Below are 57,472 nucleotides of genomic sequence, written 5' to 3'. Positions count from 1 at the left end.
CCGGCGACGCGCCGGACGACCTCCAACAGGTCGGCCTCCTGCAGGTCCGGCTTTTCGGCCAGGATCGACGTCGCCAGATACTCCGCGCGATAGACCTCAGGCGACTCCGAGACCAGCAGCTGGTCCCAGTACGGCCGCGTCGCTTCGAACGATTCGTCGCGCACCGGCGAGCGGTAGTCGGTCCCGGTGATCGCGAACTTCATCCCGCCGTCGTGCGGCACCAGGGTGAGGTCGATGTCCTGCGTGTTGACCGCGAAGGTGTTGCGGCCGAGGCGGATCGTTTCCCCGCCCTCGCCGTAGAGGTCGAGCCTGTCGCGCAGCGCGCGGCCCGCCTCCTGCCGGGCGGCTTTGACCCTGCCTTCGAGTTCCTCAGCGCGCACCTGGTCGCCGAGGTCGCGCAGTTCGGTGACCACGCTGCGCAGCTTCGAGACCATCGGGTCGGAGGCGAAGTAGGTGTTGATCTCGTCGACCGAACCGAGTGTGCCGACCCGTCGGGTCACGCTCGAGAGGATCCGCTCGGCCGAGTCGACCAGCCTGTCCGCGCGACGTGCCCGCTCGTCGAGCAGCGCCTGTTTGCGTGAGGAGAACGCCTCGTAGACGTCGGTGCGCTTCTCGCCGAGCGACGCGAGGAAGTCGTCGAACTCGCCGAACCGCGATTCGAGGTTTTCCAGCTGCAGCAGCAGCCTGCCGAGCTGCTCGTCGCAGCGGTCCGGAGTGTCCGCGACCGCGAGCCCGCCGGTGATCGCCTGCGCGAGCAGCGCGAACTCGGCGGCGAACTCCGCCCGGCCCTCGGTCTCCAGCAGCTCCTTGCGCCGGGCTTCGAGGGTGGCCCGCGCCCGGTTGACCGCGCCGATGACCTCGCCGACGCGTTCGAGGATCTTCGTTCGCACCACGGCGTCCGCGATCTCCAGCCCGCCGACGACGTCGGTGAGGACCTCGAGTCCGCCGGACTGCTCGTCCAGCTGTTCGGCGACCGGGACCGCCTCGGCGACGGTGGAGATCGCGCCCGCGGCCTCGATCAGCCTGTCGACCTCGGCGTGGTAGCTCGTGAACGCGTCCTCACCCTGCAGGAACCGGACGGCGCGCTGCGCGGCCTCGCCGAAATTTCCGTCGAGATCGGCGATCAGCTTGTCGACCCGATCCGTGTCGACATACCGCAGTTCCCGCACGGTGACCAGATGGCCTCGCGCACGATGCATTTCGGCGAGCCTGCGCACCCACGCGTCGGCCGCGTTAAGCGCCTCGCCCCGCACCTTCCGCACGAGCGAAGCGGTTTCCGCGGCGGCTTCCTCGACGGCCTCGGCTGCCTGCGAAGTGAGCGCGGTGACCGTCTCGAACTCGTCGAGCACCTGTTCCGCGGTGACCCGGACGTCCGACAACGGTGACCGGAGATCGCCTAGTTCGGCCTCTCCGAGCCAGTGGTAGTGGTCGAAGACCCGCGCGCACGCGGCGATCAGTGCCTCGAACACCGCTGCGGAAGGCGCCATCTCGCCGACCATCCGGCCGATCGAAAGACAGTCGGAGATCCCGCGGACCAGATCGGCGTTGCCGATCCGCTCCAGCGGCCCGGTCCCGGCCGGCTGCGACGCGGCGTAGGTGTCGGACTGGAACGGCGTCCGCCACACCTGCATCGGGTGCACGCGGCTCGGCTCCTCGGACAACGCGCGGAACAGCACCATCGTGCCGTCGTCGAACAGCGAGTACCCGTGGCACGGGATCGGGTTCGAGACCTCTTTGCGGATCACGTTGTACGGCAGGAGAAGCGAGCGTCCGTCGGCGCGGGCGTGGAAGACGTAGAGTACGTCCTCCCCGTTGGGCGAGCGGATCACGCGCTCGAATTCGAGACCGTCCACAGTGGTGTCGAACGTCTTGCTGACACCCGTGTCGAGGTAGTAGCCGCCGGGGAAGATGATCCCGTGGTCCTCGGGCAGCCGCTGGCACGCCTGCCCGATCCCGTCGAGGCGCACGACGTCGCGCGTGCGGGTGTTGAACACCAGGTACCGGTGGACGGTCTCCTTGTACGGCAGCACCCGCAACAGGATCAGCGGGCCGATCCTGGCGTAGGACACCTCGGCGTCGGCGAGGCTCTGCAGCGGCTCGTCGACCACCTCGGCGTAGACGCCCTCGCCGGTTTCGGTGTTGTTCTCGACCTTGATCGTCAGGTTGCCGCCGACGGTCTCGACGAACACCTCGTCCTCGATCGAGATGTGCGGATGCCGCCCGAGAACGTGCTGTTCGCGGCTGGTCTCGACCCATTCGAAGTCGTGCGACGGCGGGAAGACGTGGTCGCGCTCACCCCGATTGTCCACATAGGACACCGTGCCGTCGGCGGAGATACCCCAGCGCAGCACCCGGATGTCCTCGGTCCGCGGACCGATCTGGAACACCGCGAGGAGTTTGCCCTCGACCCGCCGCAACTGCAGGAGCTTCGCCTGCCGGTAGTACCGGTAAAGCTCGGCGAAGTCACGGACGAACTGCTCGTCGCGCAGCAGCTCCGGCAGCTCTTCGGCGGGCACGTCGTCGAAGCGGAACGCCAGTTCGTCATGACTGAAGCCGTGCAGCGAGAAGACGTCGTCGACCGTCGTCTCGGGCTTGAGACCGATGAAAACGTTGTAGCCGAACAACATTCGCCCGCCGACCGACACGACGTCCCGCGGCACGCAGTTGTTCGCGGTGCGGATCCGCTCCGTGCCGATCAGCGCGAGCTGCGCGCTGCCGAAGACCCCGAGCCGCGCCTTGTTGAGCTCGTCCGCGCGTTTCGCCAGTTCGGCGGCCTGTGCGGCGAGCCGGGCGCGGAGCACCTCATAGGTGCCCGCGTCCAGCTGCTCCGTTCCTGCCGCCGGTTCGGTCGTCGTCACTGCTTCGCGGGGGCGAGGGTGGCGACGGACTTGTCAGCCAGGCCGAGCCGCTGCGCCATGGCCAGCAGTTCCTGCAGCTTGCCGCTGTCCGGGCCGCCCGCCTGCAACTGTTTGGCCAGGAAGGCCGACAGCGTCAGGTTCTTCACGTCGTCGGTGCTCACCGAGCCGACCAGTTTCGTCAGGTCGTCGGTGAAGCTGCCCGAACCGTCGAGCCACGACTTCCCGAGGGTCTGGACGACGTCCGAGTGCTCGACGAAGCCGTCCACGCTCTTGCCGAGCCCGATCGAGCCGATGACCTTCTCGAAGAACATCGTCTCGCCGCCGACGATGTCGATGTCGGCCTTTTCCAGCCCGATGCCGAGGACCGTGGCCTGCGCCTCGGCGACCTCGCGCTGCACGGTGAGCGCGGCGAGCCGGATCTCCTTCTCGGCCTCCAGGCGCAGGCGGTACTCCTCGTGCTGGCGGCTGGCGGTGTCGAGCGCGGCCATCGCGGCGGCCTTCTCGGTGAGACCTTCGGCCTCGCCCTTGAGCTTGTCGCGCATCCCGTCGGCGAGCACGATCGCCTTCTCGCGTTCGACGATCGCCTCGGCCCGGCCGACCTTCTCCAGCGCGTCGGCGTCGCGTTCCCTGACCTGCGCCGCGGCCAGCCCGATGGCGGCCTCCTCGGCCTGGATGCCTTCGGCCAGGCGGATCCTCGCCCGGGTGTCCAGTTCGGCGGCCTGCTGGCGCGCTTCGGCCAGCGTCAGTTCCTCGCGGGCCTTGTGCTTCGAGGCCACCTCGGCGGCCTCCGCGGCCTTGATGTCCTTGACGAGGCTTTCCTGCGCCTCCGCCTCGGCCCGGATGATGATGGCCGAGCGCTGACGCTCCGCCTCTTCGACGACGCGGAGCTTCTTGATGTTCTCTTCCTGCTCCGCCACGGTCTTCTCGACCGCGATCCGCTCGCGGATCACCTCGGCGATGGACCGCTTCTCGGTCTCGACTTCCTTGTCCTTGGCGATCCGGGACAGTTCGGTCTCGCGTTCGCGGCCGATGACCTCAAGCAGCCGGTCCTTCTCGATGCGCTCGCTCTCGATCGCGATGACCCGCTCGCGGTTCTTGCCCGCGACCTCGATCTCACGCTGCTGATTCTGGTGCTGGATGCCGAGCTGCTCGTCGGTGCGCAGTCCCGCGGCCTGCGACTTGAGCCGCTCCTCCGCCTGCACCTTGGCGATCTCGGCCTCTTCACGCGCCCGCATGGTCTCGACCTCGCGGTTCTGCTTGATCTCCGCGTCGGCCTGCCGCCGCTCCAGTTCGAGGATCGCCTCGCGGGCGTCCACGTTCTGGCGAGTGATCTCTTTTTCCTCGCTGCGGCGGAACTCGTTGGTGCGCACGTGCTCGATCGCGGTCAGCTCGGTGATCTTGCGGATGCCCTGCGCGTCGAGGATGTTCGCCGAGTCGAGCTGCGCCATCGGCGTCTGCTCGAGGTAGTCGATGGCCGCGTCTTCGAGGCTGTACCCGTTGAGGTCGGTGCCGATGACGCGGATGATCTGGTCGCGGAACTCGTGGCGTTTGGTGTAGAGATCCACGAAGTCGAGCTGCTTGCCGACGGTTTTCAACGCCTCGGAGAACTTGGCGTTGAACAACTCCTGCAGGGTCGCCTCGTCGCTCGCGCGTTCGGTGCCGATGGCCTGTGCGACCTTGATCACGTCCTCGACGGTCTTGTTGACCCGCACGAAGAACGAGATCCGGATGTCGGCGCGGATGTTGTCCCGGCAGATCAGGCCCTCGCGGCCGGTTCGGGTGATCTCCATCGCTTTGACCGAGGTGTCCATGATCTCGGCCTTGTGCAGCACCGGCAGGACGACCGCACCGGTGAACGTCACGTCGACGCGGCGGACCTTCGAGATGATCAGCGCCTTACCCTGCGGCACCTTCTTGAACAACCTGGTGATCGTGAAGAGCAAGACCAGGAGGATGACAACTATCACGGCGATCAGAACGCCGGCCCCCACGCTGATGGCACCCATAGTGTTCCTTTTCTGCTTCAGATGTCCAAGGACTCGACCCAGAAGAACTCGCCTTCGGAGTCGTAGTCATAGAGAACTACGCGGCTTCCCGCCGTGAGGTTGCCTTCACCCGCCTGCCGAACGTCCACAATGGCCGTGGACCCGTCCGCGGCGGCGGCTTCGGCCTGGCCGAAGTCGTGGGTGACCGACGAGGTGCGGATGACCGCGACCCGGCCGATGAAGTCCCTCCTGCTCGGTTCCTTCGCGGGACCGAACACCCGGCGCAGTGGCACCACGATCACCCTCGTCCCGAGTGTGCCGAGGACGAGCGCGACGGCGAGCACGCCGGCCCCGAGCCCGATCCTCGATGGTGTCGAAAGCTCAAGGTCATCGAGGAGAACCGTCCCTGCCAGGCTGGCGAACCAGGTGAATGCGATCAGTAAGGAGAGCGAAATGGACAGCGGGACCCCGCCGAAGCCCGCCAAGAACCCGTCGCCGCCGTCGAAATCGACGGCGTCGTCGACGCCGAAGGCGCCGAGCAGGGCCAGCAGCCAATAGCCGATCACCACGATCAGCAGGAAGCTGAAGAGCACGGCCGGAAACCCCAGAGCCGCGGTGACGAACCCGCCCATCGCCGTCGTTCCCTCCCCATTACCCCGGGTCAGGACTATAACCAGCGCGTGACACCCGGCGGGCCGTTTTCGGCTACGAGTGGGTCACGGTGTGCGGAAGCGTGCGGCGGGGAGGGTTACCCCGACCGGCGGCCACGAAGCCATCCGGTTGGACCTGTCGCCCCGCCGGAGCGCGCCCTACTCTCCAGTATTGAGAGTGACACAGGACACACCACGGTCTTGGGAGGCTCCATGGGGTGGCACGTTCGCGAAACGATCGACGAGGATCGACGCGAACGGCGAATCCGCCACGTCACCCGATGTCTGAGTTGCACGCTCACTTGCGTCCATTGTGGACTTCCCGCGCGATTCTCCGTGCCTGTCGGACATCCCGGCCTCGGCGTGGTCGAGCACCTCCCCGGCGTGACCACCCCCGGCCTCCCGGATCTGGCTCTGCTGCACCGATTCTGCCGGGACAATCTCGCCGCGGAGCCGGGTATCGCGCTCAGGCGTGCCTATCTCGGCCTGGCGACCGAACTCTTCGAAACGGGGCGGCGGATCCGTCGTCACCACCGGCTCGGCGTGCATCCGCCACGACCGGGACATCTCGAGGCCTACCGAAAACGGTGGCGAGTGGCCAAAATGCGGTACGCCTGCAAGGCGTGCCGGTACTACACCGGCTCTCACTGAGCCGATTCTCCCCCGGAGGACTCGTGCTCGTTCGTCTCATTCCCGGTCTGCTCATCACGGTCGTCGGACTCGCCTTCGCCGCCCGCCGCGCACTCTGGCTCGCTGAACTGATCCGGTCCGGTCAGCCGGACGACAAACGCTCGGACGTCATGGCCGTCCGCGCGAAAACACATCTGGCCGAGGTCTTCGGGCAGCGCAAACTGCTGAAGTGGTCCGTCCCCGGGCTAGCGCATCTGTTCACGTTCTGGGGTTTCGTGATTCTCGGCTCCGTCTACGTCGAGGCGTACGGCGCCCTGTTCGACCACGACTTCCACCTCCCGCTCATCGGGCACTGGGCGGTTCTGGGTTTCCTCCAGGATTTCATCGCGGTCGCGGTGCTCGTCTCGCTGGCGGTGTTCGCGGTCATCCGGATCCGCCAAGCCCCCGAACGGAAAGATCGCGCGTCGCGCTTCTTCGGCTCGCACACCGGTGGCGCCTGGCTGATCCTGTTCATGATCTTCAACGTGGTCTGGACGATGTTCCTCTTCCGCGGCGCGTCGGCCGCGGTCGGCGTCTTCCCGTACGAGTCGGGCGCGTGGGTTTCCCTCGGCGTGGGTGAACTTCTGGCGCCACTCGGCCCCGCGGTCACCGAACCGCTGGAGACCGTCGGGCTGCTGCTGCACATCGGCGTGATGCTCGCGTTCCTGTCGATCGTGCTCTACTCCAAGCACCTGCACATCTTCCTCGCGCCGGTCAACGTGACCGCCAAACGCCTCCCGGACGCGCTCGGCCCGCTGCTGCCGATGGAGTCCGGTGGCAAGCCGATCGACTTCGAGGATCCGGGCGAGGACGACACGTTCGGCCGCGGCAAGATCGAGGACTTCACCTGGAAGGGCATGCTCGACTTCGCCACCTGCACCGAATGCGGCCGCTGTCAGTCGCAGTGCCCGGCGTGGAACACCGGGAAACCCTTGTCCCCCAAGCTGTTGATCATGGACCTGCGTGACCACCTCTTCGAGAAGGCGCCGTACATCCTGGACGGCAAGGAAGCGCCTGAAGAACGTCCCCTGGTCGGCACCAAGGAGGACTTCGGCGTCATCGATCCGGATGTCCTCTGGTCCTGCACCACCTGCGGCGCGTGCGTCGAACAGTGCCCGGTCGACATCGAGCACGTCGACCACGTCGTGGACATGCGCCGCTACCAGGTGATGATCGAGTCGGCCTTCCCGAGCGAACTCGGCGTGCTGTTCAAGAACCTCGAAACCAAGGGAAACCCCTGGGGTCAGAACAACTCGGACCGCCTCGCCTGGACGAAGGACCTTGGCTTCGAAGTGCCGATCTTCGACGGTGAACTCGCCGAAGACGTCGAGTACGTCTACTGGGTCGGTTGCGCGGGCGCTTTCGACGACAACGCCCGCAAGACCGTCCGCGCCACCGCGGAACTCCTGCATCTCGCCGGGGTGAAGTACACGATCCTCGGCACCGGCGAAACCTGCACCGGCGATCCGGCCCGCCGCTCCGGCAACGAGTTCCTCTTTCAGATGCTCGCACAGCAGACCGTCGAGACCCTGAACGCGGTGTTCGAAGGCCGCGAACCGGGTACGCGCAAGATCGTCACCACCTGCCCGCACTGTCTCAACACACTCGGCCGCGAGTACCCGCAGCTGGACGGGCACTACGAGGTCCTGCACCACACGCAACTGCTGAACCGGCTCGTCCGCGCGGGCAAGCTCACCCCGGTCAAACCGGTCGATGCCGGCCCGGTGACCTACCACGACCCGTGTTATCTCGGCCGCCACAACAAGGTCTACGAGCCGCCGCGCGAGCTCGTCGGCGCGACCGGCGCCACGCTTAGCGAGATGCCCCGGCACGCCGACCGCTCGCTCTGCTGCGGCGCCGGCGGCGCGCGGATGTGGATGGAGGAGCAGATCGGCAAACGCATCAACCTCGAACGCGTCGACGAGGCGCTCGGCACGGACGCCGAGACCATCGTCACCGGCTGCCCGTTCTGCCGCGTGATGCTGAACGACGGCCTCGTCCAGCGGCAGAGTGAACAGCGTGGCGAGAACGTCACCGTGCGCGACGTCTCCCAGCTCCTGCTGGAGTCCGTGCGGGAGCGGGACCGGACGCGGGTTCAGCCCGAGATTTAAGGCACACGTGAGTTGGAAGTTCGGCGCACCGAACTCTAAACTCGCGGAATGGCGAATCTGCGCAAGACCGTGTGCGCGCTGGCGGCGTCGGCGCTCGTCCTGTCCGCTTGCGGCGGCCCCGCCGACGGCACGGACGACAAGCGGCCCGTCGTACTGACCACATTCACGGTCTTGGCGGACATCGCCTCGAACGTCGCGGGCGACAAGCTCCGGGTCGAGTCGATCACCAAACCCGGGGCCGAAATCCACGGCTACGAACCCACTCCGGACGACATCAAGAAGGCCGCGAAGGCCGACTTGATCCTCGACAACGGGCTGAATCTGGAGGCGTGGTTCGCCCGGTTCGTCAAGGAGAGCGACGCGCCGCACAAGGTGGTCAGCGAGGGCGTCCAGCCCATCGCCATCGGCGAAGACGCCTATCAGGGAAAGCCGAACCCGCACGCGTGGATGTCTCCGACGAATGTGGGGATCTACGTGGACAACATGGTGAAGGCGTTCAGCGGGCTCTCCTCCGGCGACGCCGCCGTGTTCAAGGCGAACGGCGACGCCTACAAGGCGAAACTGAAGGAAGTGCGGGACGAGATGACGGGTGCGCTGAGCGGCCTGCCGCAGAACGAACGAGCGCTGGTCACCTGCGAAGGCGCCTTCTCCTACCTCGCGCGCGACACCGGCCTCACCGAGCGGTACATCTGGCCGGTCAACGCCGAACAGCAGGCCACGCCACAGCAGATCACCCGCGCGATCGAATTCGTCAAGCAGAACAAGGTTCCCGCGGTGTTCTGCGAGTCGACCGTCTCGGACGCCCCGATGCGGCAGGTCGTCTCCGCGACCGGTGCCGCGTTCGGCGGCGTCCTCTACGTGGATTCCCTGTCCGGCCCCGAAGGCCCGGTGCCGACCTACCTCGACCTCATCCGCCACGACTCGAAGACGATCGTCGCCGCCCTCACCGGAGCGAAGCCGTGACGGCCGCGATCCGCGTCGAAGGCGTCACGGTCCACTACGGCGACGTCCTCGCCCTCGACGGTGTCGACGTCACGCTCGAACACGGTCACGTCTGCGGGCTGGTCGGGATGAACGGCTCCGGCAAGTCGACGCTGTTCAAGACCGTCATGGGCATGGTCCGGCCGGACACCGGCACGGTGTCGATCGACGGTGTCGACCCCGCCCGCGCCCGCAAGACCGGCGTGATCGGCTACGTGCCGCAGAGCGAGGACGTCGACTGGTCGTTCCCGCTGTCCGTGCGGGATGTCGTGATGACCGGCCGCTACGGGCGGCTCGGCTTCACCCGCCGGCCGCGCCGCGCCGACCACGAAGCCGTCGACCACGCGCTGGAGCGGGTCGAACTGACCGAACTCGCCGGACGGCAGATCGGCCGGTTGTCCGGCGGGCAGCGCAAACGCGCGTTCGTCGCCCGCGGCATCGCCCAAGACGCCCGTGTCCTGCTGCTGGACGAGCCGTTCGCCGGCGTGGACAAACGGTCCGAAGCCACGATCACCCGGCTGCTCAAGGAACTCGCGGCCGACGGCGCCGCCGTCCTGATCTCCACGCACGACCTGCACGCGCTGCCCGGCCTCGCCGACGAGGCGATCCTGCTGATGCGCAAGGTGCTCGCGCACGGCTCCCCCGGCGAGGTGCTCCGGCCCGAAAACCTCGCGCTGGCCTTCGGACTCGATGTCCTGCAACGGGAAGAAGAACCCGCGTGAGTCTGTACGACCTGTTCCTCGAACCGCTGAGCTATGACTTCATGGTGCGGGCGCTGGCGTCCACGGTCATCGCGTCCGCCGTCTGCGCGGTCCTCTCCTGCTGGCTGGTGCTGATCGGCTGGTCACTGATGGGCGACGCGGTTTCGCACGCCGTGCTGCCCGGCGTCGTACTCGCCTACGTCCTCGGCGCGCCCTTCGCGCTGGGCGCCGTCGTCTTCGGCTTCCTCGCCGTGGCATTGATCGGCGTCGTCCGTGACACCAGCCGGGTCAAGGAGGACGCCGCGATCGGCATCGTGTTCACCACGTTGTTCGCGCTCGGGCTCGTGCTGATCTCGGTGACGCCGAGCCAGACCGACCTGAACCACATCATCTTCGGCAACCTGCTCGGCGTCGACACCTCGGACCTCATCCAAATCGGTGTCCTCGGCGCCATCACGCTCACCCTGCTGGTGCTCAAACGCCGTGACTTCACCTTGTACGCCTTCGATCCCACGCACGCGCACGCCATCGGGCTGAACCCTCGGGTGCTCGGCGCCGCGCTGCTCGGGCTGCTCGCGCTGACCGCGGTGGTGGCGTTGCAGGTGGTCGGCGTGATCCTGGTGGTGGCGATGTTGATCATCCCCGGCGCGACGGCGTACCTGCTGACCGACCGATTCGGCCGCATGCTCGTGATCGCGCCGTCGTTCTCGGTGCTCGCCGCGGTGACCGGCCTGTACCTGAGCTACCACCTCGACACCGCGTCCGGCGGGATGATCGTGCTGGTGCAGGGCGCCGGGTTCACGCTGGTGTACCTGTTCGGGCCGCGGCACGGGATCGTCGGGAAGCGGCTGGCCAAGCGCAGGCGGGAAGCGGCACTCCGGTAACCGGACAATCACCCCGCGCTCTGTGTCTCTCGTGACATGGGTCGGTACCCAGCCTTAGGTTAGGCTCCCCTCATGTCTACGGAAGACGCGCTGCTCACCGGCCATGACCTGGTGCTCGCGCACCAAGAGCGGGCCGTGGTGGACGGCGTGTCGCTGTCGCTGCGCGCCGGCACCGTGACCGCGCTGGTGGGGCCGAACGGGTCCGGGAAGTCGACGCTCCTGCGTTCGCTGGCGCGGCTGCACAAGCCTCGCGAGGGCAGCGTCCGTCTCGGGGGACGCACCGTCTGGGGCGGGAACGCGTTGTCCGGTAAGGAGTTCGCCCGCCGGGTCACGTTGCTGACCCAGCATCGGCCCACTCCGAGCGGGGTCTCGGTGCGCGACGTCGTCGCCTACGGCCGGTATCCGTACCGGTCGGGCTGGCGCGGGGTCGACATCGACGGCGCCGCCGCGATCCGCCGCGCGATGGAACTGACCGGCGTGACCCCGATGGCCGAACGCGGCGTCGACGAACTGTCCGGCGGCGAACTCCAGCGGGTCTGGCTCGCGTCCTGTCTCGCCCAGCAGACCTCCGTACTGCTGCTCGACGAGCCCACCAACCATCTCGATCTGCGCTATCAGGTCGAGATCCTCGACGTCGTCCGCGATCTGGCCAACGAAGGCGTCGCGGTCGGTGTGGTGCTGCACGATCTCGACCACGCGGCGATCATCGCCGACGAGGTCGTGCTGCTGAGTGAGGGAACCATCGTGGCCACGGGTGACATCGGGCAGGTGCTCACCTCCGAGCACCTTTCCCGGGCCTACGGCGTCACCGTCCACGTCGCGAACGACCCGGTGACGGGCGCGATCCACTGCAGGCCACTCGGGCGGCATTCGCCCAGGCCCGCCTGAGAAATCCAGGAAGAACCATGCGTTTGCCAATCCCTGCCGTCCTCGTCGCGGCGACGGCCCTGTTGCTGTCCGCCTGCGGCACCACCGAGAACACCGCGGCCGCGCCGAGCGAGTCCGCCGCCGCGAGCGGACCGGTCACGGTGACCGACGCCCGCGGAAAGGCCGTCACCCTCAAAGCCCCCGCCAAGCGCGTCGTCGCGCTCGAGTGGGGCGAGGCCGAGATGGTCGCGTCGCTCGGTGTCATGCCGGTCGGCGCCGCGGACGTCGCGGGCTACAACGTGTGGGACAAGGCCGCTCCGCTGACCGCCGAGGTCAAGGACGTCGGCAAGCGCAACGAGCCCAGTGTCGACGCGATCGTCGGCTTGAACCCCGACGTCGTCATCATGGCCGAGGAGCGCGACTCGACGCTGGTGCCGCAGATCGAGAAGTACGTGCCGGTCGTGGTCACCAAGTCGAGCGATGCCGGCCGCAACTTCGACCGCCTGCGCGAGGACTTCAAGCTGATCGCGAAGACGGTCGGCAAGGAGGCCGAGGCGGACGAGCAACTGTCCGAAATGGACGCGAAACTCGCCGAGGGCAAGAAGGCCGTCGAGGCCAAGGGCGCCGCGGGCACCCCGTTCCTGATGGCCGACGGCTACCTCGAAGGCAGCACCGTCAGCATCCGCCCGTTCGGCAAGGGCTCGCTGGTCTCCGACACGGCCGAGGCCGTCGGCTTGAAGAACGCCTGGACCGGCAAGGTCGACCCGCAGTGGGGTCTCGGCCAGACCGACGTCGAGGGCCTGACCGCGCTCACCGACCCGAAGACCGTGCTGTTCTACAGCGCGGCCGAAGAGGACGTCTTCACCACCGGACTCGCGCAGAACGCCGTCTACCAGCGGCTGCCGTTCGTGGTGTCGAAGAAGATCCACAAGCTGGAGGCCGGAACGTGGACCTTCGGCGGGCCGAAGTCGATCATCATGAGCGCCGATCAGATCGTGAAGGCCATCACCGCCTGATGACCACCAAGGTCCGAGGTACTTCCCCCCGCCGAGGACTCGTCGAAACGGTGCGGGCGCCGCAGACGATCCGCACCGCGGTGGTGTCGGCGGGACTGGTGGTGCTCATCGTCGTCCTCGCCGGCATCCACTTGACCCAGGGCACCTCCACGTCCGGTCCGCTGGACGTGGTGAAGGCGATCTTCGGTCAGGGCGACGCGCAAACCCTCGCGGTACTCGAGGGTTCGCGCGTCCCCCGGCTGCTCGCGGCGTTGCTGCTCGGGGTCGCGCTCGGCGTCGCGGGCGCGGGAATGCAGTCCGTGGCACGGAACCCGCTCGCCTCGCCCGACACGCTCGCGGTCAACGCGGGCGCGCATCTGGCCGTGGTGGTCATTTCCGCGTTCGGGCTTTCGCTGCCGCTCGTCCCGGTCGGTGGGGCGGCGTTCGCGGGCGGGCTCGTCGCGGCCGTCATCGTGCTGGGCCTCGCGGGCGGCGGTTCGGCGAGTCCGCGGCTGGTGCTGGTGGGCTCGGCGGTGTTGCTGGCCCTGCACTCGGTGACCATCCTGCTGCTGCTCCTGTTCGAAGAAGAGACGTCCGGGCTGTTCGCCTGGGGCAGTGGCTCGCTCACCGTTTCCGATCTGCGCGCGACCGCCCAGATGACGCCGATCGTGGTGATCGCCGTGGTGGCGCTCATCGTGATGGGCCGCAAACTCGACGTCCTCGCCCTCGGCGACGACAACGCGACCTTGCTCGGCCTGCGGGTCCGCCGGACCAGGGTCGGGGCGGTCGTGCTGACCGTCGCGCTGACCGCGGCGGCGGTGACCGTCGCCGGACCGGTCGGGTTCGTCGGATTGAGCGCGCCGGTGATCACGCGGCTGCTGCTGCCGATCGCCAAACACCGCGCGCTGCTGCCGGTCTCCGGGCTGGTCGGCGTGGTGACGGTGCTCGGCGCCGACGTCGCCCTGCGGGCGATCATGGGTTCGGCCGCCGCCGTGCGGGTGCCGACCGGTGTGGTGACCACGATCGTCGGCGCCGTCGTGATGGTGTGGCTGGCGCGGCGCGGGCGGGGCAGCGGCTCGCGCCGTCCGGCTCCGGCCGGGCGGGTCGGGGTCGCCGGCTCGACCCGGCGGCTCGTGGCCATTTCCGTCGTGCTGGTGGCGCTGCTGGCCGCCATCCCGGTAGCGGGCCTGATGCTGGGCGACCGGATGGTGTTGCTCGGCGATCTCGCGAACTGGGTCACCGGCGACACCGGGACCGCCTTGACTTTCGTGCTGGATCAACGACTTCCGCGGGTGCTGGCCGCGCTGCTCGCCGGCGCCGCGCTGGCGGTGTCGGGCTGCGGGATCCAGTCGGTCAGCCGCAACCCGCTCGCCGAACCCGGATTGCTCGGCATCACCGCGGGTGCCGGGCTCGGCGCGATCACGCTGATCACCGTCGTCCCCGCCGTCGGCGCCTGGTCGATCGCCGGTGCCGCCGGTCTCGGCGCGGCCGTGGTCTTCCTGCTGGTCTACGGGCTGGCTTGGCGTTCGGGGCTCGATTCGGACCGGCTGGTGATCATCGGCATCGCGGTCTGGTCGGCCGGGATGGCGCTGATCAACCTGCTGATCGTGGTCTCCGACCCGTGGAACTCGGCCAAGGCGCTGACCTGGCTTTCGGGGTCGACCTACGGCCGCACGCTGGAACAGGTCGCGCCCGTGGCGCTGGCGCTGCTCGCGCTGACGCCGTTGTTGTGGATCAAGCACCGCGAACTGGACCTGCACGCCCTCGACGAGGACACCCCGCGCGTCCTCGGGATGCGCGTCGAGCGGTCACGGCTGGTGGTGCTGGCCGCCTCCGGGATCCTGGCTGCCACCGCGGTGTCCGCGATCGGCGTGGTCGTGTTCGTCGGGCTGGTCGCGCCGCATCTGGCGCGTTCGCTGGTCGGCGGACGGCACGGCCGGGTGATCCCGGTGGCCGCGGCGCTCGGGGCGCTGCTGGTGAGCGTCGCGGACACCCTCGGGCGGACGGTCATCGCCCCCGCCCAGATCCCGGCGGGCCTGGTCATCGCGATGGTCGGGACGCCGTACTTCGTGCTGGTGCTCTGGCGGACCCGGCCGTAGAAGGCCGTAGAAGTCCGTGAAGGCCTCCTTGAGGGACCCTGAGTCCCTCAAGGAGGCCTTCACGGAACTACAGGGTCTTCTGGAGGTGGGTGGCCAGCAGCTTGGTGAAGCGGGCGGGGTCGCCCAGTTCACCGCCTTCGGCCAGCAGAGCCATGCCGTAGAGCAGTTCGGCGGTCTCGGCGAGCCCGTCGTTCTCACCCTGCGACGCGAAGGCGTCCCGGAGCCCGGAGACCAGCGGGTGACCGGGGTTGAGTTCCAGGATCCGCTTGATCTGCGGCATTTCCTGGCCCATCGCGCGGTACATCTTCTCCAGCGTCGGGGTGACGTCGTTCGTGTCACCGACGATGCAGGCGGGCGACGTCGTCAGCCGCGACGAGAGCCGCACCTCCTTGACCTGCTCGGAGAGGGTCGTCGTGAGCCAGGTCAGGAGTCCGGAGAACTCCTCCTTCTGCTCGTCGGTGGTGTCGGAGTCGAGTTCGACCTCGCCCTTCGCGACCGACTGGAACTGCTTCTCCTCGTAGCCCGGAACCGCGTCGACCCACATCTCGTCGATCGGGTCGGTGAGCACGAGCACCTCGTACCCCTTGGCCCGGAAGGCTTCCAGATGCGGGGAGTTCTCGATGCTCTGCCGCGACTCACCGGTCAGGTAGTAGATGTGCTCCTGGCCGTCCTTCATCCGCTCGACGTACTCGCGCAGCGACGTCGGTTTCTCCGGGTCGTCGGTCGACGCGAAAGAGCAGATGTCGAGGATCGCGGTCCGGTTCTCGTGGTCGTCCAGCAGGCCCTCCTTGACGGCGCGGCCGAACTCCTTCCAGAACGTCTCGTACTTGTAGGGGTTCTCGTCGGCCATCATGGTCTTGACCGTCGAGAGGACCTTCTTCACCAGGCGACGGCGGATCAGCTGGATCTGCCGGTCCTGCTGCAGGATCTCGCGCGAGACGTTGAGCGAGAGGTCCTGCGCGTCGACGACGCCCTTCACGAAGCGCAGGTACTCCGGCATCAGCGCTTCGCAGTCGTCCATGATGAAGACGCGCTTCACGTACAGCTGGACACCGCGTTTGCGCTCACGCATGAACAGGTCGAGCGGCGCGTGCCCCGGCAGGAACAGCAGCGCCTGATACTCGAAGGTGCCCTCGGCCTGGAGCCGGATCGTCTCCAGCGGGTCGTTCCAGTCGTGCGCGACGTGCTTGTAGAACTCGTTGTACTCGTCTTCGGTGACATCGCTGGAGGAGCGGGCCCACAGCGCCTTCATCGAGTTGACCGTGGCGACCTCTTCGCCCTCGGTCATCCGGATCGGCCAGGTGATGAAATCCGAGTACTTCTTGACGATCTGCTTGATCTTCGTGGCGGAGGTGTAGTCGAAGAGCTGGTCTTCGGCGTCCTCGGGTTTGAGGTGCAGGACGACCGACGTGCCCTGCGGCAGGTCCGGGACCGTCTCGATGGTGTACGTGCCTTCGCCCTCGGACTCCCATCGGACACCCTCGTCCGACCCCGCCCGGCGCGTCAGCAGCGTGACCTTGTCGGCCACCATGAAGCTGGCGTAGAACCCGATGCCGAATTGGCCGATCAGGTCCTGCGAAGCTGCGGAATCCTTGGTCCCCTTCAGCTTTTTCAGGAATTCGGCGGTGCCGGACTTCGCGATCGTGCCGATCAGCGCCACGACGTCGTCCCGGCTCATCCCGATTCCGTTGTCCCGCACGGTCAAAGTGCGGTTTTCGGGGTCGGTCTCGATCTCGATGTGGAGATCGTCGGTGTCCGCCTGGAGGTCCTTGTCACGGAACGCTTCGAGGCGGAGTTTGTCCAGTGCGTCGGAGGCGTTGGACACCAGTTCCCGGAGGAAGGTGTCCTTGTTCGAGTAGATCGAGTGGATCATCAGCTGGAGCAGCTGACGTGCCTCCGACTGGAACTCGAGTGTTTCGGCAGAGGTTGTCACGCGGCGATATTACCGAGTGCGGGACCGGGTCAAGCCAGCCTCTGCTTGGCCACCTCGGTCAGCCCGTCACCGGTGGCCTGTTCGATCGTCGTGACGGCGGAGCGGCCGGTGGTCTCGACCGTGGCGATCACGTTGCCGAAATGCGGTCCCGACGTCTTCCGCCAGTCGAGTGGCAGGGGTTCGACGCCGCCCCGCGTCGCCCATCGGCGCGCGACCGTGGCCAGCGAGTCCGACCAGGTGGCGGCGAACGCGAGCCGGAGCGGCCGCGGCATCGCGTTGTGCACCGGCGAGCAGGTGAGCTGGTACACCGCCGACGTCACCGGCTCCGGGTACCGCGCCTCGGCGATGTAAGCGTGATGGACGTCGCCGGAGAGCATCGCGATGGTGGCGGGCGGATCTTCCCGGCGCCCCTCGCGCGCGATCATCGCGGCGAGCCGGTCGAACGACTCGCGGAACGCCGCCCAGTGCTCGAGGTCGCACGCCTGCCGGATCTTCTCCGCGAGCCGTCCCCGCCACCCTGGACGGTTGCAGGCCCGCTCGTTGAGGGACTGCAGGTGGGAGATGACCGGCGGCAGCAGCCACGGCAGCGAGGACCCGATGAGCAGGTGGTCGCAGGCGTCGGCGGAGTTGGCGGCGTTGTCCTCGATCCAGTCGAACTCGTCGTCGTCCACCATGGACCGGGCGCCGCCCGCGAGGATCCGGCCCGCCCGGCTGTCGATGACCAGCAACCGCACGCCGCCGAAGTCGCGGCGGTAACTCCATCGCGCGCCCTTGGTGCCGTCGCGATCGTCGTCGGCCTCGTCGGCGAACGCGACGAGCAGGTCGGCGTTGTCACGGCCGGACGTGACGGCCTTCTGGAACGTCGGGTCCTCGGCGAGTTCGGCGGGGCCGAGATTCCCGAGATGCTGGTAGACCCAGTACGACATGATCGCCCCACGCAGGCGCTCCTGCCACCACGGGTGCGCACGCATCTCCTGCCGCCAGGTGTGGGAGGTGTTCCAGTCGTCGCGGACGTCGTGGTCGTCGAAGATCATCGACGTCGGCACGGTGGAGAGCAGCCAGCGGATCGTCGGCTCGCCCCAGGCTTCGAGGTAGAGGTGGGTGTACTCCTCGAAATCGGTCACCTCCGTGCCCGGCGGTTTCGATGTGTCGCGACGCCGGGAGAGCCATTCCTGCGTTTCGTCGGTGGTTTCGTCGGCGTAGACCTGGTCGCCCAGCATCAGCAACGCCTGCGGCCATTCGCTTTCGTCGCCGTCGGCCATCCGGCGGGCGTACGCGGCCAGCGCGTCCGGGCCGAAGGTGTCACCGTCGTGCGGTTTGCGGCAGGAGCCGAACACGAGCCGGACCCGGGACTCGTTCGCGGGCAGCGTCCGAATGCGACTGGGCGGGAACTCGGAATCCTCCAGCGGCCACACCTTCTCGCCGTCCACGCGCACGTCGTACTCGTGGCACGAGCCGGGTTCGAGGCCGGTCAGCACCAGCAGCGCGTAGTGGTGACCCTTGATCTCGAACGTCCTCGCGGTCGTGCCGAGGACTTCGACCTCACTCGCGGTGGTGGTCTCGACCCACACCGTCGCCGAAGTTTCGTCGACGTGGCGCAGCAGCGGACCCAGGAGCAGACTCATTCCTGAAACGGTGCCACAGCGAAGCCAAGATCGTGCGCTGAGCGGACCGGCGTCAGCGCGCCGCGGGCCCCGTCCAGCCTTCGGGCACGTGCCCGATCCGGATGCGCTGCGGGTGGTCGCCGACGGGCACGGACTTGACCTTCGCGCCGGTCGCGAAGTCGATCGCGGTCACCTGGTCCGATCCGCTTTCCGAGATGACGCAGTGCTTTCCGTCACCGCTCACCGTCGCCCAGTACGGCTTCGCGGCCGTCACGAGCCGCGCCTCTCGCAGGCTCGCACGGTCCACAATGGTCGCGTAGTCGTCCATCGTCCCGGCGACGCAGAGTTTGTCGCCCGCCGGGCTCATCGACAGTCCGTGGTGACGCGAGTCGTTGACCCAGGTCGTGCGGTCTTCACTGGTGCCCGGGTTCTTCGGCAGCGTCTTCGACCGCGTGATCCGGTCGGTGGCGACGTCGTACTCGAGCAGGCCGTTGAAGAACGAGACCTGGAAGTACAGCTTCGACTCGTCCGGGGTGAACGCCACCGGCCGGACGGCGTCGGACAGATCCCCGCGCCCGAAGGCGTCCAAGCGCTGGCGCATGTCGATCACCTTGACCTGCCGAAAGGTGTTCGCGTCGACCACGGTGAGCTTCCGGTCGCCCTTGGTGAAGTCCTGCCACGGCGCGTCGAGCGCGGTGTTCACCTCGCCGATCGAGCTGTTCCAGAGGTACCGGCCGCCGTCGGTGTAGGTGTTCTCGTGCGGTTTGTCGCCGGTCTTGAACGAGCCGAGCTGCCTGCCGGTCTCGATGTCCAGCACGTGGACGGTGTTCGACGTCGAGGCCGACACCGCGATGCTGCGGCCGTCCGGCGACACCGCCATGTGGTCGGACCGGAACCCGGACACCGGGAACCGCCAGTCGACGCGGCCGGTGACGAGGTCGATCGACACGACGTCGGCGAAGCTCGGGCGGGAAGCCACGACCGAACGGCCGTCCGGGGTCGTGTAAAGGTCGTCTACGAGCTGGTCGTGCCCCTCGCCGACGCCGTTGCGGATACCGAGGAAGAACGCGAGCTTGATCGGGTTCAGGTAGATCTCGGTGAGCCGCTCCTCCTTGTCCGGCACCATGTTCACGCGCGCGATCTTGGCGTAGTCGCCGGAGGACCGGATGACGTCCGCGGTCCCCTCCCAGTTGTTGCCCACGAACAGGACCTGCCGCAGGGCCACGCTCGCACCGGCGACGGGCACCGAGCCCAGCGCCGCGACGGCGAGGCAGCTCACGAGGACGGTGTTCAGCAACCGGCGTTTCCGCATCGGGCGCACCTTTCGGCGAGGGCCTGTTACCTTTCGGTAGCTCACAGGAAACCAACCGGCCGGACACCCTCGGTAGGGGCCGGTCGCCAAGGACCGCCGGCTTCGTTGTGCACCGGGCACAATCCGCGCGGGAAGGCGGTGGCGATGGCGCACCGGTCGCTCCACGACGTGCTGGCCGCGATGGCGGCCGACACCGACGTCGTCGACGAAGTGGTCCGAGCCGCCCGCACGGAGTCGCCGGAAGTGGCACGGTTGCCGGTGGACGAGACCCGGCGGCACGTCGCGATCGTGCTCGCCGCCGGGCTCGCCTCCTTCGACCGGCCGGGCGGAGCCGGGGAGCAGGACTACGCCGCGGCCGCCGTCCTCGGCGCGGACAGGGCCGCGCAGGGTGTGCCGCTCGCCGCGCTGCTGCGCGGGGTGCAGGCGGGCCGCGGCCGCGCGGTCGAGATCGCCGTCGAACGCGGCAAGGCGGCCGGCATCCCGGACGACGTCATGCTGGCGGCGCTGGTCGACTTCGACCGGAACACCCGCGCGCTCGAACGCCAGGTCATCGCGGGCTACCACGAAGCCGAACTCGAACTTTCCCGGACGGTCCACGACGGCCGGGCCCGGTTGCTGCGGCGATTGCTGGGCGGGGACACGACGCCGCCCTCGGCCGAGGAGGTCGCGAGCACCGGCCTGAACCCGGGCGGCCGCTTCCACTGCCTGCTCTCCGACGTCGGCGATCCGTACCAGGCCAGGGTCGTCGAGCGACGGCTCGGCGCGACGGGCGGCGTCTTCGGCCTGGTCGAGGGACGGCTGACCGGGCTGGCGCCGCGGCTGCCCACCGCGTCGGCGCTCGGGGACGACGTCCTCATGGTGGTCTCCCCCGCCGTACCGCTCGCCGAGGTCCGCGGGATGCACGCGCTGTGCGTGATGGCGCTGCCGACGGCCGCCCGCTCCCGCGGTCTGCACGCGATGGCCGATCTGGCCGTGGAGACCGCGCTCGCCGCCCAGCCGGGGCTCGCCGCGCTGCTCGAAGGCACTTTGCTGAACGCGCTGACGCCAGGCGATCCCTTCCACGAGCAACTCGTCTCGACCGCGCTGGCCTACCTCGACCACGGACGGCGGCTCGACCAGACGGCCGCGGCGCTGCACGTCCACGCGAACACCGTCAGATACCGGCTCTCCAGGCTCGGCGAGATCACCGGGGCGTCGCTCGACCCGCCGGAAGACGACGGCGGTACCCATGTGCGGCACACCGTCGGCTGGTGGTGGGCGCTGCGCACCTGGCGCTCGGACTGAACCGCCGGGGCCCGCCGTCCGTGTGACCGGATGAAGGCAGTCCACCCCGGAAGGAACCCGCCTTGGCTGTGTCACAAGAAGCGCGCGTGTCCTCGCCCGACCGGCGAACCTCAGTTCGGGAGACACGCCCTTGCCGGTTTTGATCCGTCCCGCCCTGGTCGGTCTGCCCGGCGACCGGACGACAACCCGCGAAATCGTGTCCAGCGCGGCGACGACGCTGTCCGCCGTCCTCGTGCTGTTCGCCCTGCTCGCGCCGAACGACCTCGACTGGCTGGCGCCGGAGGCGTTCGTACGGCTGCCGGTGGAGGCGCTGCTCGGCGTGGCGGTCGTGCTCATGCTGCGCGACGGCGCGAGGCGGGTCGTCGCGGTGTCCGCCGGGGCGGTCCTCGGGCTCATGACCGTGCTCAAGGCCATCGACCTCGGCTTCGGGCTCGCGCTGAACCGGCGGTTCAACCCGGTGTTCGACTGGGGTGTGCTCGGCAACGGCGTCGATCTGCTCGGCACGTCGATCGGCCAGGCCGGCGCGATCGCGTCGTTCACCGGACTGACGCTGCTGGCCGTGGTCGTGATCGTGCTGATGGCGCTCGCCGTCCTGCGGCTGAGCCGGGTGGTGGCCGGGCGGCGCACCGCGTCGACCCGGGTGACGGCCGTGCTCAGCGTGCTCTGGATGGTGTGCGCGGTCTCGGGCGCGCAGCTCGCTCCAGGGCAGCCGCTCGCGTCGCGCAGCGCGGTCGCCTTCGCCTACGAAGACCTCCGCCAGGTACGGGCCGGAATCCGTGACCGAGAGGCCTTCGCCGAGGAGGTCGCCGTCGACGCCTTTCGGGACACTCCGCCGTCCGGGCTGCTGAACGCGTTGCGCGGCAAGGACGTCCTGTTCACCTTCGTCGAGAGCTACGGGCGGGTGGCCGTCCAGGACTCCGACATCGCGCCCAAGGTCGACGCGGTTCTCGACGCCGGGACCGCGCGGCTGAAGAGCGCCGGATACGGCTCGCGCAGCGCGTTCCTGACCTCGCCGACGACGAGCGCGGGAAGCTGGCTGGCGCACTCGACGTTCCAATCCGGCGTCTGGGTCGACAGCCAACATCGCTACGACGACTTCGTGCGGACCGACCGGTTCACCCTCGGGGGTGCGTTCGAACGCGCGGGCTGGGAGACCGTCGGCGTCGTCCCGGCGCATACCGAGGACTGGCCGGAGGGCGAGGTCTACGGCTACGACCGCTACTACGACTCCCGCGGCATCGGCTATCGCGGTCCGCCGTTCTCCTACGCCACGATGCCGGACCAGTTCACGCTTTCGGCTTTCCAGCGGGCTGAACGCGCGAGGCCGGGCCGGGCGCCGCTGATGGCGGAAATCGATCTGGTCACCAGTCACTGGCCATGGACGCCGCTGCCGAACATGGTCGACTGGACCGCCGTCGGTGACGGGTCGATCTACAATCCCATGCCCTCCCAAGGCAAAACACCCGAAGAGGTGTTCACCGACCGGGCCAAGGTGCGCGGTGCGTACGGGGACTCGATCGCTTATTCGCTGAACTCGCTCATCTCGTACGTGGAGACGTACGGTGACGACGATCTCGTGCTCGTCTTCCTCGGCGACCACCAGCCGAATCCGATCGTCGCCGGCGCGGGCGCGGATCGCGACGTGCCCATCACCGTGATCGCACGGGACAAGGCCGTGCTCGACAAAATCACCGGCTGGAACTGGCAGGACGGCCTGAACCCGGACCGGAACGCGCCGGTCTGGCGAATGGACGCGTTCCGGGACCGCTTCCTGACAGCTTTCGCTCACTGACAGCCCCGCATTCAGAGGACTAAACGCGGGTGGCGTCGCGGTATCGGCCGGCCAACTCCCGCAAGTAGTCGACCAACTGCGGGGGTTCGGTCACCCGGAACGGGTAATCGAGCAGTCCTAGGTGGACGGCCATCGTCTCGATGCTGTCCGCTCCGGTGTGCAGCACGCACGTGTTCGCGTCGACGGCCTCCACCGTCCCGACGGCCGGGTTGATCCGCGCGGTCACCTCCTCGGCGGACGCGTGCACGGTGACGTCGGCCCGGTACCGCCAGGCGGCGGACGAGACACCGCGCCGCACCCGGTCCGTGACGTCCTCGGGCAGCTCACGCGCGGTGAACCGCGGCCCCGTCGGGACGCGCGGCGTCAGCCTGTCGACGCGGAAGGTGCGCCAGTCGCCGCGGTCGAGATCCCAGGCCACCAGGTACCAGCGGCGACCCCAGTTCACGAGACGACAGGGCTCGACCTTTCGGAGGCTTTCCGAACCGTCGTGGGCGCGGTAGCCGAACCGCAAGACCTCGCGATCCCGGCAGCAGGCCGTGAGCACGGTGAGGGTCTCGGCGGCGACGCGCGGGCCGGGCTCGTCCCTCGGCACCGGGATCGTGTACGCCTGCAAGGCGTTCACGCGGCGCCGCAACCGCGACGGCAGCACCTGCTCGAGTTTAGCGAGCGCGCGCAACGACGTCTCCTCCACGCCCGCGATGGTGCCACCCGCCGCGGTGCGCAGGCCGATCGCGACCGCGACGGCCTCCTCGTCGTCCAGCAGCAACGGCGGCAGCTCGGCGCCCGCGCCGAGCCGGTAACCGCCGGCCGAACCACGGGTGGCGTTCACCGGATAGCCGAGCGCGCGCAGCCGCTCGACGTCGTTGCGGACCGTCCGGGCACTGACCTCCAGGCGTTCCGCCAGTTCGGTGCCGGTCCAGTCGCGGGGGGTCTGCAAGAGGGAGAGCAGACGCAGCAATCTTGCCGAAGTTTCCAACATTTCTTCAGGCTGCTCCTCCATTAGGAACGTGATGTTCCTAATGACACTCTACCTTGGCCTCATGAACGACAACACGGAGATCAAGCCCTTCCGCATCGACGTCCCACAGGCCGAACTGGACGACCTGGCCGACCGCCTGGCCCGCGTCCGCTGGGCGAACGAACTGCCCGCCGACCAGGTGACCGACGGGGTGCGGCGCGGACCGGTCACGCCGGGCTGGGAGTACGGCGTGCCGCTGGAGTACGTGCAGCGCCTGGTGGCGTACTGGCGCGAGGGTTACGACTGGCGCGCGTGGGAGGCGAAGCTCAACGAGTACCCGCAGTTCACCACGGTCATTGATGGACAACAGATTCATTTTCTGCACGTCCGCTCGCCGGAGCCGGACGCGACGCCGCTGATCCTCACGCACGGCTGGCCGAACTCGGTCTTCGAATACCTCGACCTGATCGACCGGCTGACCGACCCGCGCTCGAACGGTGGCGATCCGGCTGACGCGTTCCACGTGGTGATCCCGTCGCTGCCCGGATTCGGCTTCTCCGGCCCGACGCGCGAGAAGGGCTGGAACCGGTACCGCACGGCTCAGGCATGGGCCGAGCTGATGCGCCGTCTCGGCTACGAGCGCTACGGCACGCACGGGAACGACGCCGGTTCGTTCGTCGCCCCCGAGGTCGGCCGCGTCGACGCCGAGCACGTGATCGGCGTGCACGTCACGCAGCTGTTCTCGTTCCCCAGCGGCGATCCGGCGGAGTTCGAGGGCATGACCGAACAGGAGCTGGAATACCTGCAGTTCCTCCAGACCTTCAACGACGACATGTCCGGTTACGCAAAACTCCAGGAGAGCGCGCCGCAGAACCTCGCGCACGCGCTGGCCGACTCGCCGACCGGGCAGCTGGCCTGGAGCGCGCAACTGCTGTCGGGTACGAGCGACGACCACGTGCTCACCAACGCCACCCTGTACTGGCTCACCAACACCGCGGCCTCGGCGGCACGCTTCTACTACGAGGACAAGCACACCGAGCACCCCACCGAGCCGACGACCGCGCCGACCGGCCTGGCGAGTTTCGCCTACGACTTCCGGCCGCTGCGGCGCTTCGCCGAGCGCGACCACGCGAACATCGTTTCGTGGCAGGAATTCGACCGCGGCAGCCACTGGGCGACCCAGGACGCTCCGGACCTCCTGCTCGGCGACATCCGGGACTTCTTCCGCAAGCTGGCGTGAGCAACCGCGCGAGTGAGCGGTGGGTCAGGTGGGTCGTGAGTGGCGCTTCGGGTTCTAACCCGAAACGCCACTCACGTGTCGTCCGCCTGATCACGCGTGTCGTCCAGCCGGTCACGCGAACCGCAGGCCGTCAGCCGGGCAGCACCGACCGCACGGCTTCCGGGGTCCGCCCCACCACGGTCGTGCCGTCGTCGGCGGTGATGATCGGCCGCTGGATCAGCCTCGGATGGGTGACCAGTGCGTCGATCCACCGGTCGCGGTCGGCGGGGGTGCGCCCCCAGGTCTTCAGCTGGAGTTCCTTCGCGATCGGCTCGGCGGTGCGGGTGACGTCCCACGGTTCGAGCGCGAGCCGCTTGAGGACGGCCTTCAGTTCCTTCGCCGTCGGCGGCTCCTCGAGGTACTTCCGCACGGCGTACTCGGCCCCCGCCTCGTCGAGCATCGCCACCGCCGAACGGCATTTGGAGCACGCCGGGTTCACCCAGATCTCCATCCGAGACCGCCTCCCTTCGAAAAGTGCTCAGTCGGTGAACACTTTGCTTCCGATGATGGTCACAGACGTTACGGCGAAAGGAACCCGGTCATGGACGAGACCATCATCAGTGCCGCCGACCCCGCCGAGTGGCGCGCGTGGCTGGCCGAGAACGCGGCGACCGAAAAGGAGGTCTGGCTGGTCATCCGGCACAGGGGCAGCGGCGTCCGCAGCGTCCGGATCGAAGAGGCGATGGAGCAGGCGCTGTGCTTCGGCTGGATCGACGGACTGCACCGCAAGCACGACGCGACGAGTTCGCGGCTGCGGTTCACCCCGCGCGGCCCTCGGAGTTCGTGGAGCCGGGTCAACCGCGAGCGGGCCGCCCGCTTGATCGCCGAGGGGCTGATGACCGAACGCGGTCAGGCGATGATCGACCTGGCCAAGGAGAAGGGCCGCTGGCAGGTCGTCCCGGACGGCGACGGCGTTCCCGAAGACCTGCGTGCCCGGCTCGAAGTCGACGAGGCGGCCCGCGCCCATTTCGAGAAGTTCCCGCCGTCGTCGAAAAGGCTGATCCTGGAGTGGATCCTGACCGCGAAGAGGCCGGAAACCCGCGAGCGGCGAATCGCCAGGACCGTCGCACTCGCGGCCGTGAACATCCGCGCCAATCACCCGGTCCGGTGACTCAGTTCGGTGCGCGCCGGGCGACGAGGAGGGCGATGTCGTCCTGTGCGGGCGTCGTGCCGACGAGCGCGGCCATCACCCGCGCGCACACCACCCCGGGCTGCTCGGAGGTGACCACGTCGGCGAGCCGCCGCAGGCCGACGTCGATCAGGTGATCCCTGCGCTCCACGAGACCGTCGGTGTAGAAGGCGAGCACACCACCGGGCGGCAGCTCGAGCTCTCTCGTTCGCCGCCGCGGCCCGGTGACCCCGATCGGCGGGTCGACGGGGACATCGACGAACACCGACGGCTCGCCAGGCACCGCGAGCACCGGAGGCAGGTGTCCGGCCAGTGAGACCGCGAACTTGTCCCGCGATGCCGACACCAATCCGTACACGACGGTGGCCAGCGCTCCCGGCTCGAAATGCTGGACCTTCCGGTCCAGTTTGGACAGCACCTCCGCCGGATCATCCGATTCGAGCGCGTAGGCGCGAAGCGCGCTACGCAGCCGTCCCATGATCACGGCCGCGTTGAGACCGTGCCCGGCGACATCGCCCATCACGATGCCGAAGCGACCGCCCGGCAGCGAGAACAGGTCGTACCAGTCGCCGCCGACCCCGGGCTCGGTACCCGGCACGTACCGCGCGGCGAACCTCATCCCGGAGACGGCGGGCAGCCGCGCCGGCAGCAGGCTCCGCTGGAGCGCCGCCGCGGCCGCCCGGTCGGCGCTGGAGTTCTCGATCTGCAACGCCAGCGCGAGCCGCCCGGCCACCAAACGCAGCAGTTCGACGTCGGACTCGTCGAAATCACGCGGCGGCACGGAACCGACGTGCAGCACGCCGATCAGCTCGTCTTCGGCCAGCATCGGCACCCCGAGCAGGGCGTGCAGCCCGCGTTCCCACAGAAGCGCGTTGACGACGGTGGTCTCGTCGACGTGGTCGAGGATCACCGGACGTCGTTCCGCGGCCACCCGGCCGGCGAAGCCCGCGCCGACGGAGACCCGGACGTCCTGATAGACCTCCTCCTCGATGCCCGACGCGGCGACGGCGTGCAGCGATTGCGCCTCCGGGTCATGCCGGAGCACCGTGGCCGTGTCGACGCCGAGGACCTCGCGTACCCGCGCGAGGAGAGTGGCCATCACCTTGTCCTGGTCGAGGTGACCCAAGGTCGTATCGGTGATGGCCTCGAGCACCTGGAGACGATCGTCGGTCTTGGGGGTCCCGGACATGCGAAGAAGCCTATCCAGACCGATGCCGCGGTGTCGCCCAGCCCACCGCGAGTTCGTCCAGGTCATCCGCCAGTACGGCACTCGGCGGAATGGCGTCGCGCGGCACGCGGCAGGCGAGCGCCGTGCCGAGCCCGGCCATCCGGATGACGGTGTCGATCAACGCCTCCGGCTCCTCCGGCCAGTCGAACCCCGGCTGCGCGATCAACAGGCTCACGCAGCCGTGCATCGCCGACCAGAGGCCCATCGCCAGGACCTCCGGTTCGCCGCGGAGGATCCCGGCCCGCACACAGGCGGCGGTCGCGTCGGCGAGATACCGGAAACACGCGACCGCGCCGGGTGACGCACCACCGGAGGGGCGCATCAGGAGTACCCGGTATTGCACCGGATGGTCGAGGGCGAACCGGGCGTACACGCGTGCGCACCGGCCGAGCGCGCGCATGGGATCGGCGACCTCGGCGGCGTGCTCGCGCATCCGGTGCCCGAGTTCGTCCCACACCCGGAGGCAGACCGCCTCGAGCAAGGCGTCGCGGCTCGGGAAGTGCGCGTAGACCGACGGCGTGGAGACGCCGGTCCGATATGCGACGGCGCGCAGTGTCAACGCCTCGTCGGTCCCCGCCTCGCCGAGCAGGGCGTCCGCGGCGGACAAGATCTCGTCCCGCAGCTTCTCCCCTTCACCCGGCCGCGCCTTCGTCCGTTTCGCGCCCATGCCGTGATGCTGCCAGCATGGACTTGACACCGTCAACTTGACGGTGTCAGCTTGAGTCATGGCCCACTTCCAGACCGCGACCGCCCTGCGCCGCCGCGGCGAAGACCCGGTGTTCGACACCGAACTCGATCCACAGTGGACGATCGGGACGAAGCTGCACGGCGGCTACCTGCTCGCCGTGCTCGCCAAAGCCGCCGCCGAGGTCTCCTCGCATCCGCATCTGACCGCGATCAGCGGCTCGTTCTCGGTGGCGCCCGAGCCCGGGCCCGCGGTCGTCGAAGTCGAGGTGTTGCGCGAAGGCCGCGGCCTCACCCAAGTGCGCGCGCGGTTGAGCCAGCACGGCGCGCCCTGCACCGAGGCCCTGATCACCCAGGGCGTCCTGACCGACGGCGACGCGTGGTGGTCCGGAGTGGACCCGGTCGAGATCCCGCCGGAGCAGGACTGCCTGCCCGTGCCCGCCGACGGCGGTGGCGGGTTCCGCGTCGGCCTGATGGACGTCGTCGAGCAGCGGATCGACCCGGCCTCGGCGGGCTTCGCGGTGGGACAGCCGTCCCGGAAAGGCGTCATCTCGTCCTGGCTGCGGCTCGCCGACGGCACCGACTGGGATCCGGTGAGCCTGCTCGTGACGCTCGACCCGGTGCCACCGATCTCCTACGACCTCGGCATCGCGGGCTGGGCCCCGACCGTCCAGTTCACCGCGTACCTGCGCGGGCTCCCGGCGTCCGGTCCGGTGCGGGTGCGGATGCGCGCGGGTCAGGTCGGCGGCGACCGGATGGACGAGGTCGCGGAGCTTTGGGACGAAAAGAACAGATTGATCGGGCAAGCGACTCAGATCGCCGCCGTACGCGTCCCCTGAACCACCCGAATGCGGGACCATGACGCGACGCCGGGAGTTAAGATCCGGCGTCGACGTCATTGTTCTGGGGGCAGAACCATGGAAGTGGAACCACGCCGCGCGGGCGAGAACGGCTCCGACTCCGACGGAGCCGAGATCACCCGGCTCTGCCGGACACTGGTACCGCTGGCGGCCGCCGGCAAATACGCCGAGGCCGCGTCCACCTATCGGTGGGTGACCAGGGCCTCGTCCGGGGCCCCGCTCCGCTACGGCGACCACGCCCTGCGGCTGGAGTTCTGCGCCCTCACCGGCAACGAGCACACCGGTCTCGAGATTCTGTCGCTTTTGGACGGTGTCGGCGACCATGCGGACGCCGTCGGCAGGCTCGAGTTCTTCGCCTCGGCGGCACTGCTCACCCGCCGGTTGACGGAAACCGGATACGGCGAGATCCGGTTCGTCCTCAACGGCCCGTACGACGGCCTTTCCCTGAGCAGGCTGAACGTGCGAATGCGGGCGGCGGCGTTCGTCGAAGCGGAGGAACTCGACGGACGCGAGCACACCGGCTGCTTCACCGCGCACGCCGAAGAGAAGATGGCCGCGAAACCGATCGCGGAATTCGTGCCGCTCCTGCCTTCCGCGCTCCCCCGGGTTCCGATCCTGCCCCCGCCTGGCCTGTCCGCGGAAGAACTCGTCGTCCGGGCGGAGATCCACAACCATCGATGCGAACCGGAAGAGGCGCGAGCCTGTCTCGCCGCGATCGAGGACGTTCCCGACGGGATCGTCCCGCAGTTGACCGAATTGCGCGCGATCTTCTTCCAAGGTGACGACACCGAGGAAAGGCTGCGCGACGCGGCCACCGGGTTCCGGCGCCAGGGCGACCAAACGCGGTTCCTGCTCAATCAATGCTGGCTCGGCCTGTGGCTCGTCTTCGACGACCAAGCCGAGACCGGGGTCGCGCTGACGACGGTGGCCGCGGCGCGGTTGCGCGCGGGGACCGACGATCGCGCCGCCTGCTGGGGCGAATACTGGCTGGCGCACGTGCTTTCCGGGCAAGGCCGCACGGCCGAGGCGTACGAGGCCTTGCGACGGGGCGCCGAGCGGGCTCACGAAACGGGCGATCCCTTGCTTCACGGTACCCTTCTGTGTCTCGAAGCGTCACTGCGGAACGGCGACGGCGAGGATCCGGTGACCACACTGGAACTCGCGCGGGCGGCGACCGACGCCTTCATCGTCGGAAACGTCGGCGAAAAGGCCGTCGAAGCGGTCGAACAGATCCGGATCGCCTATGAGCGGACAGGATCACTCGACGAGCTGGACGTCTTCGTGGAGCACCTGCTCTCGACATTGCCCGTCGGTGGCCCGGAACGGTTACGCGGACACCTCCGCCACCTTCGGGCGTTGTCCCTGATCGGCACCGGCCGGTTCGCCGAAGCCGTCGACGACGCGTACGCGGCCCTCGGTGCCGCCACGTCGAAAGGCAAGGACACCGCGGAACATTGGTACGTCCTCGTCACCGCGCTGCACGGCGCCGGGCGCTTCGACGAGGTGCTCGACGTCGCACCGCGCGCCATCGCCCTGCTCGCCGGGTCGCCGGACTGGGACCACCGCTGCCGGTGGATGTACGCCGACACCTACCGCGCGCTCGGCGAATCTTCCCGCGCCTTCAACGAATACGCCGTCCTCGCCGAGATCCTCGAAGCATCGGGCGACACCGGGCACTCCTACATCTCGGTGAGCATGGCCGCCGCCGAACAACTGGACGTGCTCGGCTACGGCGCGAACGCCGCCGACTTCTACGCACGAGCGGCCGACGCGGCGGTGGCGATCGGCGGCGGCTACGTGGCCGCCACCTGTCGTAACGCCGCGACGCTTTCCCGGCTGCGGTCGGGCGACCTCGACGCGGCCTTGACCGCGCTCGACATCGCGGAAACCGCCGTGCACGCCGTGAAAACCGAGACCGCGCCCGCCAGGGACCATCTCATCGCGCAACTCGACCACGTCGCCGCACACGTGCTCAGCGCCGCGGGCCGGGTCCGGGAAGCCGCCCGCCGCGCGCTGCGCGCCGCCGAAACGTTCCACCGGATAGGCGAAGCGGAATCCGCTCGCGACGTCGACCTGCTGCTCGAACAGATACTCCTCGGTGAACAAAAGTGACTCGTGTCGTGTTCTGTCGGTGACACGCTCCGCGACGGCACCCCGTATCCGGCCGGCGGTACCGGGAGGGTCCGGTGGGCCCCGAACCGCATTTCGTCCTCTCGATGCGGTCTTGCGGGTCGCCGCGCCCCGGAGAAAGATCCCCGGCATGTCCGGAGGAATCAGCGGTACCCGCGGCCTGCCCCTCGGCTCGATCGCGCTGTGGGTCGTGCGCGTCGCGCTCGCCGCCGAATTCCTCTACAGCGGCTACCTGCTGTTCGCGGGCGGCCACACCGAACAGACCTTCGCCGAGATCGGGCTCGGGCAGTGGCTTCGTTACGTCACCGGCGTGCTCGAGGTCGGCGGCGCGATCGGGCTGCTCATCCCCCGCTTCGGCGGGCCGGCGGCATTGTTGCTGGCGGGCGTCATGGTGGGCGCTAGCGTCACGGAGTTCTTCATCCTCGCCGACGGCGGCCCCGTCCTTCCCCTGATCCTGCTGATCGCCTGCGCGACGCTGGCCTGGTTCCGGCAAGATCAAACCCGCGCGCTCCTCGGAATCGATCCTCCCGTCGACGACGAGGACTACCGCTAGCCCACTCGGCGAACGCGAGTCCCGTCTTCCTCCGAACGTCGCAACACCGTCGGTCCGAATGCCCCGATCACCGGGACGGTCAAGGAAAAACCGCATGTCAGCGTGCCTCGCGAGCGCCTGGCGAGGGCGACGAAATCCGATCATCAGCGTGATCATGCGCTCACTCAAGGTGAAAGATTGCGGCTCGTTTACAACGAACCGGCCACCCGCTTGACAGTCGGAGTGGTACGTACCACGCTGCCCGCATTGGTCTACACCATTTTGTGGGAGCCCGGCATCGTGGTCGGGCATCGAAAGGACGGCACGAGTGAAGCGCTGGCTCAAGATGACTGCGGGCGCCGCGGCCATCACCCTCGCGACGGCGGGCTGCGCCGGTTCCGGCAGTGGCGACAGCACGAATTCGAGCGCTCCGGCCTCGAACGGCACGCTCACGGTCTGGCTCATGACCGGGACCGCCCCCGAATCTCTGACGAACTCGCTCCACAAGGAATTCGAAGACGCGCACCCCGGCGTCAAGATCAAGTACGAGATCCAGCAGTGGAACGGCATCCAGCAGAAGCTGACCACCTCACTGGCCAGTGACAACCCGCCGGACGTGATCGAGCTGGGCAACACCCAGACTCCGGCGTTCGCCAACCAGAACGTGCTCGCCGACCTGAGCTCGAGCGTCGCCGACTTCAACGGCGCCCAGTGGCTCCAGGGCCTCAAGGCTTCGGGCGAGTACGACGGCAAGACCTACGGCGTCCCGTTCTACGCGGCCAACCGTGAGGTCATCTACCGCAAGGACATGTTCGAGCAGGCCGGTATCACCGCGACGCCGAAGACGCGCGCGGAATGGCTCGACGCGATCACCAAGCTCAAGGCCAAGTTCGGCAGCGACCCCGAGTTCCAGGCCGTCTACCACCCCGGCCAGAACTGGTACGAGCTGCTGTCCTACATCTGGGACGAGGGCGGCGACATCGCTCAGGCCAACGGGAAGTCCTTCAAGTCCACCCTGGACACCCCGCAGGCGAAGGCCGGGCTCGAGTTCTACAAGCAGCTCACCGACGCTTCGGGCACCAAGGCGCCGAAGGACGCCGACGAGGCCACCCCGCAGCAGGCCGGTATCTACGGCGCGGGCAAGGTCGCGATGATGATCGGTGTCCCGGGTGAGGTCGACACCGCGGCCAAGACCGACCCGTCGATCAAGGAGAAGTCGGGCGCCTTCCCGATCCCCGGCAAGACCGCCGGCAAGTCGGCCCCGGTCTTCCTCGGCGGCTCGAACCTGGTCGTCCCGGCCAACAGCAAGAACGCGGCCGCGGCCAAGGACTACATCAAGCTGTTCTCCACCCCGAAGTACCAGACGGAGCTGGCCAAGGCCGGTTACGTCCCCGGTACCTCGACCGACGTGTCCGCGCTCGACGCGAACCCGCTCACCAAGGTCATGGCCGAGGCGTCCAAGAACGGCCGGGCCGTGCCGACCAGCCCCAAGTGGGGTGACGTCGAATCGGGCCAGAACCCGATCAAGGACATGCTGACCGCATACCTGACCGGAACGAAATCGCTCGACCAGGCGACCGCCGACGCCAACGCAGCGCTCGACAAGCTCATCGGCGGATGACCACGACCAAAGATGTGACGACGCCGGCGGGGTCCTCCCCGCCGGCTTCGCCGCGCATCAAGCCGCCGAAGTCCAATCGGCGCCTCCGTCTCGGCGAACGGACGGCGCCGTATCTGCTGATCCTTCCCGCGTTGATCGCGATCCTGGTCCTGCTGGGGTGGCCGACACTGCAGCTGATCGGGATCAGTTTCCGCAAGCTCGACCTCCGTGAGCTGGTCTCCGGAGAGATGGTCTGGGTCGGGTTCGAGAACTTCTCCGAGATCCTGTCCGACCCCGAATTCTGGGAGATCACCGTCCGCACGCTGGTGTTCACCGCCGCGGTCGTGCTCACCACCCTGCTGCTCGCGCTGTTCATGGCGCTACTGATGCGGCATCTCAACCCGGTCGTCCGGGTGATCCTGCAGGTCGCGCTGATCCTCGCGTGGGCGACCCCGGTGCTCGCGACGACCACGGTCTTCCAGTGGATCTTCGATCAGCAGTACGGAATCCTGAACAAGACGCTCGCGAAACTCGGCTTCGACGGGTTCATCGGGCATTCCTGGTTCTCCACCGGGCCGAGCACGCTGACCGTCATCGGTCTGCTGGTCGTCTGGCAGGCCGTGCCGTTCGTGGCGTTCACTCTGTACGCCGGGCTTCTCGGCGTGCCGAAGGAGCAGTACGAGGCCGCGGGCATCGACGGCGCGAACCCCTGGCAGGCGTTCTGGGCGGTCAGCTGGCCCGCCATCCGGCCGATCCTGACCATGGTCACGTTCCTGTCGGTCCTGTGGGACTTCAAGCTGTTCGCCCAGGTGTGGGCGATCCGCCAGGGCGGGCCGGACGGCGCCAGTACGACGCTGCCGGTCTACATGTACCTCAAGGGCCTCGCGGGCAACCACTTCGGCCTGGCGGCGACCGCCGCCCTGCTGATGATGCTCGTGCTGATCCTGCTCACCGCCCGGTACGTCCAGCTGCTGGTGCGCACGAAGGAGGCCGACCTGTCATGAAGAAGACCCTGATCCAGCGGATCGGCCTCGGCACGTTCGGCCTGATCGTCGCCCTCCTGTTCGTCTTCCCGACGTACTGGATGGTCACCTCCTCGCTGAAGACGCCGGGCGAGGTCCTGTCACCGAACTACGACCTCATCCCGTTCTCGGTGACGTTCGAAAACTTCGTCACGGCGCTGACGAAACCCGGGTTCACCACCTACCTCGCCAACAGCCTGATCGTCACGATCGGCGCGGTGCTGTGCTCGCTCGTCGCGGGCGTACTGGCCGCGGTCACCTTGTCCCGGATGCGATTCCGCGGGCGCAAGGGGTTCCTGATGCTGGTGCTGGTCGCGCAGCTCGCCCCGTTCGAGGCGCTGCTGATCCCGATGTACCTGCTGATGCGGGACGCCGGGTTGCTCAACCAGCTGCCTTCGCTGCTGCTGGTGTACTTCGCGGCGACGCTGCCCTTCACGTGCTGGATGCTCTACGGCTTCGTCAACGGCATCCCGTACGACCTCGAAGAGGCCGCGATGATCGACGGTTGCAGCCGGGCGGGCGCGTTCCGCCGGGTGACGCTGCCGCTGCTCGCACCGGGACTGGTGACCACGTCGGTGTTCAGCTTCATCACCGCGTGGAACGAGTTCCTGTTCGCGTTCGTGTTCATGCGCGATCAGAGCAAGCAGACGCTGCCGGTGTGGCTTTCGTCGTTCCGGACGGCGTTTTCCGTGGACTGGGGCGGCATCATGGCGGCGTCGGTGATCTACGCCGTTCCCGCGCTGGTGTTCTTCATCCTCGTCCAGCGCAAGCTCGTGTCCAACCTGACCGCAGGCGCAGTGAAGGGATAAGCGTTGTCTTCACCGGAAAAGTTGGCCGGCTCCGTTCTCGTGTCGGGCTTCGACGGCACGACGGCGCCGGATTGGCTGCGGCGCAAGGTCGCCGACGGCCTCGGCGGCGCGATCCTGTTCGGCCGCAACGTGGTCGACGACGAGCAGGTGGCCGCGCTCAGCGCGCAGCTGCGGGCGGAACGGCCCGACGTGCTCATCGGCATCGACGAGGAGGGCGGCGACGTCACCCGGCTCGACGTCGCCACCGGCTCGTTCGTCCCGGGACCGCTCGCACTCGGCGCCGCGGACGACGTCGAGCTCACGGCATCGGTCGCCGCGGCGCTCGGCGAGCGGCTGGCCGCGTGCGGGGTCACGATCAACTTCGCCCCGTGCGCGGATCTGACCCTGGCGGCGGAGGATCCCTCGATCGGGGTCCGGGCGTTCGGTTCGGATCCGGTGAAGGCGTCGCCGCATGTCGCGGCGTACATCACCGGTCTGCAGAAGTACGGCGTCGCCGCGTCGGCCAAGCATTTCCCCGGGCACGGGGCGGCGACCGACGATTCGCATCACGCGCTGCCGGTGCTGCCCCGGACCGAGGCGGAACTGCACGAGATCGAACTCGTCCCGTTCAAGGCCGCGATCGCGGCCGGCGTGCGTTCGGTGATGACCGGGCACCTCGTCGTACCCGCTTGGGGTGAGCTGCCCGCGACGCTCAACCCGAAGGCGCTCACCGACGTGCTGCGCGGCGAACTCGGCTTCACCGGCGCGGTGATCACCGACGCGCTCGACATGGGAGCCGTCGCGGGTGAACTCGGCAAGACCGAGGGGGTCGGCCGGGCCGCGGTGCGGGCGCTGATCGCCGGTGCCGACGCGCTCTGCCTGGGTGGCGTGTCGTTCGAAGAGGACGAGCTGAACCGGATCGCGGCGGTCATCGCGGCCGCGGTCGAGGCCGGTGAGCTCCCACTGGAGCGGCTGGCCGAGGCTTCGGAGCGGGTCGCCGCACTCGGCGCTCCCCCGGTGTCGACGCCGATCTCGCCGGTCGACCATCGGCTCGGCCTGGAGGCGGCGCGCAAGGCGTTGCGGATCCAGGGTTCGCCGAAGCTGGCCGGGCCGCCGCTGGTGATCGACATCGAGACCGAGCCGATCATCGCGGCCGGCCCGATGCCGTGGGGGCTCGGCTCGCATCTGACCGAACTCGTGCCCGGCACGCGCACGGTCAAGATCGGCGCGGACGGGATCGCGACCGCGATCGACGCCGTCCACGGCGCCCGCGACCTCGTCGTGGTGACGCGCGAAGCGCACCGGCACCCCGAGGTCCGCGAGTTCCTCGGCTGGCTCCGGGAAGCAGGCGTGGACTACATCCGGGTCGAGACCGGCGTGCCGGGACCGGACACCGGCGACGGGCCGCGGATCGACACGTTCAGCGGGTCCTACGTCAGCCTCCGCGCCGCCGCGGAGTACCTGGCCTGAGTCCCCCTCTCGCATTTCGTCCTCTGGATGCGGTACATGCACACGCAAGTACCGCGTTCAGAGGACGAAACGCGTTCGGGGGTAATTCGGTTGCGGCACCGAAGCGCGGGTGCTGTAGTCGGGAAGATCGATCCCCGGCCTAGGAGATGATCTTTTTGGTTTCACGGCTCGGAGTCAGGATCCCGCGCGAACTGCCCGCCGCCCGCCTGAAGAGTCTGGCCCGGCGAGCGGAGCAGGAGGGTTTGGACGAGGTCTGGATCGTCGAGGACTGCTTCTACGCGGGCGGGATCGCGACGGCGTCGGCGGTGCTGGCGTCGACCGAGAAGATCACCCTCGGCATCGGCATCATGCCCGCCGTGGCCAGGAACCCGGCCATCGCGGCGATGGAGATCGCGGCGCTGGCTGAGCTGTACCCGGGACGCCTGATCGTCGGGTTCGGGCACGGGGTGCCGAGCTGGATGCGGCAGATCGACGCGTGGCCGAAGTCGGCGCTGGCCGCCTTCGAGGAGACGCTGACGGTCATCCGGCGGTTGCTGGCGGGCGAGCGGGTTTCCTTCGAGGGCGAGCATGTCCGGCTGGACGAGGTCGAACTGGAGTTCCCGCCCGCGCTGCCACCGAAGCTCATCGCCGGTGTCCGCGGCCCGAAGTCGCTCGCGGCGGCGGGCCGGGTGGCCGACGGAACGCTGCTGGCCGAGCCGGCGACCCCGGAGTACGTCCGCGCGACGCTGAACCTCATCGGCGTCGAAAGCCATTCGATCGCCGTCTACAACTGGCTTGCGCTCGACGCCGATCCCGAGCGGGCACGTGAGCGCGCTCGTGCCGACGTCGCTTCCGCGATCGGGCCGAACTCGGGACCGGCGCTGGAACCGCTGGACTTCGGCGCCGAACTGCTGGCCGAGGTCAAGGCCGCCACCGACCGGGAAGACCTCGCGCGGCGGCTGCGTCCGGAGTGGATCGACAGGCTGAGCATCAGCGGACCGCTCGACCGTTGTGCCGAGCAGATCCGCGCGCTGTACGCGGCCGGAACCGAATCCGTCATCCTGCTCCCCCTGCTCGGCGAGCCGGAGGAGGAGTCCTTCGCCGCGGCCGGCCGGATGGCCTCGGCCCTGCGCGGCTGACCCCGCCCGCGTTTCGTCCTCTGAATGCGGTACTTGCACACGCAACCACCGCATTTAGTCCTCTGAATGCGGTCGGGGGCGGGCTTCGAGTGCCCGGCCCCAGGGGAGGTTGCCCGGCATCGGCCGCTCACGATTCCAGTGGCTCAGAAGGGGTGCTCCATCCACACGTTCGCCTCCACGTACACCCCGCAGTCGCGCTCGACGTTCGCGTGCACCGGCGCGATCCCGCCCGGGATCACGTTGTCGCCGTCGGCGAGTTTGACGCCGGTCCACTCGTGCCAGTCCGCGATCGAACCCGAAATGGTCACGGCGAACGGGCAGACCTTGATCATCCGCGCGCCGAGCCGTTCATGGGTACGCAGCCAGCGGTCGGCGAACAGCCCGTCCTCGCGGCGCCGGACGGCGTATTCCTCCATCGGGACGTCCGGTTCGTCCTCCTTGCCGATCGGGCGCACGGACACGATCAGCCGGTTCAGCCCCGTCTCGGCCGCGCGCGCCTTGAGCGCCTTCAGCATCGGTGTGGACAGGCCTGTCCCGCGCATTCGCGGCGCCACAACGACTTCGAGTGCGCACAGGGTATCCGGCGCGCGGCCGTCCATAAGGTCCTGCGCGGCCCACTGGATCGCCTCGTCCCAGCCGTGCGCCGGCAGCTCGCGGCGGTCTTCGGCGGGATAGGTCAGCGGGACGGACAGCGCCCGCGCGATCGGTTCGCCGTCGTCGTCCAGCGCGATCAAAAAGTACCGGGCCCAATGGCGCAGGAACCGTTCCGGCGTGATCATCTTTCCGCTGAACCCGCCGTAGATGAACTCACCGCCGACGTCGCCGAGATTCAGCGCGGGTTCGAGGAGATCGGGACGGGACGCAAGATCGACGATTCGCATGCCGCCAAGTCAACCGAGCCGATCATCTCCCCCGATAGCTGCTTCCGGGCGATGATCAAGCCAGCTGCGCGGCGTGGTCTGCAACCGGGACAGGACGTCGGTGAGCCTGCCCGCCGCGACGTCCCATTCCTCGAGGACACTGCTCCGCGCGAGCGCCGACGGGTTGTTCGGCGGCACCAGGATGCCGGGGACCCCGCCGCCGGGAGCCGTGCCGAGCGCATCGTGCGCGCTCGTGGTTTCGGTGGCCACGACAGGGATCCCGCGTGCCAGTGCCTCGGCGACGACCAATCCGGAGGTGCCGCCGCGAGCGGACAGGACGAGCAGGTCCGCGCCGTCGTAGACCAGGTCGAGATCGTCCGGCGGCCGGATGAAGCTGATCCGTGAGCCGAGCCCGAGCCGGGCGACCGTCCAGCGCAGTTCGTCGACGTAAGCGGGATCGTGGTGCGTCGCCCCGGCGCACACGCATTTGAACGCCAGTTCGTCGATGGTCGAGAGCGCCCGGATGAGCACGTCCTGGCCGTGGCGCGCGGTCATGGGCGCGAGACACAGCAGCCGGGAGACGCCGTCGGCGCCCGCGCGAGCCACGACCCGGTGGCGACGATCATGCCCGCCAGCTTCGCCAGCCGAGAAAGTCTTACCCGTGCACCCGTGCGATGGCGGCCACGAGGTCGTCACGCAATCCGGCGCCGACCGCGATGGTGGCCGCCGAGCGCACCGTGTGATCGCCGCCGTCGGCGTCGACGACCACCCCTCCGGCCTCGCGCACCAGCAGGACCCCCGCCATCGTGTCCCACGGCTGGTTGGCGAGGATGACGCTCGCGTCGAGTTTTCCGTGCGCGACCCAGGCGAGGTCGATCGCCGCGGAGCCGAGGAACCGGACGCGCTGCACGCGGCCGCCGAGTTCGGCCAGCAACGCCATCCGGACGCGGTTCTTGACCGCCGCGCCCTCGCCGACCGCGAAGTCGCCGATCGACACGATCGCGTCGGACAGCTTCGTCGCCTTCGAGGCCACGAGACGTTCTTCGCCCGCGTACGCGCCCTGGCCTTCGGCAGCGGTGTAGGTGACATCGAGGAACGGCAGGGAGATCGCCGCGACAGTGCTCTTCAGACCGTCGACGAGCCCGAGCGAAACGCCGCAGAGCGGGATCCCGCGCGCGAAGTTCGCCGTGCCGTCGACAGGATCGAGCGCCCACCACAGGTTCTCGTCGCCCTGGTGTCCGCGCTCCTCACCGAGGATGCCGATCTCGGGCGTCTCCCGCGCCAGGAAGTCGCGGACGGCGTCCTCGACGGCGAGGTCGACGTCGGTCACCATGTCGCGATCACCTTTGACGGCAACGGAAAACGACGTCATCGAGCGAATGATTCCGGTCGCCTTGGCGACGGCCTCGGCGGCGACGGACAACAATGCGGCGTGGTCGGTCATATGGGTACCGTAACCGGAATGGACCTGTTCCCGACGGCCACGACGGCCGACGAACGTGCGCGAGCCGCCGACGTCGCGGTGCTGCCGATCGGCGCTTTCGAACAGCACGGGGCGCACCTCCCGCTGACCACCGACACGGTGATCGCGACGACGATCGCCGACGCCCTCGCGTCCGTGTACCCGGTCTTGCGGCTGCCGCCGATCACGATCGGCTGCTCGCACGAACACGCGGACTGGCCGGGCACGGTCAGCATCTCGGCCGCGACGCTGTACGCCGTGGTGAACGACGTCGCCACCTCGCTGCGCCGGTCCGGGGTGCCGAAACTGGTGCTGGTGAACGCGCACGGCGGCAATTATGTCCTGTCCAATGTGGTCCAGGAGTCGACGTCGCCGATGGCGCTCTTCCCTGGTGTCGAGGGCTGGCAGGCGGCACACGACGCGGCCGGGCTGGAGACGTCGCTGGACAGCGACATGCACGCCGGGGAGCTGGAGACCTCCCTTCTGTTGCACGCCCATCCTTCGCTGGTCCGCCCCGGTTTCGCGGAGGCGGACCACCTCGCCGACGACAGGCGGCACCTACTGACGGTGGGGTTGCGGCCGTATTCGGCGTCAGGTGTGGTGGGGCGGCCTTCACTGGCGACGGCGGAGAAGGGACGGCTGGTACTGGAGTCACTGGTGGGGAGTTTCGGGGAGACCCTGGCCGCGCTGGGCTGAAGGACGCCAGGTCCCCGGATCGCGGCGGCGCCGAACCATCGCCACCCGGCCGGAATCCCTCAGGAGCCCACCGGCTCGATCGCGTCCAGATGCGGCAGGAAGTGGTGCATCCGTTCCTGTTTCGTCCGCAGGTACCGCAGGTTCTCGTCGTTCGGCGTGACCAGCAGCGGCACGCGCTCGCTGATCGCCACCCCGTGCAGCTCCAGCTGATCGACCTTCGCCGGGTTGTTGGACAGCAGCCGCACCGATCGCACCCCGAGATCAGTCAGGATCTCCGCCGCCGCCCGGTAGTCGCGCGCGTCCACCGGCAGCCCGAGCGCGATGTTCGCCTCGACGGTGTCGAGCCCGTCTTCCTGCAACCGCATCGCTTTCAGCTTCGCGAGCAGACCGATTCCGCGTCCTTCGTGGCCCTGGGCGTACACGAGGACTCCGGCGCCCTCCTCGACGATGGCGCGCAACGCGGCGGCCAGCTGTTCGCCGCATTCGCAGTGCATCGAGCTGAACACGTCACCGGTGAGGCATTCCGAATGGACCCGCGCCAGCGTGTCGGAGGCCGCGACGTCGCCGTGCACCAGCGCCATCTGCTCGGTGCCGTCGGCGTCCAGGTAACCGTACGCGCGGAAGACGCCGTAACGGGTGGGCAGTCGGGTCTCCACGACCCTCTCGACGGTCATCGCGTTTCTCCTGTCTGTTCGGTGACTCATGACCGAGCGCACGAGCAGAACGCCCGCACCCGGAAGGCTGGAAACGAGCGCGAGCACGCCGTAGACGACGGCCACGGTGACGCCCTGCGCCGAACCGAGGCCCGCCGCGCCGAACAGCAGCGCGCAAACGCCTTCGCGCGGGCCCCAGCCGCCGATGTTCAGCGGCAGTCCCATCGCGAGCAGGGCGAGGATCATCAGCGGCAGCAGGTCGCCGATCGGCGCGGTGACCCCGGCGGCGCGCGCGGCGACGACGAACAGGGCGAGGTGCCCGGCCAGGGTGGCGATCGAAAGCAGGCTCACGCCGGGCCAGGTCTCCTTGGTCAGGAGGCCCAGCCGGACGTCGGCGAGGGTGACGGCGAAGCCGCGTCGCCATTTCGATCCACTGCGGATCCACCGCTTTCCCGCCGTCATCCCGGTGACGACGGCCGCGAGGGTGAGGGCGACGACCAAGATCCCGGCGACCGTGACGGCCCCGTCGATCGGCGGCGGCACTACGGAAGGCGTACCGAGCACGACGGCGACCGAAGCACCGATCACCGCGATCTGCCCGGCCGTTCGCTCCAATACCACCGCACGGACGCCGCGCAGGACGTCACCGGACTCGCGGCCGTGCCGCACGGCGCGGTTGACGTCGCCGAGCACTCCCGCCGGTAGGACACCGTTGAGGAACAACGCGCGGTAGTACTCGCCGACGGCGCTCCGCAGCGACAGCCGGAGACTGAGCCGACGCGCGACCAGGCACCACCGCCAGGCGCTGAAAACCGTGGTGGTGAAACCGATCCCGAGTGCGGCGGCGACACCGCCGGCGTCGATCTCACGCAGCCCGTCGAGGAACGCGCCCGTGCCCAGTCGCCAGACGAGCACGCCGAGGATGCCGAGCGCGCCGAAGATCCGAAGCCAGGGCCAGAACCGTTTCACGACGGCACCATCAGGAGATCTTCGTGCTGGATCATCGCGTTCAGCTCACCCGCCGCGCACTGCGCGAGCCGCCACCGCAAGTACACGTCACCGTCCGCCGCCAGTTCCGGCCGCTGCTCGCAGGCGGCGCCGACCCAGCCGGTGAGCCATTCCGCGGTCAGCGCGGCCTGATCCGCCCCGAGCCGCCACGGGCTCGGGGCACGCCGCACGGTGGCACCGAGCCGTTCGAAGACCCCGAAGGCGACGTCCACCGCGTCCGGGCCGAGCAGCCACCGGCCGTCGGTCACCCGGCGCTGGTGCGCGTTGAAGGCGTCGGAGATCTCGATGTCGAACTCGTCCTTGGGCGACAGCACGACCCGGCCCGAAACGCTCAACGTGAACAGGACCGCGCAGCCCGCCTCGACGCACGCCTCCGCCAACCGGGACATCTCTTCGGCGGTGAGCAGATCGAGCAGCGCCGACGCCGCCACGAGCGAGGTCCCGGTGAGGTCCTCCGCACGCAACTCGGTGATGTCACGCTGTTCGGTGACGATGGTGACTTCGCTTCCGTCCAACGCGTGCTCCGGACGGCTGGTGCGGGCCAGCGCGTGGGTGAGCAGTTCGGGGTCGCGGTCGTGCAGGATCCAGCGCTGACGGCCGGGCAGCCGCCTGGCCAGCCAGCGGCCGAGCGAACCGGTGCCGCAGCCGAGATCCCGGACGACGACCTCGTCCTGTCCGCGCAGGAACGCCCGCACGGGCTCGATCAACTCGGTCGCGCGGGCGGCGGCGTCGGCGTCTTCACGCAGCTGAAGCCAGCTGGGGGCGTACTTGGTCATGCCGCCGTCCTTTCGTTCAGCAGCACGGCGGCGACGCCGCGAGCCGTTTCGTCCCAGCCGGGCAGCGTTTCACGTCGAAGGCGGGCGGAGGCGCGAAGGCGGTCGCGCAGATCGGGCTCGGTGAGCCAGCGGCGGAGGGCCGTGGCCAGCGCGTTGACGTCCTCACCGGGGACGAGCATCCCGGGCACACTGCCGTCGCGCGCCTGGCCGAGCGTGTCCGGCAGGGCGTCGACAGCGGTCGCCAGCACGGGAATGCCATGCGCGAGCGCCTCGGTGACGACCATGCCGTAGGTCTCCGCGCGCGAAGGAAGCACGAGAAGGTCTGCGGCCGCGTACGTCGCTTCGAGCGCTTCACCGGACCGCGGGCCGGTCAGGGTGAACCGCTCGCCGAGGGTATGTCGCCGCAGACGTTCGACGTAGCGGGTTTCGCGGCGGATGGCGCCGACGCATTCACAGGTCCACGGGAGATCCTTGAGCGACTTCAACGCGTCCGCGAGCAGGCCTTGGCCCTTGCGCGGTGTCACGTTGGCGACGCAGATCAGCCGCGTTCCGTCCAGGCTCCCGGACGCGACGTCGGCCTTGTCGACCCCGGGCGGCACCGCGTGCACGCGGTGCGGGGCGAGATGGTGGTGCTCGATCAGCCGTCGCGCCGCCCACTCGCTGGTCGCGACCACGGCCTCGACCGCGCCGAGTGTCTCGGCCTCCAGCCGGTCCAGTTCGGCGGCGAGCGAAGGCGAAAGTCCCGTTTCGTCGGCCAGCGGCAGATGCACCAGCACCGCGATCGACAGCCGTTGCGCCGACGGCACGATCACCTCCGGCACCCCGCAGGCGACCAGCCCGTCGAGCAGGACCGCCGAACCGTCCGGCAGTTCGGCGAGCTTGCGCGCCAGTACCTTGCGCGCCTCGGTGCCGGGCCGCGGCCAGTTCCCGTGCACGGCGATCTCGTGGACCTCCATGCCCGCCGCGACGAGGCCGTCGCACAGGCGGCGGTCGTAGACGTTGCCACCGCTGGGCGCGCTCACGTCGTCGATGTCGTTGGGCAGGACGACGTGAAGGCCACTCACAGCACACGCTCGTAACTCGCCCACGCGACGTGGGATTCGTGCAGCGAGACGACGATCCCCTCGAGCCCGCGGGCGCCCTCGCCGAGCGCGCCCGCGTGGACGCGATCGGCGAGCCGGTCGGCGATGACCTTGGCGAGGAACTCGGTCGAGGTGTTAATCCCGGCGAATTCGGGCACGTCGTCGAGGTTGCGGTAGTTCAGGTCGGCGAGCACCGCCTTGAGCTCTTCGGTCGCCTTGCCGATGTCGACGACGATGTTGTCGGCGTCCAGTTCGGACCGGCGGAACGTCGCGTCCACCAGAAAGGTCGCCCCATGCAGCCGCCGCGCGGGACCGAAGACCTCGCCGCGGAAGCTGTGGGCCACCATGACGTGGTCGCGAACGGTGATACTGAACAACGGACCTCCTGCGGTCGTGCCCCTTAGCGCGTGTCCTCCGACTGATAGGTGACACGGAGACAGAGCGTTCCTGGTTCATTCGAGGCCAGACGTGGCATAACGTCCGGTAGTTCATGGAACCGGCATTCCTCGCTGACCAGCACCTTAAAGACGGGGTCCGACAAAATCCGCAAAGCGAGGGCCAAGCGGTCGCCGTAACTCCGGTTCAGGCGCCGGGACGGCGAAACCATGCCGACCTGACTGCAGCGGATCGCCAGCCGTCGTGAATGGAAGTTCTCGCCGAGCGGAACGCTGATCCGGCGGTCGCCGTACCAGCTCAGCTCGATGACCTCGCCCTCCGGCGCGAGCAGTTCCAGTGACCGCGCGAGCCCCGCCTCGCTCGCGCTGGCGTGCACGACGAGGTCGCAGTCGCCCAGCGCGTCCTCCGGTGTCGAGAAGTCGACACCGAGCGCTTCGGCGATCTTCGCGCGCTCCGGATCGACGTCGATCAGCTGCACCCTGGTCGCCGGGAAGCCCGCCAGGAGTTTCGCGACACTGCTGCCGACCATTCCGGCGCCGATCACGGCGATCCGGTCACCGAGTTTCGGCGCGGCGTCCCAGACGGCGTTGACGGCGGTCTCGATCGTGCCCGCGAGGATCGCGCGCTCCGGCGGCACCCCGCGCGGCACCGGTGTGACCGCGGACGCCGGGACGACGTAGCGCGTCTGGTGCGGGTACAGGCAGAAGACGACCTGGCCGAGAAGTTCCGCCGGACCTTGTTCGACCACGCCGACATTGAGGTACCCGTACTTCACGGGCCCCGGGAAGTCGCCCTCCTGGAACGGCGCGCGCATGGCGTCGCGTTGGCTCGACGGGACCTCGCCGCGGAAGACGAGCGTCTCGGTGCCGCGGCTCACGCCGGTGCACAGGGTGCGGACCAGCACCTCGCCGTCGCCGACCGGAGGGAGCGTGACCGATCTGAGCTCACCGTCACCGGAACCACTGAACCAGAAGGCGCGTTCCATCGTGTCCTCTCATGTCGGCCCTTCATCGGGTCACCGTCACCCTAACGAGGAGGCCTCGTGATCAACGCCGGAATTTTCCTGGGGGTCCTCGTCCAGTTGGCGTTGCTGGGGACGCTGGACGCCGTCGCCGGGCTGGGGACGATGGGCTGGCTCGCCGGAGCGACCTACGGCCTCGCGGTGGGCGGATTCCTGACCTACGGCCTGAACCGGGGCACCACGCGCACCCTCGGTCCCGCCGACGCCGTCACCCTGGCACGCTCCGGTCTGGTCGGCTGCGTGACCGCGCTCGTCGTCGACACCGCCGGCCGGGAGATCGTCACGATGGTCGTCATCGCGTCGGTCGCGCTCGCCCTGGACGCCGTCGACGGCCAGGTCGCGCGCCGCACCGGGACGGCGTCACCGCTCGGCGCGCGGTTCGACATGGAGGTCGACGCGTATCTGATCCTGACCCTGAGCGTGGTCGTCGCGCAGTCGCTGGGCCCGTGGGTGCTCATGATCGGCGCGATGCGCTACGCCTTCGTCGCCGCCAGCAGGCTGTGGCCGTGGCTGAACACGCCGCTGCCGCCGAGCATGGCGCGCAAGGCGGTCGCGGCGGTGCAGGGCATCGCGCTGGTCCTGGCGGCTTCGACGATCTTGCCGCTCTGGGCCGGTTTCGTGGTCACGCTGGGCGCGCTCGGGCTGCTGACGTGGTCGTTCGGACGCGATACCTGGTGGCTGCTGGAGCAGCACGTCTTCGCCGCCACACCCGCCGAGGTCGCGTGATCACGCGTATTGCGCTTCGCCGTTCCCCAACGACCAGTTGACGAGCTCCGTCTCGTTGATGGTCACGAGCACATTCCGCGGCTCGGTGCCCGAGTACTCCTCGGCGAGCTCCGCGATCCGCCGGTACAGCGCCTTCTTCTGCTCGTCGGTGCGCCCCGGCCGCATGGTGATCGCGACGAACACGACCCCGTCGTCGCGGTGGATCCCCAGGTAGTCGTCGTATTTCAAGGTGCTCTGGCCGTTGAGGACCTGGAAGCGGTCGTCGGCCGGGATGCCGAGCGTGTCGACCATCGCGTCGTGGACGGCGTTGCCGAGAGCTTCGAGCTTGTCGGTCCCGATGGCGTCGATGCGGACGAAGGGCATGTCAGTTCTCCTTGGTGGCGAGCAGCCCGAGGGCGCCGTCGATGGCTTTCGCGAATACGTCCGGGGATCCGGAGGCACGGGCGAGGACATAACCGCCCTGTACCACCGCGACCAGCGCGGTCGCCGTGGCGAGCGGATCGAGCGCGGCTTCGAGTTCGCCGGCCGCGCGGCCTTCGTCGAGCAGCTCGGCGAGACGGCCGGTGAGCCAGCCGAAGGTCTCCTCGACCGGCTTGCGCAGGTCCTCGTCGGCCATCACGTCGGGATCCTGGGTGAGCCTGCCGACCGGGCAGCCCTTGAGCACGTCGCGCTCGCGGCGCAGGTAGACGGCGATGCGCTCGACGACCGTGCCCGGACCGGAGAACTCGGCCTCCGCCTTGGCCCGCAGACCCTCGGCGCTGCGGCCGATCGCGGCGAGCGCGAGTTCGGACTTGCCCTGGAAATGGTGGTACATGCTGCCCTGGCCGGCGCCGGACCGCTCCTGGATCGCCTTCGGGCTGGTGCCGACGTAACCGCGCTCCCACAGGAGCTCTCGAGTGCTCTCGATGAGCTGTTCCCTCTTGTCCACCTCCGCACCGTACATACCAGTAGGTACAGAGACAAGGCGAGGCGGCGGGAGCAAGGGACCTTTGCTATCACTTTCGCGAGAACCCGCAGGTCAGCGGCAACGTTCCGCAGTCAGTCGACTAACTGCGCGGCTGGACGCGCGTCTCGCGATGGCCGCCGGTCGGTGAAGCCCCTTCACGCGGCCCAGCCGAGGAAGTTCGACCTTCGCGCCTTCCCAGTACGTGAAGGCCCCCTTCATGTACCTAGGCGCAAGCAAGGAGTCCTTCATGTACTCAAGCCGCAGTTAGTCGACTAAACGCGCTACCCCGCCGCCGATGCCCGTACTGGTCGCGTCCACTTCACCGCACGACGTGCTCGTACGCGGATTTCAGGGCGTCCACCGGACCCGGTCGTGCCACCAGCGGCCCTTTCGCCCAATCGCAGCCGAGTTCGTGCAGGAGTTCCAGTTGCCGCGCGGTCTCGACCCCTTCGGCCACCACCACGAGGTCGACGGCGTGCGCCATCGCCATGATCCCGGCGACGATCGGCTCGGCGTCGCTCGATCTCCCGAGATCGGCGACGAACGAACGGTCGATCTCGATCACGTTCAGGTCGAGGCGGCACAGCTGGGCGAGTGACGAGTACCCGGCGCCGAATCGTTCCGCGGTCACCCGGACCCCGGTCTTCCGCAGCGCGTCGACGGCGTCGGCCGCGTCCTTCAACGCCGTCTCGTCGACGTCGAGGCTCAGGTCCTGCGGCCCCAGCCCCGCGTGTTCCAGCGTTGTCTGAACCACTTGCAGTAAGGTGGGATCGCCCAGTTGGCGGGCCGACAGGCTCACATTCACATTACAGTGCACACCATGATCGGCACGCCATCGAGAGATCTCGCAGGCGGCCTTGGCGAGCACCTCCGCCCCGATGACCGTCAAAAGATCGCCGTCGTCGGCTATCTCGGCCAATTCCGCCGGATCGATCGGTCCCCGGACAGGGTGATTCCAACAGGACTTCGCCTTCACCGCGACCATGGCACCGGTCCGCAAATCGACGACGGGCTGATAAACGGTCTCGATCAGGCCTTCCGCGACGGCGTTCCGCAGATCCTGCTCCAAGGCGAAACGGTCCTGCACCCGTTTACGCATGATCGGCGCATAGAACGCATAGCGGCCGGGTCCGAATGTCTTGGCCTGATACATCGCCAGATCGGCGTCTTCCAGCAATTCGTCGGCGCTGCGGGTATCGCCGGATTCGGCGATCACTATTCCGATGCTTGTATTGATATGCAGTTCGCGGCCGTGCACGGTGAGCGATTCGGCGAGTCGTCGCTGAAGGTGATCGGCCAACGCCCGCACTTCGGCGGCTTCGGTATAACCGGTGGTGATGACCAGGAACTCGTCCCCGCCGAGTCGGCCGACCAGGTCCGAAGGGCCGGCGGCGGCCCTCAGCCGGTCGCCGACGATGCGCAGCACCTGGTCGCCGACGGTATGACCGAGCGAATCGTTGATGATCTTGAACTTGTCGAGGTCGATGAACATCACGGTGGTCGTGCGCGCCGGATCGGCGATCGTGCGGCGCAGGCGGTCGAGCGCGAGCGTGCGGTTCGCGAGCCTGGTCAGCGGGTCGTGGGTGGCCTCGTAGGCCAGCCGTTCGCTGATGGCCCGGCGTTCGGTGATGTCGGCGAAGGACGTCAGCACCGAGGGCACGCTCTGACCCGGCGCCATCAGCGGACCGGAGGTCAGCGAAAGCCACCGATGCGCGCCGTCGCGCCGCCGGATCTGCAGTACCCGCCCGGTCTCGACCTTCCCAGACCGCCGCACGCGCGCGGACGGCAGGTCGTCGACGGGCACCGGGGCGCCGTGCTCGTCGTGCAGTCGCAGCGTCCGGCTCTCCAGGCCGACCAGGGAGCCCGGCGGAACACCGGCGATCCGGTGCGCGGCGGAGTTCGCCAGTTCGATCCGCCCGCCGGGGCCGACCAGCAGCACCCCTTCGTCGAGTGTTTCGACGACGGTCGCGAATTCGGCCTCGGCCCGGCGTTGCGCGGTCTCGTCGGCGCACAGCAGCACGTAACCGTCGAACATTTCGGCCGCGGAGACGCGCACCGCCAGCGCCGTTCCGTCGGCGCTGAAATGCGTCGCCTGCACGACACCGCCCGCCGCGACGACCTGCCGCGGGCTCATCGGCGCGCCGACGACCTCGGCCACCGGGGCACCGATGACCTCGTCGAGGTCGTGTCCGTAGACGGCCTCGGCCGCCGGGTTCCAGCTCGTCACCAGCCCGTCGGGCGAGGTCGCGATGATCGCGTCGCTCGCGTGGCCGACCAGCGCGGCTTGAAACCGCAGACCCGCCTCGGCCGCCTTCTGCGTGGTCAGGTCGCGCATGATCACCTGATACGCGGGTTTGCCCTCCCAGGTGGTGAGCACCGCCTGGGATTCGACGGCGACGCCGCGGCCTTGAAGGGTCCGCAGCGTCATCTCGGTCGGTTCGCTGAACGAGCCGCGCGAGGCCAGCGAACCGATCCGCGCCAGCAGCGCGTCCTGCGAGCCCGCGTCGACCAGATCCGTGATGTGCATCCCGATGATCTCGGTCGACACCTTCGCTCCCACGAAGCGCATGGTGGCCGAGTTCACGAACACGACTTTGCCCCGTTGATGGACGCAGATCCCATAAGGGCTCGCTTCGACCATCGTGAGATATTGCGTTCCCAAAGCGCCGCCGTCGGACTTTTGCTCCAAAAGGCGGTACCCCTTGCCGAGAAAGGCGAGCGCGGGTTCGCCGCGGTGATCCCTCTCGGCGGACAACTCGGTCAGCAGACGGACCAGTGACGCGTGCCGGTCGGTTTTTCCCACCGTGCGGGTCGCGGTGCCGTTCGCTGGCGAGGAATCCTGATCCGAAGGCCGGTGGGTGTCGGGAGTCCCACCGTCGAGATCGTCAGGATCCATCTGATCCAAACCCCCTACTCGACTGATGTAGCTTCCGATTAGATCACTAAATCGACGTAGCCGTCCCCCTCGGACAGCTGATCGGTACGGCCATTCCATCCCAGCGTTGACAGAATGTAGTTGAAGGGAAACACGTGCGGAGCAAAACAGACATCTGCGGCATCGGCGCCGTAACCGCCTACGGCTGGGGGCGCGAAGCACTGTGGGAGGGCCTCGCTGGAGGCGTCCCCTGCGCCCAATTCACCGATGGCTTCGGGGAAACCCCGGATCTGCCGGGTTGGGTGGCGCACGTGCCCGAGGGTGGCGAAGCGAGGGACGGCAGTCTGCACGCCCGTGCCCTGCTCGCCGCGGCACGGGAAGCGATCGCGGACGCCGTCGCGCGAGGCTGGTCGCCAGGACGCCGCGTCGGCGTCATCTCCGGCGGCGTCCGCGAAGACCTGCGAACCTGGGACAGGCTCAACGAACTCGGCGAGAAGCTCATGTACCGGCGCGAGTTCATCGGCATGATGCCCTCGACCCCGATCGCCACGCTGATGTCGGAGTTCGGCTTCCACGGCCCCTCGATGGCCACGTCCGCGATGTGCGCGACCGGCAGCGCCGCGGTGCTCACCGCGAAGATGTGGCTGGACGCGGGAATGGCCGACGACGTGGTGGTGGTCACCACCGATCTGTCCGCGACCAGGCCGATGGTGCGCAACTTCGTGCATTGCGGGGTGGCGATCACCGACGTGCCCCCGCTCGAGGCGTGCCGTCCTTTCCAAGAGGGCACAAGGGGTTTCACCTTCTCCGAGGCCGCGGTCGCGGTGGTGCTGACCCAGCGGAAGACCGACGCGTACGCGACCCTGCGCGGCGGCGCCATGACCCATGAGGCGCACAACGCGATGGCGCTCGACCCCGATCCGACGAACGCGGTCGCGGCGGTGACCGGGGCACTGGAGAACGCCGGCGCCGCGGCGTCGGACGTCCGCTACCTGAACGCGCACGGGACAGGCACGAAACTCTGCCACCGCACGGAATCCCAGATCCTCGAAGCGGTCTTTCCCCGGGAGACCGAGATCTACTCGATCAAACCGCTGACCGGGCACAGCCAGTCGGGCAGCGCGCTGACCGAGATCGCGGCGATCTGCCTCGCGGCGGAACGGGATCTGGTCCCGGCGCCGAAACCGGTGGCGGAGGGGCATCCGCGACTGATGGACGGACCGTCCCGGCCGGAGAGCGGGCTCACCGTCAAGACGTCGATCGGGATGGGCGGCTACGTCGCGGCTGTCGTACTGGAGACCGCCTAGCGAGCAATTCGATAACACACGGTCTCAACGTCGTCACGAACCGTCATTTCCAGTGCTCAGGTGGTCGATACTCCTCGGTAGCGGAAAGCACTGAGCACGGAGGCGACCATGAGCCCGCGAACGGCGTCCGACAACCTCGTCCACAACTACCTGTTCTTGCGGCGTGCCATAGGTTTCCTCGGGACCGGGCTGCCCTTCGTGCTGATCTTCGGGAAGCTGGTCGTCGACGGCGGCGGCCTGCTCAACTCGATCAGCGGTTACTACTACTCGGGAATGCGCGACGTCTGGGTCGGCGTCATGTGCGCCATCGGCGTCTTCCTGTGGTCCTACCGGGGTTACGGCCGCGTCGACGACATCGCCGGGAACATCGCGGCGGTGGCCGCGGTCGGGGTGGCACTCTTCCCCACCACACCGTCGAACGGTGACCGCACCGACGAGATCATCGGCCTGTTGCACCTCGGTTTCGCCGCGGTCTTCTTCCTCACCTTGGCGTTCTTCTGCATCGTGCTGTTCACCAAGTCGGACAAGGAGATCCCCGGCGGCCGCAAATCCGAACGGAACCGGCTCTACGTCGCCTCGGGCGTGGTCATGCTGGTGTGCCTGGCGCTGATCGTGCTCTGCGGCCTCGTCTTCGACGCGGAGACCAGGTCCCTGTACCCGGCCCTGTGGCTGGAGTCGGTGGCGATCCTCGCGTTCGGCGTCGCGTGGCTCACCAAGGGCGGGACGCTGCTGCCGGACAAGACGGTCGTGCCGGGGACGCGTGTGACGGCCTGACCTGTACGGATGAAAGTAACGGAACCTTTGCCCTCGGCCGGGTCGTTGAGGCCTTATGACCGATCGCATCGCATTCCAGCTCGGCCGCCGCGATCTGCTCGTGGTCGCCGGGATTCCCGGGGCGGGCAAGACCACCCTGCTGTCCCGGGCGGCGACCGGCGCGATACCGGTGCTCGATTCCGACCAGGTCCGCGCGCGGCTGCGCGAACGGCTGCCCGCCGTGGTGCCGTACCGGTGCTATCGGCCACTGGTCCACCTGTGGCATCGCGCGCGGGTGGTCCGGTTCGCGCTGGCGGACGGCGGCCCGCTCGTCGTGCACGAGCCGTCGACCCGCGCGACCACCCGCGGGCTGCTGGCCCTGCTCGGCCTGCTGAGCCGACGGCCCATCCGGTTGCTGTGGCTCGACGTCGACCCGGAGGACGCCCGCGCGGGCCAAGTCGCGCGCGGACGCGTCATCCGGCGGCATTCGTTCGCCCGCCACGTCAAACGGGCCGAGAAGGTACGCCGTGAACTGCGCGTCGGCTGGGTCCCCGCCGGGTGGCACGGCGCGCGGATGGTGACCCGCGAGGTCACCGGGGCACTGCGGTTCGTCACCGAGGAGGAGCCGGGAAGAGAACGCTCGGGCGACGTCCGGCTCCTCCCCGTCGGGCGGCCCGCGGCGCCCGCGGTCCGCGTGGGCCGGCGGGATACGGACGCGACGAAGCGATCGGTTCGGATACCCACGTAGTTCTCGGCGAAGAAGTCTTGGTGCGCACGGGAAACCCGCGGGCTCTCCAGCCGCGCGTCCCGGCCCCCAGCACCTTCGCCCTCCCCGGCGCGGTCCAAGGTAGGCAAAACTCGGTGCCGTCGTCGGTGTCAGTCCTTGCGGGCACGCGAACGTGCCCGGCGTTTACCTTCGTGCATCGCCACGACGCGCGCGATGGGGATCGTGTGCCCCTGTTCGACGAGGTCCGCGGGCAGCGTCTGCGGCGCGGGCATCGATTCGGCCCACGGATCCTTGTCCGCCAGGAGACCGGGCGCCGTGTGGACGGTGAAATCGGCGGGGACCACGTTTTCGAGATCGTCCCAGGCCACCGGGAACGACACCGTCAGTCCCGGTCGCAGCCGCGGGCTGTACGCCGCCGCGACCGTGTTACCGCCCGCCCGCGTCGAATCGAGGTAGACCTTTCCCTCGCGGTCTTCCACGATGTACGCGGTCGTCGCGAGAGACGGGTCCACCTGCTCCGCGCGGGCGGAGAGCGCGCGGGTCGCGGCCGCGACGTCTTCGAAGCCTTGCCCCGGCGCCAACGGGACGAAGATGTGCACTCCCTTGGAACCGCTGGTCTTCACCGCCCCGGCGAGGCCGCAGTCGTCGAGGGCCTGGCGCACCAGCCACGCGGCCTTCACGACGTGCGCGAAATCGTCCCCCGCGGGCGGGTCGAGGTCCAGTACGAGATGGGTCGGACCCGCGTCGGCGTCCGCGGTCATCAGCGTCGGGTGATACTCGACGGCGCGCTGGTTCGCGAACCACAGGAGTGTCCGGCGGTCGTCGCACAGGGCGTACGACACCTGTCGTTTCGACGTCTCCGCCCAGATCTCGGACCGCTTCACCCACTCGGGTGTGTACTTGGGCAGATTCTTCTGCATGAACGGGTCCTGGCCGCGCAGGATGCGGATCACCGAAAGCGGCCTGTTCTCCAAAACCGGGAGGATGCGGTCCGCGACGGCGTCCAGATAGTCCACGAGGTCGCGTTTCGTCGCGCCCTCGAACAACGGCTGGTCGAGATTGGTCAGCTTGACCCCGTCGCGTTCGTCATCGCTCATAAGGTGAGCCTGACATAAAAGCCTCGCGAGCGGTAAGGACGGAAAGACCGCCCCTACCGCTCACGAGACCCGGCACCTAGCTGATGTTGGCGTCGATGCAGGCGTAGAACGCGTTCGCCGTGTCGTAGACGTTCCAGCGGGCGAGGATCTTGTGTCGCCCGCTCTGCTGCAGGTTCACGCTGTGCGTGACCGTGGCGCCCGGCTGCGCGCCGTTGTCGTTGAAGCTCGCGACCTTGGCGCCGTCGACGAAGTACTCCCACGTGCTGGTGCGGTGGCGAGCCGTCAGCGTCCACCGGAAGGTGGTGCTACGGCCGAGGGAATGCACCTTCCAGCCCTTGCTGTCGTCGTTGAGATCCGCGAAACGGCCGACACCGCCGTTGCAGCTCATGAGCCCCTTGGGGCCCTCGACACTTTGCGGTTCCCATTTGATGGAGCCACAGGAAACCGTGTTCTGGGCGCATTGTGCCTGCCTGCTCGCAGGCGAGGAAACGTAGCCGTGCGCGTTGGCGGTGCCCGCCGGGATCGCGACCAGCGCCGCCGGCACCATCGCCGCACCCGCCGCCAGGGTCAAAAGCCGTCGTTTGAAGCTCATGCCTACCCCTTTCCCATCTCTGCACCCGCCGCCTGCCGATCGGGGAACGTCCGCGGACTCGAGGTTCCTCCGGCCGCGACGGGCGAAAACCACTGAAGGTTGGGACACATCCGCCGCTGCGCCGAGCAGCCGGATGTGGTCTAGACCATAATTGGTTCAGACGACTTGGTCAAGAGTAACCAACCGGGCACTTGGAGTCGTGAAGATCGAACAGGGGTTGTCAAGCCGGTGGATCAGCCCGCACCCAAACAGACGAACGGTCGCCGGAACGGGTCAACGGCGATGGTGTCCGCCAAAGCCGTTGCCGGTCCGGCCCCTTCGGCGAGTCTGCGGTGGTAATCGTCCATCGCCGCCGCCGCGGCCTCGTCACCGACTCGGCTCAGCGGCGCGATCACCGTCCGCGAACCGCTCGCGAGCAACGCGCTGGCGAAACCGAGCACCTCGTCGCCCTGCCGGATCCGGTTCAACGCCAATTCGCACGCCGCGAAGACGACTTGCGACGGCGGTTGCGCAAGCCCGGCCATCTCGTGCGCGAAAAGTGTCCCGTCGGCCAGTTCCAGCCGGGAGAACAAGGCGTTCTCGGGCTCGTGCGCGCCGTGCGCGGCGATGTGCGCGAGCTTCGCACCGTCCAGCGCGCGCAGCACCGACGTCACGGTCGCGTCGGATCCGGTCAAGGTGCGCGCGGTGCGGTAATGCGTGGCGAGTTTGTCCAGCTCGCCCCTGGTCCCGACCAGGCCAGGACCGCTGACGAGGACGACTTTCCGCGCGCGTGACACCGCGGAGCGCTCCGCGCCCAGCCACGCCGTCGCCGACGGAGCGACGACGATCGGCCGCGACCGCAGCGCCGGCAGCACTCCCCAGGGGACGGCGAACAACGGTCCGGTCGGGACGACGACCAGGCCACGGTCACCGAGCAGGTGTTCCAGTGGCCGGATCAACTGGACGTCGAGTCGTTCGGCCTGTTTCCGCGCCGATCCGAGCACGGACTGGACCAGCGGAGCGGGCAGCCGATCGGGCGCGAGGGCGTCGAGATCGACGTTCAACATGCGCGCGGACTCAGCCGCCCGCTCCGCCGAGCCGAGCCGCACCAGTTCGCACCGCCTCTCGACGACGACCATCGCCACCAGGTCGTCCCCCGAGTACGCGAAACTCACCAGCGCGCACTCGCCCAGTTCGTCGGCGACCTCGGCGAGCCGCGCGATCGGCCGCGGCCTGCCCCAGCGCCCCGTATGCCATCCGAGCCGATGCACCTCGCGCAACCGCTCGGCGTGCTTCGCGCGCAACGCGGCCGTTGGATGACCGTCGTGCTGCGCCTGATGGACGGCCTGATCGAGCCCCCGCACCTCACCGATCCGCTGGACGAGCTCCGGATCGCTCGCCACAACTGGTTCGTACCGGTAGCTTTGCGCGCGGGTTCGTTCCGTCCAGCTGAACAACCGGGCGGCGTCGGCTCGCTCCAGCACGATTTTGACGGCCAGGTCCGCCAGCTCCCTGCCGTGCAGCGCCGTCCCGGACACCAGTTCGAGGCCGCCCATCCGGTCGCGCACCCGGTCGAGTTCGGTGAGTCCCGCCCGGATCTCCGCCAGCGCCTTGGTCTTGTCGCCCTTGGCCACCGCGAGTTCCGCACGGCAAAGCCTGCGCAGCATCCGGTAATCGACGGAGGTCAACCGCCCCGGCCGCGGAATCCGCGCGAGCAGCTCGGCGGCGCGTTTGCGTTTCCCCTTCCGCAGCTCCACCCGGACGGCCAGCATCCGCGCCAGCGCCGCCTGATCCGCGAGCCGCGGCATCGGCATCCCATTCGCCGCACGCAACGCGCGGGAGGTCAGGCTGGGTGGGATTTCGTTGGTGCGCAAGGCCTCCTGCACGTCGGCGCGAAGGCAGACGATGGTCGCGTTGGCGACACAGGTCTGGCAGCCCCAGCGCAGCGTTCGCCGCCGGGCCGAAGCGGCATAGGTTCGCGCGAGCTCGAGGTCGTCGGTCATCAGCGCCGCGGACGCGCGGAACAACTCCACATCGGCGAGATCGCGGCTGATACTTCGCTGCGCGAGCATCGTCGGCAGCACCTCATCGAGGTGTTCTCCGGCTTCCTCGGCGAGCCCCGCCGTCAGCAACGCCTGGGCTTGCGCGAGCCGCAGGAGCGGGGGAACCGTCATGTCGAGCGCACGATAAATGTGTTCGCCCTTGGTAAAGACGCGCAGTGCCGCGGGCACGTTCCCCACCCTGAGTTCCAGTGAGCCGAGCGGCCTCATCACGTCGGCGGCCTGCGCCTTGAGATCATGCTGCTCCGCAAGCTCGATGGACCGCGTCAAGTCATCACGCGCCTTGCGAACGTCGCCCAATCGAGTATTGGCCAAGCCGCGTGTCGCCAATGTGCCCAGATATGGCCCCAGCAGCGGAGTCGGGTCCTCAGCGGATGCCAGGGCGACATTCTTTTGTCCGATGGACGAATCGAAATAGGCCAGGCTCTCTTCATTCCGGCCCGCGGCCATGAGCAGAAGGGCGTAATTGTGGTCCAGCTGTCCTCCGAGTTCGGCACGCAGAAGCGGATCGGACACGGATTCGAGCAGGAGCCGAACCTCATCGAGGCCGGCGATGCCGGCCGTGACCTCACCCGCGGTTTCGGACGAAAGCGCCACGATGGTGCAGGTGAGGCGGATCCTGGTCGCCAGCCAGTCATCGTGGTGTTCGGCGGCGACCGGCCGAATCGAATCAAGCAGCGCCAGGCCTCGGCGGAGCAGCCGGACACCTTCGCGCTGACGGGCCGAGCACGCCGCATCGACGCCGGCTCGGTGCAATTCCCGAGCTTCGCGGATGACGTCAAGTTGCTTCAGCTCAATCACAGCCACCGAACTATGACAACACACTTAGTAGCCGAAGCGGGGGGGGGGGGGGGGGGGGGGGGGGGGGGGGGGGGGGGGGGGGGAAGGAGGGGAGGGGGGGGGGGGGGGGGGTGTCGGTAGCCGAGCAACCAC

General features: G+C 68.6%; 49 protein-coding genes (1 of these 49 only partly in view). 25 read left to right on the top strand and 24 right to left on the bottom strand.

What is annotated here, in order from left to right; genetic code table 11:
• The 3 genes from ACZ6DT_RS32810 to ACZ6DT_RS32800 all read right to left on the bottom strand — a co-directional run.
• On the bottom strand, positions 1-2,858 hold the 5' portion of the coding sequence (locus ACZ6DT_RS32810; RefSeq protein WP_465602575.1) for a DNA repair ATPase. Its footprint begins 2,026 nt before the window's first position; 2,858 of the gene's 4,884 nt are visible here — the first part of the coding sequence; it begins with the start codon at positions 2,856-2,858; its stop codon lies off the left edge, out of view.
• On the bottom strand, positions 2,855-4,801 hold the full coding sequence (locus ACZ6DT_RS32805; protein WP_465602573.1) for a flotillin family protein: 1,947 nt from the start codon (positions 4,799-4,801) through the stop codon (positions 2,855-2,857). Before ACZ6DT_RS32805 ends, ACZ6DT_RS32810 begins: the two co-directional genes overlap by 4 nt.
• 80 nt (positions 4,802-4,881) lie before the next feature.
• Positions 4,882-5,475: a hypothetical protein gene (locus tag ACZ6DT_RS32800; RefSeq protein WP_465602571.1), complete on the bottom strand. Its 594-nt coding sequence runs from the start codon at positions 5,473-5,475 to the stop codon at positions 4,882-4,884.
• Between the two features lie 354 nt (positions 5,476-5,829).
• Here ACZ6DT_RS32800 and ACZ6DT_RS32795 point away from each other — a divergent pair, with 354 nt between their 5' ends.
• From ACZ6DT_RS32795 to ACZ6DT_RS32760, 8 genes are all read left to right on the top strand, one after another.
• Positions 5,830-6,144, top strand: coding sequence for a hypothetical protein (locus tag ACZ6DT_RS32795; RefSeq protein WP_465602570.1), 315 nt, complete (start codon positions 5,830-5,832; stop codon positions 6,142-6,144).
• Between the two features lie 23 nt (positions 6,145-6,167).
• Entirely contained in the window at positions 6,168-8,273 is a 2,106-nt protein-coding gene (locus tag ACZ6DT_RS32790; protein WP_465602568.1) for a (Fe-S)-binding protein, read from the top strand.
• A gap of 48 nt (positions 8,274-8,321) precedes the next feature.
• Positions 8,322-9,236 carry a metal ABC transporter substrate-binding protein gene (locus ACZ6DT_RS32785; protein WP_465602566.1) on the top strand — a complete coding sequence of 305 codons (915 nt, stop codon included), beginning with the start codon at positions 8,322-8,324 and terminating at the stop codon, positions 9,234-9,236.
• Positions 9,233-9,976, top strand: coding sequence for a metal ABC transporter ATP-binding protein (locus ACZ6DT_RS32780; protein ID WP_465602564.1), 744 nt, complete (start codon positions 9,233-9,235; stop codon positions 9,974-9,976). Before ACZ6DT_RS32785 ends, ACZ6DT_RS32780 begins: the two co-directional genes overlap by 4 nt.
• Entirely contained in the window at positions 9,973-10,839 is an 867-nt protein-coding gene (locus tag ACZ6DT_RS32775) for a metal ABC transporter permease (RefSeq protein WP_465602562.1), read from the top strand. Before ACZ6DT_RS32780 ends, ACZ6DT_RS32775 begins: the two co-directional genes overlap by 4 nt.
• 72 nt (positions 10,840-10,911) lie before the next feature.
• Entirely contained in the window at positions 10,912-11,727 is an 816-nt protein-coding gene (locus tag ACZ6DT_RS32770; protein ID WP_465602560.1) for an ABC transporter ATP-binding protein, read from the top strand.
• Between the two features lie 17 nt (positions 11,728-11,744).
• Positions 11,745-12,722 carry an ABC transporter substrate-binding protein gene (locus tag ACZ6DT_RS32765; protein WP_465602558.1) on the top strand — a complete coding sequence of 326 codons (978 nt, stop codon included), beginning with the start codon at positions 11,745-11,747 and terminating at the stop codon, positions 12,720-12,722.
• Positions 12,722-14,800, top strand: a complete 2,079-nt coding sequence (locus ACZ6DT_RS32760) for an iron ABC transporter permease (protein WP_465602557.1) — start codon at positions 12,722-12,724, stop codon at positions 14,798-14,800. The genes ACZ6DT_RS32765 and ACZ6DT_RS32760 overlap by 1 nt, the downstream gene beginning before the upstream one ends.
• 67 nt (positions 14,801-14,867) lie before the next feature.
• On the opposite strand, the gene htpG is transcribed toward ACZ6DT_RS32760, so the two are convergent.
• Genes htpG through ACZ6DT_RS32745 form a run of 3 tightly spaced genes read right to left on the bottom strand, consistent with a single transcriptional unit; the run spans position 14,868 to position 19,649 of the window.
• Positions 14,868-16,733, bottom strand: a complete 1,866-nt coding sequence (gene htpG / locus ACZ6DT_RS32755) for a molecular chaperone HtpG (protein ID WP_465602555.1) — start codon at positions 16,731-16,733, stop codon at positions 14,868-14,870.
• Positions 16,734-16,762: 29 nt separating this feature from the next.
• Positions 16,763-18,358, bottom strand: coding sequence for an alkaline phosphatase D family protein (locus tag ACZ6DT_RS32750; protein WP_465602553.1), 1,596 nt, complete (start codon positions 18,356-18,358; stop codon positions 16,763-16,765).
• Positions 18,359-18,410: 52 nt separating this feature from the next.
• Positions 18,411-19,649 (bottom strand): YncE family protein, encoded by a 1,239-nt coding sequence (locus ACZ6DT_RS32745; RefSeq protein ID WP_465602551.1) that lies wholly within the window; start codon positions 19,647-19,649, stop codon positions 18,411-18,413.
• A 144-nt stretch (positions 19,650-19,793) separates the two neighbouring features.
• On the opposite strand from ACZ6DT_RS32745, the gene ACZ6DT_RS32740 reads away from it, so the two are divergent.
• The gene (locus tag ACZ6DT_RS32740; RefSeq protein ID WP_465602550.1) at positions 19,794-20,933 is read left to right on the top strand and encodes an RsbRD N-terminal domain-containing protein; all 1,140 of its coding nucleotides are present in this window, start codon (positions 19,794-19,796) and stop codon (positions 20,931-20,933) included.
• Between the two features lie 130 nt (positions 20,934-21,063).
• The gene (locus tag ACZ6DT_RS32735; protein ID WP_465602548.1) at positions 21,064-22,725 is read left to right on the top strand and encodes an LTA synthase family protein; all 1,662 of its coding nucleotides are present in this window, start codon (positions 21,064-21,066) and stop codon (positions 22,723-22,725) included.
• A gap of 19 nt (positions 22,726-22,744) precedes the next feature.
• On the opposite strand, the gene ACZ6DT_RS32730 is transcribed toward ACZ6DT_RS32735, so the two are convergent.
• A complete protein-coding gene (locus tag ACZ6DT_RS32730) occupies positions 22,745-23,704 on the bottom strand; it encodes a helix-turn-helix transcriptional regulator (protein WP_465602546.1) in 960 nt (319 codons plus the stop codon).
• Positions 23,705-23,765: 61 nt separating this feature from the next.
• Between ACZ6DT_RS32730 and ACZ6DT_RS32725 the strand changes: the two genes are divergently transcribed.
• Positions 23,766-24,923: an epoxide hydrolase family protein gene (locus ACZ6DT_RS32725; protein WP_465602544.1), complete on the top strand. Its 1,158-nt coding sequence runs from the start codon at positions 23,766-23,768 to the stop codon at positions 24,921-24,923.
• 130 nt (positions 24,924-25,053) lie between these two features.
• On the opposite strand, the gene ACZ6DT_RS32720 is transcribed toward ACZ6DT_RS32725, so the two are convergent.
• Entirely contained in the window at positions 25,054-25,413 is a 360-nt protein-coding gene (locus ACZ6DT_RS32720; protein WP_465602542.1) for an arsenate reductase family protein, read from the bottom strand.
• A gap of 90 nt (positions 25,414-25,503) precedes the next feature.
• Between ACZ6DT_RS32720 and ACZ6DT_RS32715 the strand changes: the two genes are divergently transcribed.
• Positions 25,504-26,073, top strand: a complete 570-nt coding sequence (locus tag ACZ6DT_RS32715) for a YdeI/OmpD-associated family protein (protein ID WP_465602540.1) — start codon at positions 25,504-25,506, stop codon at positions 26,071-26,073.
• Position 26,074: 1 nt separating this feature from the next.
• On the opposite strand, the gene ACZ6DT_RS32710 is transcribed toward ACZ6DT_RS32715, so the two are convergent.
• Both ACZ6DT_RS32710 and ACZ6DT_RS32705 read right to left on the bottom strand, forming a co-directional pair.
• Positions 26,075-27,280 carry a PP2C family protein-serine/threonine phosphatase gene (locus ACZ6DT_RS32710; RefSeq protein WP_465602538.1) on the bottom strand — a complete coding sequence of 402 codons (1,206 nt, stop codon included), beginning with the start codon at positions 27,278-27,280 and terminating at the stop codon, positions 26,075-26,077.
• A 10-nt stretch (positions 27,281-27,290) separates the two neighbouring features.
• Positions 27,291-27,986 (bottom strand): TetR/AcrR family transcriptional regulator, encoded by a 696-nt coding sequence (locus ACZ6DT_RS32705; protein ID WP_465602537.1) that lies wholly within the window; start codon positions 27,984-27,986, stop codon positions 27,291-27,293.
• A 58-nt stretch (positions 27,987-28,044) separates the two neighbouring features.
• Between ACZ6DT_RS32705 and ACZ6DT_RS32700 the strand changes: the two genes are divergently transcribed.
• From ACZ6DT_RS32700 to ACZ6DT_RS32665, 8 genes are all read left to right on the top strand, one after another.
• A complete protein-coding gene (locus ACZ6DT_RS32700; protein WP_465602535.1) occupies positions 28,045-28,842 on the top strand; it encodes a thioesterase family protein in 798 nt (265 codons plus the stop codon).
• A 78-nt stretch (positions 28,843-28,920) separates the two neighbouring features.
• Positions 28,921-30,975 (top strand): hypothetical protein, encoded by a 2,055-nt coding sequence (locus ACZ6DT_RS32695; protein WP_465602533.1) that lies wholly within the window; start codon positions 28,921-28,923, stop codon positions 30,973-30,975.
• A 148-nt stretch (positions 30,976-31,123) separates the two neighbouring features.
• On the top strand, positions 31,124-31,546 hold the full coding sequence (locus tag ACZ6DT_RS32690; RefSeq protein ID WP_465602531.1) for a DoxX family protein: 423 nt from the start codon (positions 31,124-31,126) through the stop codon (positions 31,544-31,546).
• 307 nt (positions 31,547-31,853) lie between these two features.
• Positions 31,854-33,146 carry an extracellular solute-binding protein gene (locus ACZ6DT_RS32685; RefSeq protein WP_465602530.1) on the top strand — a complete coding sequence of 431 codons (1,293 nt, stop codon included), beginning with the start codon at positions 31,854-31,856 and terminating at the stop codon, positions 33,144-33,146.
• Entirely contained in the window at positions 33,143-34,129 is a 987-nt protein-coding gene (locus ACZ6DT_RS32680) for a carbohydrate ABC transporter permease (RefSeq protein WP_465602528.1), read from the top strand. Before ACZ6DT_RS32685 ends, ACZ6DT_RS32680 begins: the two co-directional genes overlap by 4 nt.
• Entirely contained in the window at positions 34,126-34,956 is an 831-nt protein-coding gene (locus ACZ6DT_RS32675) for a carbohydrate ABC transporter permease (protein WP_465602526.1), read from the top strand. The genes ACZ6DT_RS32680 and ACZ6DT_RS32675 overlap by 4 nt, the downstream gene beginning before the upstream one ends.
• Before the next feature lie 3 nt (positions 34,957-34,959).
• On the top strand, positions 34,960-36,405 hold the full coding sequence (locus ACZ6DT_RS32670) for a glycoside hydrolase family 3 protein (protein ID WP_465602524.1): 1,446 nt from the start codon (positions 34,960-34,962) through the stop codon (positions 36,403-36,405).
• A 146-nt stretch (positions 36,406-36,551) separates the two neighbouring features.
• The gene (locus ACZ6DT_RS32665; protein ID WP_465602522.1) at positions 36,552-37,523 is read left to right on the top strand and encodes an LLM class flavin-dependent oxidoreductase; all 972 of its coding nucleotides are present in this window, start codon (positions 36,552-36,554) and stop codon (positions 37,521-37,523) included.
• A gap of 143 nt (positions 37,524-37,666) precedes the next feature.
• Here the strand turns inward: ACZ6DT_RS32665 and ACZ6DT_RS32660 are convergent, their stop codons facing one another.
• From ACZ6DT_RS32660 to ACZ6DT_RS32650, 3 genes are read right to left on the bottom strand one after another with little or no spacing between them, the layout of a single operon-like run.
• On the bottom strand, positions 37,667-38,404 hold the full coding sequence (locus ACZ6DT_RS32660; RefSeq protein WP_465602520.1) for a GNAT family N-acetyltransferase: 738 nt from the start codon (positions 38,402-38,404) through the stop codon (positions 37,667-37,669).
• A gap of 9 nt (positions 38,405-38,413) precedes the next feature.
• Positions 38,414-38,989 carry a glycosyltransferase gene (locus ACZ6DT_RS32655; RefSeq protein WP_465602518.1) on the bottom strand — a complete coding sequence of 192 codons (576 nt, stop codon included), beginning with the start codon at positions 38,987-38,989 and terminating at the stop codon, positions 38,414-38,416.
• A 49-nt stretch (positions 38,990-39,038) separates the two neighbouring features.
• Entirely contained in the window at positions 39,039-39,827 is a 789-nt protein-coding gene (locus ACZ6DT_RS32650) for an inositol monophosphatase family protein (RefSeq protein ID WP_465602516.1), read from the bottom strand.
• Positions 39,828-39,845: 18 nt separating this feature from the next.
• Here ACZ6DT_RS32650 and ACZ6DT_RS32645 point away from each other — a divergent pair, with 18 nt between their 5' ends.
• On the top strand, positions 39,846-40,541 hold the full coding sequence (locus tag ACZ6DT_RS32645) for a creatininase family protein (RefSeq protein WP_465602514.1): 696 nt from the start codon (positions 39,846-39,848) through the stop codon (positions 40,539-40,541).
• 59 nt (positions 40,542-40,600) lie between these two features.
• On the opposite strand, the gene ribA is transcribed toward ACZ6DT_RS32645, so the two are convergent.
• Genes ribA through ACZ6DT_RS32620 form a run of 5 tightly spaced genes read right to left on the bottom strand, consistent with a single transcriptional unit; the run spans position 40,601 to position 45,441 of the window.
• On the bottom strand, positions 40,601-42,163 hold the full coding sequence (ribA, locus tag ACZ6DT_RS32640; protein WP_465602512.1) for a GTP cyclohydrolase II: 1,563 nt from the start codon (positions 42,161-42,163) through the stop codon (positions 40,601-40,603).
• Positions 42,160-42,978: a methyltransferase domain-containing protein gene (locus ACZ6DT_RS32635; protein ID WP_465602511.1), complete on the bottom strand. Its 819-nt coding sequence runs from the start codon at positions 42,976-42,978 to the stop codon at positions 42,160-42,162. The genes ribA and ACZ6DT_RS32635 overlap by 4 nt, the downstream gene beginning before the upstream one ends.
• Positions 42,975-44,042 (bottom strand): glycosyltransferase family 4 protein, encoded by a 1,068-nt coding sequence (locus tag ACZ6DT_RS32630; protein ID WP_465602509.1) that lies wholly within the window; start codon positions 44,040-44,042, stop codon positions 42,975-42,977. Before ACZ6DT_RS32630 ends, ACZ6DT_RS32635 begins: the two co-directional genes overlap by 4 nt.
• The gene (locus ACZ6DT_RS32625) at positions 44,039-44,437 is read right to left on the bottom strand and encodes a 6-pyruvoyl trahydropterin synthase family protein (RefSeq protein WP_465602508.1); all 399 of its coding nucleotides are present in this window, start codon (positions 44,435-44,437) and stop codon (positions 44,039-44,041) included. Before ACZ6DT_RS32625 ends, ACZ6DT_RS32630 begins: the two co-directional genes overlap by 4 nt.
• Before the next feature lie 23 nt (positions 44,438-44,460).
• Positions 44,461-45,441, bottom strand: a complete 981-nt coding sequence (locus ACZ6DT_RS32620; RefSeq protein WP_465602506.1) for a zinc-dependent alcohol dehydrogenase — start codon at positions 45,439-45,441, stop codon at positions 44,461-44,463.
• A 57-nt stretch (positions 45,442-45,498) separates the two neighbouring features.
• Between ACZ6DT_RS32620 and ACZ6DT_RS32615 the strand changes: the two genes are divergently transcribed.
• A complete protein-coding gene (locus ACZ6DT_RS32615) occupies positions 45,499-46,203 on the top strand; it encodes a CDP-alcohol phosphatidyltransferase family protein (RefSeq protein ID WP_465602504.1) in 705 nt (234 codons plus the stop codon).
• On the opposite strand, the gene ACZ6DT_RS32610 is transcribed toward ACZ6DT_RS32615, so the two are convergent.
• The 3 genes from ACZ6DT_RS32610 to ACZ6DT_RS32600 form a co-directional block, all read right to left on the bottom strand.
• Entirely contained in the window at positions 46,204-46,566 is a 363-nt protein-coding gene (locus ACZ6DT_RS32610; protein WP_465602502.1) for a tautomerase family protein, read from the bottom strand.
• A gap of 1 nt (position 46,567) precedes the next feature.
• A complete protein-coding gene (locus ACZ6DT_RS32605; RefSeq protein ID WP_465602500.1) occupies positions 46,568-47,131 on the bottom strand; it encodes a TetR/AcrR family transcriptional regulator in 564 nt (187 codons plus the stop codon).
• Between the two features lie 337 nt (positions 47,132-47,468).
• The gene (locus tag ACZ6DT_RS32600) at positions 47,469-50,144 is read right to left on the bottom strand and encodes a sensor domain-containing protein (protein ID WP_465602498.1); all 2,676 of its coding nucleotides are present in this window, start codon (positions 50,142-50,144) and stop codon (positions 47,469-47,471) included.
• Positions 50,145-50,179: 35 nt separating this feature from the next.
• Here ACZ6DT_RS32600 and ACZ6DT_RS32595 point away from each other — a divergent pair, with 35 nt between their 5' ends.
• The 3 genes from ACZ6DT_RS32595 (at position 50,180) to ACZ6DT_RS32585 (ending at position 52,832) form a co-directional block, all read left to right on the top strand.
• A complete protein-coding gene (locus tag ACZ6DT_RS32595) occupies positions 50,180-51,331 on the top strand; it encodes a beta-ketoacyl synthase N-terminal-like domain-containing protein (protein ID WP_465602497.1) in 1,152 nt (383 codons plus the stop codon).
• Between the two features lie 108 nt (positions 51,332-51,439).
• Positions 51,440-52,105 (top strand): DUF998 domain-containing protein, encoded by a 666-nt coding sequence (locus tag ACZ6DT_RS32590; protein ID WP_465602496.1) that lies wholly within the window; start codon positions 51,440-51,442, stop codon positions 52,103-52,105.
• A gap of 55 nt (positions 52,106-52,160) precedes the next feature.
• On the top strand, positions 52,161-52,832 hold the full coding sequence (locus ACZ6DT_RS32585; protein ID WP_465602494.1) for an AAA family ATPase: 672 nt from the start codon (positions 52,161-52,163) through the stop codon (positions 52,830-52,832).
• 128 nt (positions 52,833-52,960) lie between these two features.
• Here ACZ6DT_RS32585 and ligD read toward each other — a convergent pair whose 3' ends face one another.
• The 3 genes from ligD to ACZ6DT_RS32570 all read right to left on the bottom strand — a co-directional run bounded on the left by ligD (position 52,961) and on the right by ACZ6DT_RS32570 (position 57,346).
• Positions 52,961-53,908 (bottom strand): non-homologous end-joining DNA ligase, encoded by a 948-nt coding sequence (ligD, locus tag ACZ6DT_RS32580; protein WP_465602492.1) that lies wholly within the window; start codon positions 53,906-53,908, stop codon positions 52,961-52,963.
• Positions 53,909-53,984: 76 nt separating this feature from the next.
• The gene (locus tag ACZ6DT_RS32575; RefSeq protein ID WP_465602491.1) at positions 53,985-54,500 is read right to left on the bottom strand and encodes a lytic polysaccharide monooxygenase auxiliary activity family 9 protein; all 516 of its coding nucleotides are present in this window, start codon (positions 54,498-54,500) and stop codon (positions 53,985-53,987) included.
• Positions 54,501-54,733: 233 nt separating this feature from the next.
• Positions 54,734-57,346 carry a CHAT domain-containing protein gene (locus ACZ6DT_RS32570; RefSeq protein ID WP_465602490.1) on the bottom strand — a complete coding sequence of 871 codons (2,613 nt, stop codon included), beginning with the start codon at positions 57,344-57,346 and terminating at the stop codon, positions 54,734-54,736.
• Positions 57,347-57,472: the final 126 nt, after the last annotated feature.

It is taken from the genome of Amycolatopsis sp. NPDC041971, from assembly GCF_055588925.1.
The sequence above is the reverse complement of the archived record's forward strand: the minus strand, read 5'-3'. Positions and strand labels throughout refer to the sequence as shown.

What these genes read in the sequence shown, in the direction of transcription:
- ACZ6DT_RS32745 (WP_465602551.1), bottom strand. Translation starts at nt 19,649, where the DNA reads ATGCGGAAACGCCGGTTGCTGAACACCGTCCTCGTGAGCTGCCTCGCC.
- ACZ6DT_RS32665 (WP_465602522.1), top strand. Translation starts at nt 36,552, where the DNA reads ATGATCTTTTTGGTTTCACGGCTCGGAGTCAGGATCCCGCGCGAACTG.
- ACZ6DT_RS32600 (WP_465602498.1), bottom strand. Translation starts at nt 50,144, where the DNA reads ATGGAATGGCCGTACCGATCAGCTGTCCGAGGGGGACGGCTACGTCGA.
- ACZ6DT_RS32610 (WP_465602502.1), bottom strand. Translation starts at nt 46,566, where the DNA reads ATGCCCTTCGTCCGCATCGACGCCATCGGGACCGACAAGCTCGAAGCT.
- ACZ6DT_RS32720 (WP_465602542.1), bottom strand. Translation starts at nt 25,413, where the DNA reads ATGGAGATCTGGGTGAACCCGGCGTGCTCCAAATGCCGTTCGGCGGTG.
- ACZ6DT_RS32690 (WP_465602531.1), top strand. Translation starts at nt 31,124, where the DNA reads ATGTCCGGAGGAATCAGCGGTACCCGCGGCCTGCCCCTCGGCTCGATC.
- ACZ6DT_RS32785 (WP_465602566.1), top strand. Translation starts at nt 8,322, where the DNA reads ATGGCGAATCTGCGCAAGACCGTGTGCGCGCTGGCGGCGTCGGCGCTC.
- ACZ6DT_RS32725 (WP_465602544.1), top strand. Translation starts at nt 23,766, where the DNA reads ATGAACGACAACACGGAGATCAAGCCCTTCCGCATCGACGTCCCACAG.
- ACZ6DT_RS32585 (WP_465602494.1), top strand. Translation starts at nt 52,161, where the DNA reads ATGACCGATCGCATCGCATTCCAGCTCGGCCGCCGCGATCTGCTCGTG.
- ACZ6DT_RS32695 (WP_465602533.1), top strand. Translation starts at nt 28,921, where the DNA reads ATGGAAGTGGAACCACGCCGCGCGGGCGAGAACGGCTCCGACTCCGAC.
- ACZ6DT_RS32730 (WP_465602546.1), bottom strand. Translation starts at nt 23,704, where the DNA reads ATGTTGGAAACTTCGGCAAGATTGCTGCGTCTGCTCTCCCTCTTGCAG.
- ACZ6DT_RS32635 (WP_465602511.1), bottom strand. Translation starts at nt 42,978, where the DNA reads ATGACCAAGTACGCCCCCAGCTGGCTTCAGCTGCGTGAAGACGCCGAC.
- ACZ6DT_RS32750 (WP_465602553.1), bottom strand. Translation starts at nt 18,358, where the DNA reads ATGAGTCTGCTCCTGGGTCCGCTGCTGCGCCACGTCGACGAAACTTCG.
- ACZ6DT_RS32800 (WP_465602571.1), bottom strand. Translation starts at nt 5,475, where the DNA reads ATGGGCGGGTTCGTCACCGCGGCTCTGGGGTTTCCGGCCGTGCTCTTC.
- ACZ6DT_RS32590 (WP_465602496.1), top strand. Translation starts at nt 51,440, where the DNA reads ATGAGCCCGCGAACGGCGTCCGACAACCTCGTCCACAACTACCTGTTC.
- ACZ6DT_RS32680 (WP_465602528.1), top strand. Translation starts at nt 33,143, where the DNA reads ATGACCACGACCAAAGATGTGACGACGCCGGCGGGGTCCTCCCCGCCG.
- ACZ6DT_RS32765 (WP_465602558.1), top strand. Translation starts at nt 11,745, where the DNA reads ATGCGTTTGCCAATCCCTGCCGTCCTCGTCGCGGCGACGGCCCTGTTG.
- ACZ6DT_RS32650 (WP_465602516.1), bottom strand. Translation starts at nt 39,827, where the DNA reads ATGACCGACCACGCCGCATTGTTGTCCGTCGCCGCCGAGGCCGTCGCC.
- ACZ6DT_RS32700 (WP_465602535.1), top strand. Translation starts at nt 28,045, where the DNA reads ATGGCCCACTTCCAGACCGCGACCGCCCTGCGCCGCCGCGGCGAAGAC.
- ACZ6DT_RS32660 (WP_465602520.1), bottom strand. Translation starts at nt 38,404, where the DNA reads ATGCGAATCGTCGATCTTGCGTCCCGTCCCGATCTCCTCGAACCCGCG.
- ACZ6DT_RS32575 (WP_465602491.1), bottom strand. Translation starts at nt 54,500, where the DNA reads ATGAGCTTCAAACGACGGCTTTTGACCCTGGCGGCGGGTGCGGCGATG.
- ACZ6DT_RS32645 (WP_465602514.1), top strand. Translation starts at nt 39,846, where the DNA reads ATGGACCTGTTCCCGACGGCCACGACGGCCGACGAACGTGCGCGAGCC.
- ligD (WP_465602492.1), bottom strand. Translation starts at nt 53,908, where the DNA reads ATGAGCGATGACGAACGCGACGGGGTCAAGCTGACCAATCTCGACCAG.
- ACZ6DT_RS32740 (WP_465602550.1), top strand. Translation starts at nt 19,794, where the DNA reads ATGGCGCACCGGTCGCTCCACGACGTGCTGGCCGCGATGGCGGCCGAC.
- ACZ6DT_RS32675 (WP_465602526.1), top strand. Translation starts at nt 34,126, where the DNA reads ATGAAGAAGACCCTGATCCAGCGGATCGGCCTCGGCACGTTCGGCCTG.
- ACZ6DT_RS32620 (WP_465602506.1), bottom strand. Translation starts at nt 45,441, where the DNA reads ATGGAACGCGCCTTCTGGTTCAGTGGTTCCGGTGACGGTGAGCTCAGA.
- ACZ6DT_RS32715 (WP_465602540.1), top strand. Translation starts at nt 25,504, where the DNA reads ATGGACGAGACCATCATCAGTGCCGCCGACCCCGCCGAGTGGCGCGCG.
- ACZ6DT_RS32710 (WP_465602538.1), bottom strand. Translation starts at nt 27,280, where the DNA reads ATGTCCGGGACCCCCAAGACCGACGATCGTCTCCAGGTGCTCGAGGCC.
- ACZ6DT_RS32760 (WP_465602557.1), top strand. Translation starts at nt 12,722, where the DNA reads ATGACCACCAAGGTCCGAGGTACTTCCCCCCGCCGAGGACTCGTCGAA.
- ACZ6DT_RS32705 (WP_465602537.1), bottom strand. Translation starts at nt 27,986, where the DNA reads ATGGGCGCGAAACGGACGAAGGCGCGGCCGGGTGAAGGGGAGAAGCTG.
- ACZ6DT_RS32770 (WP_465602560.1), top strand. Translation starts at nt 10,912, where the DNA reads ATGTCTACGGAAGACGCGCTGCTCACCGGCCATGACCTGGTGCTCGCG.